Below are 57,671 nucleotides of genomic sequence, written 5' to 3'. Positions count from 1 at the left end.
GAAGAATTGGAACATATCAGTCATTATTTGGAGATCCAAAAGCTGCGGTTTCCCAACAAGCTGGATTTCGTACTGGATGTTGGACCGGATCTTGGGCAGTATGTGCTGCCGCCCTTAACGATTCAACCTTTTGTGGAGAATGCCATTATTCATGGCTTTCAGCGTCGCAAAGAACCTTTTGTTATTTGCATAACAGTACGGAAGTCGAAAACGTTATCTGATCCTGAAGCATCTTCGGTTCTTCAACTTTCGATTACAGACAACGGTGTTGGATTTGAGCAAGACATACTGGAGCGCCTGCAGCAAGGGCAATACGCCGAAGATCCGGGTGGACAGCACATTGGCATCTGGAACGTTATCCATCGGCTGCTTGTAAAGTACGGCGAACATGCCGGATTGCAGTTTAGCAATCAGACTGAAGGAGGGGCGGCAGTCCATATTCATATGCCTGCCCAGACGGAAGAAGAAGAAGGGAGAGCCTATGCGGAACCTGTTGATCGTGGATGATGAAGTATACGCCCTGCAAGCGATGGTGGAAGGGGTGGACTGGAGCCTGGCCGGAATTGACCAGGTATTCAGTGCTGGTGATGCGGAAGAAGCAAGAATGCTGATGAAAGCCCATCCCATTGATATTATGATCTGTGATATTGAGATGCCGGGTGAAACGGGACTGGATCTGCAGAGCTGGGTGTTAAAGCATGATCCCGGCATGCTGACGATTTTTCTTACAGGTCATGCCCTGTTCGATTATGCCCAAACGGCAATCAAGCTGAACAGCTTCGATTATGTACTGAAGCCTGCTCCCGCAGACCAGCTGCTCAAGGTTGTGAGCCAGGCAATGGACAAAATCAAGGATGACGAGCAGCGTTCCCGCACCAATGAAGTATATGAGACCGTGTATAAACGCTGGCAAACGCATAAACCCCTGTTGACCGAGCGTTTCTGGAAAGACGCCATCTCACAGCGTGTAACCTTAACCCAGCAAAAGCTTCAGGAGCTGGCCGAGGTATATGGAGCCGAGATTGATCCGCAAGTGCGCGTGTTGCCGATTGTTATATCCGTCGAAGAATGGGTGCGAGACTTCGATCTGCGTGACGAGGAGGTGCTGGAATATGCGCTCCGCAATGCTGCCAAGGAAATGCTGCTTGGTGACAAACCTGGGGAAGTGTTTCAGGATCACAGTGGACTAAATATTGTGCTTGCATACGAACAGAACGGTATCATACCTACGGCGAGTGAAATGGCACAAGGATGTCAGAGTTATATTCAGGAGTGCGGTACCTACTTTTATTGCCGATTGTCCTGTTACGTCGGAGTCCCGGTAGCAGTTACAGATTTACAGGGGATGCTGAATGAGCTGATGGACATGGAGCGTCGCAATATCAACGAGCTTGAAGGGGTCTTTATCTATGACGAGGTGGGCCGAGATACGGAGGATCGTTTTCTGCCAATACCGTGGTTCTCCGAGCTGTCCATCCTGTTCGAAACGGGAAAGTTTGACGACCTGCGCGAGCGTGTGGACGAAATCTTTGAATTACTGGCTTCACAGGAGCGTTTGTCACCCGAAATTCTGCGCTTGTATTATCATGCAATGCTGCATGTAATCTACCCGTTGCTGCATCAGAAAAATGTATCCGTACGCAGTCTGTATCCCGGAGAACGGGAGCCGGAAGAAAACGTTGTGACACGTTCGCTGCCTCAACTGAAGCAGTGGACATCAGACCTGATTAGTCGTGCCATCCCGGTATTGTACCCGGACGATCACAGTCCAATGACGATTGTGGACCAGTTATGCATTTACATTGAAAATCATATTGGTGAAGAGCTGATGCGAGAAGAACTTGCATCCTTTGCCGGATTTAATCCAGCCTATCTATCCCGCCTGTTTCGTAAAGAAAAGGGCATGTCACTTTCCGAATTTATTCTCCAGCGCAGAGTAGCCAAAGCGAAGACATTATTGTCCCAGTCTACCGTGAAGGTGACGGATATCGCAGGCAAGGTCGGGTATTACAATTACTCTCATTTTACGAAAATGTTCAAAAAGTGCACGGGCATTACCCCACAGGAGTTTCGCAAACAGTCCCGAACGGTACAGATTTGACGCAGCATGCTGCGTCTTTTGTTTTTTTGTGCCCTAAAGTCATAATTTGATAAGTGAACAGGTCACCACAGCAGATAGTGGACCTGAACGCCCCGCCGTATACTTGAACCACAGGAGACACAGCGGTGTTTCATCCTGAGGATGAAATTCAAGAGGAGTGAGGGAGAACAAGTTATGAAGACACAACCCCAGGTGGGTAAGGCAGCACGTCTATCGGATGGAAGGGACATACCGGTTCGAAAACGAAAGTCTGTCCTGTACAATCTAGGTAAATTCAAGGTTTTGTATCTCATGTTTTTGCCAGGCATTCTATTTCTGCTGGTAAACAACTATATGCCGATGTTTGGCGTTCTGATTGCATTCAAAAATGTAAACTATGCCGACGGTATTTGGGGCAGTCCGTGGAGCGGCTGGGATAATTTTAAGTATTTATTCTCCACCAGCGATGCTTGGGAGATCACACGTAATACGCTCGCTTATAACACGGTATTTATTGCGCTGAATTTATTTGTAGGTGTAGGGCTTGCGATTTTGTTAAATGAAGTGAAAAACAAGGCGATGTCCAAATTGTATCAGTCACTCATGCTGCTTCCGTATTTTCTGTCGATGATTGTAGTCAGCTATCTGGTGCTCGCGTTTCTCGGCAAGGATTCGGGCTTCATGAACTCAACGATTCTTCAGCTCTTTGGCGGACAACCAATTGACTGGTATTCAGAGCCTAAGTATTGGCCGTACATTTTGCCGTTGGTGAATACATGGAAAAATATTGGTTATTATGCCGTCATTTATCTTGCAGCAGTGGTAGGTATCGATGAGGAATATTATGAAGCGGCCGTGCTGGATGGCGCGAGTAAGTGGCATCAGATTCGCTTCATTACCGTTCCGTTTCTCGTACCGCTAATCGTGATTATGACATTGCTGCAGATCGGTCGTATTTTCTACGCGGATTTCAGTCTGTTCTACCAGGTTCCGCTGGAATCGGGCGCATTGTTCCCGGTGACGAACGTTCTGGATACGTATGTGTACCGAACCTTCCTTATTGGCGGTGATATCGGGATGTCCTCGGCAGCCGGGCTGTATCAGGCTGTTGTCGGATTTGTACTTGTTCTCGTATCCAATACCATCGTTAGGAGAATGGACAAAGATAATGCATTATTTTGAGAGGAGGCAAGCCAGCTGTGAAATCACGTGATCCATTAGCCGTGTCGCGGCGTTCCGCGTCTATCATACACGCTATGTTTATATTCTATGCCATTGCCTGCATCGTGCCGATCCTGCTTGTCTTTGCAATCTCATTCTCGGACGAGACGACGGTCATTGCGAACGGGTATAAGCTGATTCCGGAGAAGTTTAGCCTTACTGCCTATGAGTTTCTGTTCAAGGACATGGATCAGATCATCCATTCCTATGGCATTTCAATTATCGTGACCGTGATAGGTACAATAACGAGTGTAGCGCTGACGGCATTGTACGCGTACCCACTTTCCCGGAGGGATTTGCCGTATCGAGGATGGTTCGCCTTTTTCATCTTTTTCACCATGCTATTCAATGGCGGTCTGGTCCCGTGGTATCTCGTTTATGTGAACGTACTGGATTTGAAAAACTCGATTCTGGCACTGATCATGCCGCTACTGTTGTCACCATTCTTCGTGCTGGTCATGCGTACATTCTTCGCTAACTCCATTCCGGTATCGATTCTTGAATCGGCACGGATTGATGGAGCGGGTGAATTGAGAACGTTTACACGTATCGTGCTTCCGCTCTCCCTTCCGGTGATGGCGACCGTTGCACTGTTCAGCACATTGAATTACTGGAACGATTGGTATCTCAGCATGATTTTTATATCTGATAACCGGACGATCAGTCTTCAGTACCTTATGTACCGGACGCTGCTCGATATTCAATATTTAACATCCAACTCCAATGTCTCTTCACAGATTTCCTCGCAGGGCGGATTGCTGAATCTGCCAAATAAAACACTGCAAATGGCGATGGCTGTAGTCGGTATTGGTCCAATCGTACTGGCATATCCATTCTTCCAGCGGTATTTCATCAAAGGCCTAACCGTAGGCGCAGTGAAGGGGTAACTCCGGCCGGTTAGCGGAGAGGGCAACGGATAATTGAAGATGGACCTGAGAGGGCATATACAAAAAGCAGCGAGTACAGACACGCCGGAGGGCCGGCAAGCGAACGGACTTTTGCAGATTGGGGAACATTGCGAATTGGGGCAATCGGTTGCAGGGTCCAACATATGACGGGAGGGGTTCACTTGGTTAGAACGTTTAAGGTATGGCCGCGTTTCGCGGCAGCAGTTATGGCGCTGAGCCTGGTGCTGGCAGGTTGCTCATCAGACAAAGGCGGAACAACACCGGAAGCACAGGGTGGTGGCGCAGCGGAGAGTGGGGGCAAGCCCTATGAAGTGACGTTGTATTATCCAGGGACACCACAGAAAGATGTAGCTCTGGTCGAAGCCGAGATTAACAAAAAGATGGAGCCAAAGATCGGGGCAACTCTCAAGATCAATGCGATCGACTGGGGTCAGTGGGACAACAAGTTGAATCTTATGATCTCTTCCGGCGAAAAATCAGATATTATTTTCACAGCGGCTTGGCAGAATTATACGGTCAATGTAGCAAAAGGTGCGTTCTTGCCGCTCAATGATCTGCTTGACCAGTATGGGCAGGATATCAAGAAGAATCTCGATCCAGCCTTTCTGGAAGGTTCTCAGGTGGATGGCGTGAATTACGGCGTTCCTACCAACAAAGAGCTGGCAGCGACGCGTGGTGTACTGGTGCGCAAAGATCTGGCTGACAAATACAAGCTCGATCTGACCGCAGTGAAAACGTGGGCTGACCTGGAGCCACTGCTCAAAACGATCAAGGAAAACGAACCAGGCATCACTCCATTCTATATGTCCAATACCAATGGTAACGGTTTGCTGGAAAATCTGGACTGGGATTATCTCGGTGATGCATCCGTTCCAGGCGTCATCTCCAAAACAGCGGGTACAACGACGGTACTGAACGAAGTGGAGACCCCCGAATTTAAGGAAGCGGCTGAGCTTGCACGCAAGTGGTATCAGGCTGGATACATTAACAGTGATGCAGCTACTTCCAATGTGTTCCCAAAAGATCAGGCGAAGGCAGGTAAGGCTTTCCTGTGGACCGATGGCATGAAGCCGGGCAAGGATAAGGAAGAAGAAGGGTATGTCGGATATCCATTGACTCAGATTGAGATGACCCAGCCTACGATTACAACCGGTGATGCTTCCGGTGCGATGCTGGCGATCTCCCGTTCCTCTGAGCAGCCAGAGAAGGCGATGCAAGTCATTAACCTGCTGCATTCCGACAAAGAAATCAACAACCTGCTCAACTTCGGTATTGAAGGCACACATTATGTGAAAAAAGACGGACAGGACAACATTATTACCCTCCCGGAAGGGGTGGATGCGAACAGTCGCACCTACAATCCGGGCGCACAATGGCAGCTCGGTAACCAGTTCCTGAACTATCTCTGGGATAATGAAGATCCGCAGAAATGGGAAAAGTTCAAGGAGTTTAATGCCAAAGGCGTTAAGTCACCTGCACTGGGCTTTACGTTCAATAGCCAATCCGTCAAAAACGAAATTGCTGCGGTCAACAACGTGAACAAACAGTTCAAACCGGGCATGACCTCGGGTGCAGTAGATCCGAACGAGATGATCCCGAAATATCTGGAGAAACTGAAAGCCGCAGGTATTGATAAAATCATTGCAGCCAAACAAGAACAGCTCGACGCATTCCTGTCCAAAAAGTAGACTTGAGTTGCAAAACCCAAGACGTCTTCGGTTAAAAACCGGAGCGTCTTTTTTTATTTGGATCACAAACCATAATAAGGAAAAATATGATATAATCAGGTGGTTGATTAGGGGGTGTTCGTGTGTCGAGAACCAGACTTGTGTTCTCTGCGATGTTATTGCTGTTTGGCATCATTTTTACGTTTAAGCATCACCTTGGTTTCTCAGTGGGGGATACGATGCTGTCTGCTATAGGCATGTCGCCTTATACCACATCCTACGTAAGTGGTGTGCATATCACGTTATTTTTTGGAATGGGCATATTAGCATCCAGCTACTATCTTACACGCAAAGAAATCATGTCATTACATCCTGTTCTGGCTAAACGGCTCTGGCTAATCGTTCTCGCTATCGTTCTCAGTTATTCCTACATGACGGATAAATTAATGTACGTAGCCAAATGGGGGGCTTCCGGTATCGATGGAGTTTCCTATGTCCAAAATGATAGCTCCTGTACCTATGACGTACTGGACAATGGTATTACACGAGTAAACTGTGACCTGACACTCAAAAATTACACCCGAGAGCCTGTAGCAGCTGTTCTCTTGCCTGACTTGGGCCGCAGTTACAAACAACATGATGATCCGCTCTATGAATCCCTGCAGTCTGTCGAGCTCAAACCTGTACATATAGAGATTGAGCCGTATGGAACATTTAAGGGTCAACTGGCGTTTTCCGGATTAGCTGACTCCCCGTTGCAAGTGAATGGAAAGCTAACCGATATAGTTTTGGATGTCGCCGTGGATGGAGAGAATACGGTGTTTGATTACGATATTCCATAATAGATACTGCGTTAGCAAGATAGAATGAATACATAAGAAGAGTATTTGGATTAAAAGAGATTAAGCCATATATTGTCTTTAGAAAAGAGCTGACTTTTGTCAGCTCTTTTTTGCGTGGAAGTTGCAATTAGTGCAGAAAAGTTGGTTTTGTCACCTTTATGCATGTATATGGTAACGCTTACGATATATAGATAGCCTCTTTAAAGAGGTTAAGTCAGGAGTAACAGATGAGCTGTGAAGCGAATTCGCCCAGAAAAAACAGTTTATGTTTAACGCTTTCATCGTTAAAATTAGATTCACTGACTAATGAAGGCAAGGTGAGGTAAGAAGATGTCATACCGGACGAATCTATTTTCCAAAATGGTCATTTTAATTCTAATTATGCTGGTTCCAGTCGTACTGCTGTACTGGTATTCCAACCATAAAACAACAGCAGTTCTACGGGATGAACTCAATCGCTCCAACAGTAACCAACTTGAATTTTTTCAAAATCAGGTGAATACGCACATCGAGTTGTTATCCTCATGGCCGAATCTGCTCATTCATGATCCCGATATTGCGAGCTTTCGGCGGATCTACGCGGATTCCAAATATTTCGATCTGGATACGATCAATTTGGTAAAACGTATTCAGAACAAGCTGAGTATCCAGGAAAGTTCATCCAACTGGACAACGAAATTGTACCTTTATTCGCCGACGCTTGGCAGGGTCGTCTCTGAACGAGATGCCGGTTATTACGATCAGCAAACGCTGCGAGGCAACATATCATCCGGATGGAATGTTCGAAAGACTCAGGAGGGGGAAGATGATAAATTCATCTTCAGCTGGATCACCGTATCTCCATACGGCATTAGCGATCCCGCAGCCAATGCGCAGACCGTAATTAAGCTTGAATTCGATAGTGACAACATTCGAGATATGCTGGACAAATTCAAGGATGATGGTCGCCATGACCCCTTCTATTACCGGGAAGAGACGGGGGTTATCTATAACCGAACCTCGGATCGAGCTCTGACAGGTGAGCTGATGGATAATCTGGCCATTGATAAGCTTAAAGATGTTGATAACCGGACGGTAGTTATCGACGGTGAACCTTACATGGTTAATACGGTAAAGTCCAGCACGACAGGCTGGTATCTGGTTGATTACATGCCACTATCAGCTATTCTGAAGCCGATTCATCAGTCCAATATTCTATTTTATTCGGCCATGATCTGTCTGCTATTGATGAGCTTTGCCGTAGCCTATCTGTTGTATGTACAGGTTCAAGTCCCTGTCAAACAGTTGATTCGTGGATTCCAACGATTGAAGCAGGAGGATTATTCAGTCCGAATTACGCCCAAGGGACGCAATGAATTCAGCTTTTTGTCCGAACGATTCAACTCCATGGTGGCGCAGATTCAGCAGTTGTTTGAACACGTGTATCTGGAACAGATTCATGTGCGTGAAGCCCGGCTGAAACAGCTGCAATCTCAGATTAATCCACACTTTTTCTATAATTGTTTCTCATTCATTACGAGCATGGCCAAGCTGAAGCGTGTCGATGCTGTCGTTGCCATGTCGCATAATCTGTCCCGATACTATCGCTATACAACGAGGCAGGAACGTGATGTGGTGCCGCTCACAGAAGAAATCGAGTTCGTCACCTGTTATCTGGAGATTCAGCAGATGCGTATGGACCGAATACGTTTCAAAATTGACTTATCCGAAGACATCCTGAGGCAGGAGGTACCACCTCTCATCGTACAACCACTGGTAGAGAATGCGGTTATCCACGGGATTGAAATCGATGCCGAAGCTGGGGAAATTCGGGTGTCGGGAGAACAAAGAAATGGCATGATGATTCTTACCGTCGATGACGACGGACAAGGTATGGATGAACTGGCTCGGCAGATGCTGCTCCACAAACTCACAGGAGGTATGGATCAAGAAATGGGTTGTGGGTTATGGAACGTCAACCAGCGTCTTCAGCTCAGATATGGGGAGCAGGCGGGAATTAGCATTATGGAATCACCTCTTGGTGGGCTGCGTGTTACCTTGTCCTGGCCCGCTGACGAAGAACATCTTCTTGAATAGCAGGATAGAACTAGTGTGTTTATATGACTACAGCATAAGAACGATAGATCTCATTGTATAACGAAGCGGATAGGGAGTGACTGTCTTGATTGATATCTTATTGGTGGATGATGAAACGTATGTAACGGAAAGTCTGGAATTGACCATTCCCTGGGGAGAGCTCGGTGTTACGACGGTTTTGCGTGCGGCATCTGGCAAGGAAGCGCTGCGGATATTGGAAGAGAATGCAGTGGACCTCGTGGTGACCGATATTCGAATGCCGGGCATGTCCGGGCTGGAGCTGGTTGAGGAGGTAAGCAGTCGGTGGGCGCATATCCGCTGTATTCTGCTGACCGGACACAGTGATTTTCAATATGCCAAAAAAGCTATTCAACTGCAGGCTGCCGATTATATTCTCAAGCCGGTGAACGATGAGGAATTCATGGCTTCGGTCTCTGCTGCCATCACGTCCCTTCGGGATGATTGGGATGAATTTGATAAATACCATCGGTTGTTATACAGCCGGAAGTCAGATTATAAAATTTTGCGGGAGAATCTGATGCATGATTTGTTATTGGGCCGCGAGATTACAGCACGAGCACTGGGTGAACAGCTTGAAAAGTATGAGATTCTGCTTCAGCCGGATCAACCGGCAGTTATGATGCTAATTCGCCTTACAGGCCGGTTCTCTGCAATGGATCAGCAATCACTGGATTTGATGGAGTTTGCGGTTGGTAATATTGCAGAAGAGGTGTTTGGTCCCCATTTCAACGTGTGGTTTGGACGAGGTCCTCATGAGAGTCTAGTCATGATTATACAGAATCAGGGTTGGACGGAGCCTGCTCAGACCAATGTGGAAGAATTGAAGCAACCAGTTGGGACGTTCCGTGAGCATGTTATTCGATATCTGCAAGGCGATCTATCCATGGTGGTCACAGCACCGTTTCAATTTGCCGATCTGACGACCGCTTATCGTAAAGGTTTGGGATCACTCGTTCTATCGGGCCCAGAGGAAAATACGATTATTTACATGGATAAAGAGCTGTCGAAACGGCCGGAAAACGATGCGGCTCAAGCGCTTGAAGAGCTCTATAAGCCACCCGTACTGCCTCAGTTGCTTGAAACTAAACAGTGGGAGGCAGCGGCACGTAAACTGAATGCCGTATTTGATGCAGCAGAACGTGTATGTCTCTCAAGAGAGCATGTATATGAGATGTATTTATCTGTAACGAATGCCTTTATGTATATCGCGCATAAGCAGGGGCATCTCGTACATGAGATTGATCATGCGGGATTTGACCTGTTGCTCGCGCATCAGTTGATTCAATCACCTGACAAACTTCGCCGCTGGGCGACTGAGATGCTTGCCAAGTTGCAGGAGGAGCTGTCGGACCAGGAAGGCGTACAGAGCCGCAGACACGTCATCAAGCAGGTTCAGGAGATGGTAACGAGAGACGCAGGACAGGATCTGTCCGTGAAGATGATCGCAGACAAGGTGTATTTGCATCCGGTCTACTTGTCCAAGATCTACAAAGCAGAGACCGGTGAGGGGTTGGGCGATTATATGATTCGCATGCGGATGGAGCGTGCATTGTATTTGCTGAAAAACACCAACAAAAAGATATACGAGATTACGAGTGAACTGGGGTACCAAAATCCGCAATATTTCAGCAAAATGTTCAAAAAGCATTACGGGATGACACCGAATGAATATCGGGATCAGGCATAATTTCAACATCATTCCAATATATAGGTTGCCAAAGGTGCAGAAATCTTGTTTTCGTGACATAGGCTGAAAGACCCGGCAGGCCTATAATGAAAGGGTAACCAAAATGATTGAAGGGGGAACAACATTGAGAGCGAAATCCACGAAAAAGAGATTACTGTCGCTTCTCGCAACGGCGGTGTGTCTGACCGGCGTCCTTGCAGGCTGTACAGGAGGAAATAGCGGAGGAGATAGCGAGGCATCAAGTGCGCCAGCTGTTGAAAACGAATACAAAGAAAAATATGATCCTGCAGTTACTATTACAACGGCATGGGGAATTGACCCTGAGCTAAAATTCAAAAATGGCGAATCGATGGAAAATAACGTGGCAACCAAGTGGGCCAAAGATCAATTCGGAATCGACATCAAATCCTTGTGGTCTGTGACGGATACGAACAACGCATTCGCCACAAAACTTCGTCTTGCGATGTCATCCGGGCAGGAGATGCCTGAAGTGGTAGTGGTAGGGGACAACCTGCTTGCACAGGATCTGATTGATTCTGGCATGTATCAGGAAGCGGGTCCGCTGTTCGACAAATACGCTTCCGACACCTGGAAAAAAGCGATGGAGCAGGATCCCAATGTATGGAACCAGTATAGCCGTGACGGTAAAAGAATGGGTATTCCCGTGCTGGACTATGCGTACAACAATGATTACCTACTGTGGATTCGCCAAGACTGGTTGGACAAGCTGAATCTGGAGGCGCCAAAAACGATTGATGAACTGGAAAAAGTCATGGATGCGTTCAAAAATCAAAATCCGGATGGCTTAGCACCAGACAAGGTCATTCCACTCAGCATCGGTTTCAAAACATCTATGAACACATGGATGGGTGATCCATCCTGGATTTTCGGTGCATACGGAACACTGCCATTCCAGTGGAATGTAGCTGAAGATGGCAAGCTGGAGTATGGTTCCATCAATCCTGGCATGAAGCAAGGTCTGACCAAATTGAGCGAATGGCTCAAAAAAGGTTACATCCCGCAGGAAGCAGCATTATGGGATGAAAACAAAACAGCAGAGCCAGCAGTGGCAGGTACAGCGGGTATTATCCCAGGTCCATACTGGATGAGTGGATGGCCGCTTCTGGATACAGTGAAAAATGTGCCAAGTGCCGTTTGGAAACCGATTGAAATCCCGACCGGTCCAGAAGGCAAAGCTATGCGTCATGGTACACAGTTTGTTAACGGCGTCATTCTGATCAAGAAAGACATGGAGCACCCTGAAGCATTCTTCACGTATGAGAACTACCTATTCGACAATTATGCAGACCCGGCACCAGGTAGCCAATATGATAACGGTCTATTTGCAAAGTATGACTATCAATTGGATGCCAATGGAAAACAAATGCCGATTGACCAAATTGAAGGCGGTTATGTGAACGTTGTACGTTATTTGCTCGTTCGTGACGGCGCCCGTATTCCGGATGCTCAGATGAAAGCCCTGCTGAATCTGGCAGATGGCAAAGAGCCGGAAACTAAGTTGGAGAAAGACGTAGCCGTTAACTATGGGCCAGAAACCCCTGCTGCTGCAAAAGTTTTGCTCAGTCAGGAAGAAATCTCGTTCAAAAACATGTTCACAGGTCCTACAACAGCGACAATGAAATCCAAGCTCGACTACCTGAACAAAATTGAGAATCAAGCATTCAACGAAATTATTTATGGCAAAAATCCGGTAGATGCGTTCGATACATTTGTACAAACGTGGAAATCGGGTGGCGGTGACCAAATCACACAAGAGGTCAACGAATGGTATGACAGTGTGAAAAAATAAGGATCTAAGGGCGTGCAGACCAACCAGGTCTGCACGCTTTTTTTGTCGTTATGAGAGCCTGATTTGCTTCGGAAAGGTGTGGGTCAGCAGTGGATGAATGATTGAAAAGACAGCGAGTCCAAACTGGTTGCTTTTGTGCCATTTATATTGCTTTTATGTGCTGTTTGACCTATGCAAACGGTTGATATAATCGCAGTATAAGCCACTCAGGGAGCACTTGAGTAGGAAGAATTACAGGGGGAGCAATCATGAGAACTTTAAAACGAACTTGGCCATTTCACGTAATGCTGCTGCCAGCCATCATCTTTCTGATTATATTCAGTTATGTGCCTATGGGCGGAATCGTTATGGCATTTCAGAACTACAAACCATGGCTCGGCATCAGCGGCTCGGAGTGGGTCGGGCTAGATAATTTTAGATATTTGTTTGAACGCGAGGACAGTCTACAAGTCATTTGGAACACACTGATCATTGCTGTGCTCAAACTCATCTTTAACTTGTTTGTCCCGTTTGTGTTCGCAATTTTGTTGAATGAAGTTCGCAAGATGGCGATCCAGCGAACGATCCAAACCTTGGTGTATCTGCCTCACTTCTTGTCTTGGGTTATCCTGGGCGGAATTTTGATTGATCTGTTATCCACCGGTGGACTGGTGAACCGGGTACTCGGAACATTCGGACTTGGGCCATACTTCTTCCTTGGAGATAACAGCTGGTTCCGACCAACAATTATTCTAACGGATGTGTGGAAGGAATTCGGCTATAACATGATTGTCTTCTTGGCTGCCCTTGCCGGCATTAACCCGGCGCTGTATGAAGCAGCAGAGATTGACGGAGCGGGTCGTTGGAAGCAGACGCTGCATATCACCATCCCGTCTCTTGTACCGATGCTAATGGTGGTTGGAACACTGGCATTGGGTAACGTGCTTAACGCCGGGTTCGATCAGATTTTCAATCTGTACAACCCGCTTGTATATCAAACGGGTGACATTATTGATACATTCGTTTATCGCTCGGCGCTGGAAAATGGAGAGATGGGCTTCGCGACCGCAATTGGATTATTTAAATCGGTCATCAGCATGGTCTTGATCCTTGTATCATACAGCCTAGCCAAAAAATACGCCGGATATCGCATATTCTAATCGAATGAACAGAGAAAGAAGGGACCACGATGTATCATAAATCAACGCCTTACCGCGTGTTCAATGTCATCAATATTTGTTTTCTCATTTTGGTTGCCATTATGTGTATTGTACCGATGATTCACGTTCTGGCTGTATCCTTCAGTAACAAGGCTGCCGCAGATGCCAATCTCGTCAATCTCTGGCCGGTAGGGTTCTCACTTGAAGCATACAAAAAAACGATGAATAATCCGATTTTCCTAAACTCTCTCTGGATTTCCTTGTTGCGGACAGTCATTGGTACAGGAATTACGTTGCTGATTACCTTTTTGGCGGCGTACCCGTTGTCGAAAGAAAATAGTGAATTTAAAGGCAGAACCGTATATTCATGGATTTTTGTTTTTAGTATGATCTTTAATGGGGGACTCGTTCCTTTCTACATGGTCATCCAGAAGATCGGCCTGATGGATTCCTTCTGGGTGCTGGTGCTTCCAGGAGCTGTCAACACCTTCCTCGTCATTCTGATGCTAAACTTCTTCCGGGGCATTCCGAAAGAGCTTGAGGAAGCGGCGCTGATGGATGGTGCCAATCACTTCAGAACGTTGTTCAGTATCTTCCTGCCGATTTCCATGCCATCTATCGCAACGATTGCACTGTTCAGCATGGTGTTTCACTGGAACTCATGGTTTGACGGATTACTCTACATGAACAATGCCAAGGATTATCCGCTGGCTACTTTCATGCAGACCGTAATTATCAAACGTGATATGAGTACGATGGCCATGAACCCGAAAGAGATGGAAACCATTTCTCAAACCACAGTAAGAGCGGCACAGATTTTTATCGGAAGTGCGCCAATCCTCATTGTATATCCATTCCTGCAGCGCTTCTTTGTCAAAGGTATGACCTTGGGTTCGGTTAAAGGCTGAGCCTGCATCTAAATTAAACGGAGGTTGATGAAGTGAGCAATTTAAAGGAAGAGGCATTCATTCTCGGAATGGATGTGTCATTTATGGATGAAATTGAGCAGCATGGTGGGAGCTATCGTGATGAGCAAGGGCAGCAGGCGGACCTGTTAACCCTTCTCAAGCTGGGTGATGCCAATGCAATCCGATTGCGAATCTGGAATGATCCTGTAGGCGGTTTCTGTAATCTGGAGCGGACGGTAGCGGTAGCCAAACGGATTAAGGAACAAGGCTTGCAATTTTTACTGGATTTTCATTATTCCGATCGTTGGGCTGATCCAGCCAATCAATGGAAGCCAAAGGCGTGGGAGAAGCTCTCCTATGAAGAACTGCAGCGTGAGGTATGTACCTATACGGCAGATGTACTGAGAACACTCAAGGAGCATGATGCGTTACCGGACATGGTGCAGGTGGGCAACGAAATAACACCGGGCATGTTATGGGATGAGGGACGTGTGAGCGGAGAAGAGCATGATACGGATGAACAATGGGAACGTTTTGCCGGACTTGTGAAATATGGGATAGCTGCGGTTAAATCCATCGATCCTGATATCAAGATCATGATTCATATAGACCGCGGTGGTGACAATGCAGAGAGTCGCAAGTTCTATGATCGGTTTGAGGCGCTAGGTGTGGAGTTCGATATCATTGGGCTCTCCTATTACCCTTGGTGGCACGGAACACTGGATGCACTGCGGGATAATCTGCATGACCTGGCTCAACGCTACGGCAAACCAATCAATGTGGTTGAAACCGCTTATCCTTGGACATTGGAGCAGCCTGAAGGCCACGAGTGGATTCTGAATCAGGAAGACCTGTTGCTGCCAGGATATCCGGCGAGTGTGGAAGGACAGACACGTTATCTGAAGGATCTGCTGCAGATTATTCGTGAGGTTCCCGGCGGTCTCGGAGCGGGATTCTATTACTGGGAGCCTGCCTGGATTCCTAGCAAGGAAGAGTGGTCTGTTGGACATCCGAATAACTGGGGCAACCTGACGATGTTTGACTTCAAGGGTCAGAAATTGCAATCGTTTTCAGCGCTGAAGGCTGGAGAGGAAAATGACACTACATTGGATGAGCAGCCGAGTGCTGCATTGATCAAATAGATTAATTAAAATGAAATGAATAAGGAGTTGTCAGCATGACATACAAATATCCACCTGTAAGTTCCAAAGCACCTCATATGTTACATGGTGCAGACTATAACCCGGAGCAATGGCTCCGCTATCCTGAAATTCTCGACGAGGATATCCGCCTGATGAAGCTTGCCAAATGTAACGTGATGTCCGTTGGCATCTTCTCATGGGTATCCCTTGAACCAGAAGAAGGTGTATACACGTTTAACTGGCTGGATCATATTTTGGACACGTTTGCAGCGAATGGAATCTATGCATTTCTGGCTACCCCAAGCGGTGCAAGACCTGCCTGGATGTCGGCCAAGTATCCTGAAGTGTTGCGTGTTGGGGCCAATCGGGTTCGCAACCTGCATGGCTTCCGTCACAACCATTGTTATACGTCTCCGGTATACCGGGAGAAGGTTACGGCAATCAATACCAAGCTTGCAGAACGTTACTCGGATCATCCCGCAGTCATTGGCTGGCACATTTCCAATGAATTCGGCGGGGACTGCCACTGTGATTATTGCCAGGATGCTTTTCGCGGCTGGGTGAAAAACAAATACGGCACACTGGATGAGTTGAATCACTCCTGGTGGACGACATTCTGGAGCCATACCGTGACAGACTGGAAGCAAGTGGAGTCTCCTGCCCCGCACGGAGAGACACAGGTCCATGCGATGAATCTGGACTGGCGCAGGTTTGTCACCGATCAGACTGCTGATTTTATCGTGCACGAAACGAAACCGCTGAAGGCCAAAAATCCCGATCTGCCGGTAACGACCAACCTGATGGAATTTTATGAAGGATTGAACTACTGGAAGTTCGCTGACATTCTGGATTTCCTGTCATGGGACAGTTACCCGACATGGCATGATGCGGATGAAGAAGATACGCTGGCATCCAGAGTGGCGATGATGCATGATATCGTACGTTCCATCAAGGGCGGGCAGCCGTTTCTATTGATGGAAAGTACACCAAGCTCAACCAACTGGCAAGAGACCAGCAAATTGAAACGTCCGGGCATGCATTTGCTGGCATCTCTGCAAGCTGTAGCACACGGCTCGGACAGTGTACAGTACTTCCAGTGGAGAAAGAGTCGGGGGTCCAGTGAAAAGCTTCATGGAGCAGTTGTGGACCATGTTGGACATGAACAGACCCGTGTGTTCCAGGATGTTACTGACGTAGGAACGGCGCTGGAAGGAATGCAGGCGGTGGTTGGAACGTCCGTTCCGGCTGAAGTTGCCATCATCTTCGACTGGGAAAACCGCTGGGCAGTAAAGGATTCCCAAGGACCACGTAACATCGGAGTGAAGTACGAGCAGACGGTAGAATGGCATTATGATGCCTTTTGGAAAAAAGGTGTGCCTGTGGACGTCATCGACATGGATGCTGATCTCTCCAAGTACAAACTGCTCATCGCACCTATGCTCTATCTGGTACGTGAAGGAGTCGGCGAACGCATTGAGCGATTCGTAGAAAATGGCGGTACATTTGTAGCCACGTATTGGTCAGGTATCGTAAATGAGAATGATCTATGCTTCCTGGGAGGATTCCCTGGACCGCTTCGCAAGACGCTGGGAATTTGGTCAGAAGAGATTGACGGCTTGCATGACCGTGATCTGAATGGGGTTGTGCCTGTGAAGGACAACGAGCTTCAACTGAATGCCGAGTATGATGCTTTCGAATTATGCGACCTGATTCATCTGGAAGGTGCAGAAGCGCTAGCGACATATCGCTCCGACTTCTATGCTGGACGGCCTGCTTTGACCGTTAATCGTCTTGGTTCAGGTAAAGCTTATTATATGGCTACACGTTTCAAAGCTCCATTTTACGATGATTTCTATGGCAGTTTAATCGCTGATCTGGGTATTGAGCGTGCTCTTGAAACTCAGCTTCCTGCTGGAGTTACAGCACACATTCGTACTGATGGAACAGCAGATTATGTATTTGTGCAGAACTACACACCGGAGCCGAAGCAAGTACAACTGGATAACCAGTCCTATCGTGATCTGCTGAGTGATGATGCTGTGGAGGGCAGCCTGGATTTGCAGCCATATGACATCCGGGTACTGCGCAGAGCGGCTGAGCGTAAATAATATAATATTACTCAATTGACTGGAAAATCTGGGGATAAAACGAGTGGAAGGTTGTTCTGTCATCAGAGTGGCAAGTGTAAATATTCTTAGTTCAACTTATATATAGCACGCAGAAGGGTCACCCTTAACGTCTCGATCAGACGGAGAGGGTGGTCCTTTTTGTCGTATTTAGATCACGTTGAGTACTTTTTCTGGGCAAGATAAAGGATAAACGTGTCCGCGCAGCGAAGACAAACAGGTAACATTGCAACTCATGACTTTCAGTCTGGGAGGAATTGGAATGAATCAAAGGAATTTAGACGGTAACAGCTTTATTATTCGGCTGGAAATGACAACAAAAGACATCAAGTTTGGCGAAGTGGCTTCGGCCATCTCGGAAGCCGGCGGGGACATCATCGCCATCGACGTAATTTCGACCAATCAGGATGTTAGTGTGCGCGACTTAACTGTCGCTGTAACGGATGCACAAGATAACAACAAAATTATAGAAGGGGTGCGTCAGCTAAAAGGGGCATCCATCATAAACGTATCGGACCGGACGTTCCTGCTGCACTTGGGCGGCAAGATCGAGGTTACTCCGAAGGTCCCGATTCATAACCGGGAAGATCTGTCACGCGTATATACACCGGATGTGGCCCGGGTATGTTCGGCTATATCAGAAGAGCCTGGAAAGGCATTTTCGCTGACAATCAAGCGGAATACGGTTGCCGTAGTATCGGATGGCAGTGCAGTGCTCGGACTTGGCAATATTGGACCACGTGCCGCGATGCCGGTCATGGAAGGTAAAGCGATGTTGTTCAAACAGTTTGCAGGAGTGGATGCTTTTCCAATCTGCCTGGATACACAGGATACCGAGGAAATTATTCGAACTGTGAAAGCGATCTCACCGGCATTTGGCGGGATTAATCTGGAGGATATTTCTTCACCACGTTGCTTCGAAATTGAGCGTCGCCTGAATGAGGAACTGGACATTCCAGTATTTCATGACGATCAGCATGGTACAGCAGTTGTATTGTATGCAGGTCTGATTAATGCGCTCAAGCTGGTTGGCAAGTCCATCACGGATGTGAAAATAGTTGTCTGTGGTATCGGTGCAGCAGGTGTGGCATGCAGTAATATTCTGCTGTCCGCTGGTGCGAGTCGGGTTGTCGGGGTCGATCGTGAAGGTGCATTGGTACGGACGACTACCTATGAAAATGAAGTATGGAGCGACTATGCAGCGCGTACCAACCCGGAACTGGAGACAGGTTCACTTCGTGACGTGATTCGCGGAGCAGACGTCTTCATCGGCTTGTCACGCGGTAATCTGTTAACCCGGGAAGATGTGCAAACTATGGCCGCTGACCCGATTGTCTTCGCCATGGCGAATCCGGTACCGGAGATTATGCCATCTGTGGTAGAAGACATCGTGGCTGTCATGGCGACAGGCCGCTCGGATTATCCGAATCAGATCAATAATGTATTGTGTTTCCCGGGGATGTTCAGAGCCGTTCTGGATTGCCGTGCCAGTGAGATTAATGAGGAGATGAAGCTCGCAGCAGCTCAGGCGATTGCTTCAGCCATTTCGGATGAAGAGCGCACCCGTTATTATATTATTCCGAGTGTGTTTAACGATAAAATTGTCAAATCGATGCGCAATCGCGTGATTGAAGCAGCGGTCAAGACCGGTGTGGCAAGACGTATACCACGTGAACAAACTCGCGAAGGCGGGGACGTGTAAGATGCAAGAGAAATCCCCTCAACATCTGAACCTAGGCACGCAACAATCAGGGTATGGGGATCAGGTTGATGGAACGTTAACAGGAGAGGCTATTCTTCGGGCGGCTCGTGCTTTTGTACAGGGAGATGCGGCCGCACATACAGATGGTCATGACTGGCCTCATATCGAGCGGGTGACCGCACTTGCGGTCGAGCTCGCACACCGTATGGGTGCCGATCCCTTTATCTGTGAACTCGCTGCATTGCTTCATGATGTGCCGGATGAGAAGTTGAACGAAAGTCTCGAAGCCGGGATGGCGAAGCTGAATGCATGGCTGGATACCCAGCCGCTTGAAGCGGGTACACGGGAAGCTGTGATACACATTATTAGTTCTATTTCCTATGCAGGAGGACAGCGCCCTGCTGTTTCATCCCTGGAAGCTCAGGTCGTGCAGGATGCGGATCGCCTGGATGCGTTGGGCGCCATTGGAATTGCTCGTACTTTTGCTTTTGCCGGTGCGAGAGGTCGTGAGATGTATGATCCTGCCCTTCCGCCACGAGAGCAGATGACGCGGGAAGAATACCGGAATGGACGCAGTACAACGATCAATCACTTTTACGAAAAGCTGTTTAAGCTAAAAGATCTGATGAACACGTCCTACGGCAAGGAACTGGCGGAGCAGCGTCATGACTTTATGATGCAGTTTGTGGAGCAGTTCAAGCGTGAATGGGAAGGAAGGTTTTCATAACTTTCTCCGTTTGAGTTAAACATACAATACCCCCTACTTCCGAAAGTGGAGTGTGGGGTATTGTTTTGTGTACATAGAAGTAGTAGGAAATTGAATTTAACTCATCAACAGGATACAAGGCATGGTAACCCAAAGGCTTCCATGATACAATAAATCGTTCTCCTGAATTGATTCGGGCAAAAAAAGAAATATGGGGTAATAATGATAATGATCATCCAACGAATGAAATCAGTTTCGAAAAAGAGGAGGGGTCACCATGTCATTTGGTGCACGTGTACTTAAGACAGGGATTGCGGTCACGCTGGCCCTGTACCTTAGCAGCATGTTCCTGAACCCGCAATCTCCCGTTCCCGCCGCGATTGCGGCCATCTTTGCGATGCAGCCATCCATTTATCGTTCCTGGAAGTATTTCCTCGATCAGCTGCAAACCACCACACTTGGGGCAATTGTGGCCTTGCTGGGAGGCATGGTGCTGTCCAATGAGCCGATTGCCGTCGGGTTAATTATTGTGCTGGTTATTATGATTTGTCTTAAATTGAATATGGGCGAAACGGTTGGTCTGACGCTGGTAACCGTTGTATCGATTATGGAAGCGTCCGGTGACTGGCATTTTGCATTGAACCGTTTCCTGCTGACACTTGTCGGCATTGTATCTGCGTTTCTTATTAACATTACGGTATTTCCACCCAAGCCGAAGATTCAGTTCGTGAAGCAGATTCAGAGTGTGTTCAGTGGCATGTCACTGCTACTGCGTACATCGATCTCGGATGAGATTAAGGAAGTAGTGTTCCGGGATGAGAAAAACAATCTAGGCGGTTCGATTAAATCTTTGTCAGATAAATATAATTTGTTTGAAGAAGAACAGAAGAAGATGAAACGTTCCAAATTCAGTGAGACCCGGCAGATGGTCGTATACAAACAGATGCTACTGAGCCTGCAAAAAGGATTCGATGTGCTGGATTCGGTAGAACGCCATTATTTTCAGGCACAGCGCACGCCCGAAATGGATCAGTTCTTTGATACACATCTGGAGCTTGTAATCAAATTCCATGAACATGCGCTGCTCAAATTCGAGGATAAGCTGAAACCGAACGGAGAAGAAGCGGCACAGTTCATTTTGGATAATGATCGTTTTATGGAGCAGGCCATTTCCCAGTTTGATATCGATCAGGAAGGGATGCTGAGACTGTCCATCGTTGCAGCTGCAATCTACGATTATGGCTATCAGCTGGAACGATTAAACCGGCTTGCCGAACATGTGCATAGTGCCAGTGAAGACAAGGAGTCACAGGATAAAATTCTGAATTGGCTTAAATGGCCGTAAACATGGTAATACGGTTTGCGGTGATGTGGTTTGTCATATACAATGGAACCACAACCAGCCCGGACAGCGTGTCCGGGTTGTTTTGTATACATAGCGCAAACCTTGCGCAACCAACTCAATCGAACCGAGGTAGATACGTATGAATGTAACACAGCTTAGCACTGAATGGATGGAGTGGTTCAATGGACAGGATCTGGAGCAGAAGCAACACGAAGCGATGCAATTGCTCACTGTGTCCGAAGATGGCTGGCCGCATCAGGCGATGATTAGTATGGGGGAAGTCATTGCTATTGCGCCCAACTTGCTGAGACTGGCTTTATGGCCGGGAACACAGACAAGTATGAATATGAGTCGAACAGGTAAGGCTACCTTGATTGCTGTCCATCAGCAAAGCTTGTTATCTATTCGTCTGGATGTGACTTCACTGCCACAACTCATGGAAGCTGTGCATCCGAGAGATCGTTTTGAGGCTCAGGTGTTAAACATTCGAGTAGATCATGCACCCTATGCGGAGATTACTTCAGGGATCACATTTCAATTAAAAGATGAGTCTGGGGCAATTACACGTTGGAGAGAGACCATTGAAGAATTACGACAATAGAATGGTAAACGTTCTATATTCACCCTATTCGAGGGTAATAATAGAATGAAAACAACAAAAAACGCCTCCGCTTGCATCGGGACGTTGTCACTGGTACAATAAAAAATGGTTTTCAGAAAATTAGAACTAATTAACATAAAATAAAAATGTTTACTTTCTAATTAATTATACCATAGCCTTTTCGGGCTTGTCAAATGGGCTTTTGAGGACACAATCCGGGGAAAGAGAGGCGTATTAACATATGAGTACAGACCAGCAATGGAGCGAGGAGCAACAGCGGGTCAACGTTGTAACGGAACAGATTGATCGGAAAATCGACATCCTAGAAAAAGAGGTAGGTTCCTTCAGGGACGAAGTTGTGGGGATGAGAAAAGACTTCTGGGACGAAGTCACCATGAACTTCAGCGAAGCGGATGACGTGGGTGAGACCTCCACCAGTATGAGGCAGCAATCACAGGTTCTATCGGATCGGGAGCGCAGTCATCTGAATACGGCAGCAGCGCTGGACAAAATGAAACGGCTGCATCATTCACCGTATTTTGGACGCATTGATTTTAAGGAAAATGGCTATCCAAATGCAGAGCGAATCTATCTGGGGATCGCATCATTGTTGGATGAGAAGGAGGAATCCTTCCTTGTCTATGACTGGCGTGCACCCATATCGAACCTGTATTACGATGGTGCGCCAGGTCCGGTCACGTATCATACACCTAGCGGTGAGATAAGTGGCGATATTGAGATGAAGCGGCAGTTTGTCATTCGGGATGGACGTATCCGCTTTATGTTCGACACCGGAGTTACCATTGGGGACGAACTGTTACAGGCCGTTCTCAGTCGAACCTCAGATGCACAGATGAAAAGTATTGTGGCGACCATCCAGAAGGAGCAGAACCGAATTATCCGTAATGACCGGACTCGCATGCTGATCGTGCAGGGAGCTGCTGGCAGTGGTAAAACATCTGCTGCACTTCAGCGTGTGGCGTACCTTCTCTATAAATACCGCGAGCATCTGCAAGCGGATCAGATGGTCCTTTTTTCGCCAAACCCAATGTTCAACAGTTATGTTTCCACCGTACTGCCTGAGCTTGGGGAGGAAAATATGCTGCAAACGACCTTCCAGGAATATCTGGAACGCCGTCTGGGCCGAGAATATCAGCTGGAAGACCCATTCATTCAGCTTGAATACGTACTGACCGGAACAGAAGATCCTGAGTATGAAGCGCGTATGTCTGGCATTCGATTCAAGTCATCCGAATCCTTCCTGAAGGTGATAACGCGTTATAAGGACAGCATGATGTCTGAAGGTATGAAATTCAAGCCAGTTCGTTTCCAGGGACGGGCTGTGGTTACAGCTGAGGCCATGGCGGAGAAATTCTATAGCTTCGAGCCATCCGTCAAACTGGTGAATCGATTGGAAATCCTGCGGGACTGGATGCTGAAAGAGTTATCGGCCTTTGGCAAAGGTGAATTGGAAGCCCCTTGGGTAGATCAACAAATGGATCTGATGGAGCCGGAAGATTTGCAGCGGGCCTATCAGCGTCTCAAGCGAAAGCAAAAAGGGAAGGCAGACACGTTCGATGATTTCCAGCAGGAAAGGGAGATCCTTGCCCGGATGGTGGTCAGTGATCGGCTCAAGCCTTTGCGCAAATGGATCAAATCGTTACGTTTTGTCGATGTCCGTCAACTGTACGCCAACTTATTCAACGACCGGGCTCAGATGGTTCGCCTGTTGGGAGAGGAAGCACTGCCTTCACACTGGGAAGAGATTGGTGAGATGACACTTCGCAGATTAAAAGTACAGGAGCTGGCCTATGAGGATATCACACCATATTTGTATTTGCGTGAGTTACTGCTCGGTTTCCATATTAACTCCAATATCCGCCATGTGATCATTGACGAGGCACAGGATTACTCTGCCTTTCAACTGGCCTTTATGAAGAGATTGTTCCCGAGATCCAAAATCACCGCACTTGGAGATTTTAATCAAGCTATCTATGCCCACTCTTCGGTATTAAGTGGGACGGGGCCGCTGACCAACCTGTATGGACCGGAAAATACGGAAGTGATCGAGCTGACGAGAAGTTATCGTTCAACACAGGAGATCGTGGAGTTTACACGCGGCATGGTTCCGGGTGGAGAAGAGATTGTTCCATTTAATCGGGGTGGGGAGAAACCGAAAGTGATCGTTTCCTCCAATGAACAGAAGCATCTGGATGTTATTACAGCCGATCTCAAACATCTGATTCAGGAAGGGTATGAATCGGTTGCGGTCATATGTAAAACCGCGGAAGAGAGCAAGGACATCTATGAAGCGTTAAGCAAAGTACTGCCTACGGCACCGAAGCTGATTAAGAAAACAACGTTAGCCTTTGAACGGGGTGTGCATGTCATCCCAGCATATCTGGCCAAAGGTGTGGAGTTTGATGCCGTTTTGATCTATGACGGATCTGCATCGCAATATGCGCAGGAACATGAACGCAAGCTGTTCTATACGGCATGTACCCGTGCCATGCATTTGCTGCATGTCTATTGCATGGGTAAACCGAGCCCATTCATTACGTCCCAGTCCGAGGAATTGTATGATATGGGTAAGGTGTCTGCGGTTCAAACCGATTGATTTTGTCTTTCATGTTCATGAAGAAGGCTTCCGTTCGAAGGGACGGGAGTCTTTCTGTGTATTTTGGAATACGATGTGGGGAATAAGAAGCTCCATGAGGTTGGGCTTTGCTGTGAGTGGTACAAAGTAGATCACTGGACATAGATAATTGCATCTCTTCTGACATGAGATCAGAAGGATTAGGTTTTATGGATAAAAAATGATCCATCCTTTGTGTGCATGCACAATAGGTGTTAATTTTCTTTACACATGACGGCGAGACTCATATAATCGTAACAATCTATTTTTTTGGATCGTTTATTTAATGAAGGAGGCAGCAGCATGAATACACCATCTTTTGAACGCCCATTAATGGCGGATTGCGTACCGGATCTGGTGGCAACAGCACGGGGAGACTTACCTGCGACCTTGGTCATTCGGGGCGGAACACTGGTTAATGTGGTTTCGGGTGAAATTATACCGGGCATGTCTGTAGCGGTACAGGGAGCCCGGATTGCATATGTTGGCAAAGATGTAAGCCATACGATCGGAGAGCATACACGTATTATTGAGGCAGAAGGCAAATATATTGCTCCCGGATTGCTGGATGGGCACTGTCACATAGAAAGTACACAAATGAAAGTAACCGAGTTTGCAAGAGCCGTTCTGCCTTCCGGTACAACGGGAGGATTCTTTGACCCGCATGAAATCTCGAATGTGCTTGGACTCAAAGGTTTGCGATTGATGCTGGATGAAGCTCGGACGACACCAATGGCTGCTTATATGCAGGTGGCTTCCTGTGTTCCTTCCACACATCCTGGACTAGAGACAACAGGCGCTTATATTGGACCGGAAGAAGTGGCCGAAGCCCTCTCCTGGGGTCCGGATATGATTGGTCTAGGTGAAGTAATGAACTTCCCTGGGGTCGTGTACGGGGACGAGACGATGATCGGTGAGATCCAGGCGACGCTCCGAGCAGGGAAGGTGGCAGATGGTCACTTTACCTGGGCAGCGGATGACTGGCGGCTGCCAGCCTACGCTGCAAGCGGCGTTACGGGGGATCATGAATGTGTTACGAAGGAAGATGTGGTGGAACGTCTGCGGCTTGGCATGTATGCCAAAATGCGTCAGGGCTCTGCATGGCATGACGTGGCGGAAACGATCAAAGCCTGCACAGAACTTGGCCTGGATACACGTCGCATGATGCTGGTGACGGATGACCGGAGCTCTGAATCACTGCTCAAAGAAGGTCATATGGACTTTGTTGTGCGTTTGGCCATTTCTCAAGGGGTGAAGCCGGTTACCGCTTTCCAGATGGCGACGATTAATACGGCTGAACGTTTCGGCGTAGCACGCGACATTGGTGCGGTTATTCCAGGGAATATCGCCGACATTATTTTGCTGGATGGACGCTTGGCTGATGTCCATGTAGGCATGACGATTGCCGCAGGGCATGTCGTGGCAGAGAACGGCAAAATGACAGCAGTCTGGGACAGCTTCACATACCCGGAAGAGGCGTTGAACACCGTGAAACTGCAAGCCAACATCCAGCCGAAGGACATGGAACTGTCAGCGCCGATTACCGAAGGGACGATTGGAGCAAAAGTGATTCATGTGACGGAGAATCATGTGGATACCAAAGAGAAGCATGTTAATGTCACGGTGGAACATGGCAATGTCGTCGTTTCAACATCAGGTGAAATCTGCAAAATTGCAGTGCTGGAGCGTCACAAACAAACCGGCAATCGCGCCGTTGCTCTTGTTGGGGGAATTGGCTTCACAGGTCCTGCGGCCATTGCGATGACCGTTGCACATGACAGCCACAATCTGCTCATTATCGGTAATGATGACGCATTGATGGCCGAGGCGGGCAACCGGGTCGTTGGGATGCAGGGAGGCGTAGCCGTCGTGACTGCCTCTGGTGTGACCGAATTTCCGCTGCGCATTGCAGGCCTGATGTCCACGGAATCTTTTGAAGTGGTAGCAGCTCAATCTGCAGCTATAAGTGAAGCGTTACGGTCTGCTGGTTGTACGTTAAATAACGCATTTATGACGCTGTCTCTGCTGGCGCTTGTCGTTATTCCGGAATTGCGCTTGTCTGATAAAGGCTTGGTACGCATTTCGGCAGAAGGCATTGAGCTGGTATCTTTGTTTGATGACATGGTGGAGAATACACCGGCTGCTCCGGCAGGTAATTAACGAATTAAAGAATAATAGCGTGTCCATTCTTCCTTGAACCGGGAGAGAAGTATAGGTCGCCTTTGGGCGGCCTTTTTTTATTTTCACAGGAAAACGCTTACTAGGTCTTGAGTCGTCTGTTGTACATATGCAAAAAATGACCCATGTTAGAGTGAAATTAGGATAAAATTAAATTCTTTTTCATAAATGAGACTTTAGGACTATAAATACAGAAGTGTGAATACCCGAAATAATGTTATATGATTCTTTCGTCGTAAGTCTAAGAGATGATGTTGCATATAAAAGCAATGTAAATAGTCGTACATCGAAATTGTATCCAATGAATGAATATAAAACGACAGAATTTCATCGAGATTTGCACGATAGAGCTGCATAACATCAAAGGGAGTGTACAAATATGAAAAGCAAAAAGAGATACCAATTCATTTTGTTAATTAGTTGTTTCATGCTGTTTACGGGAAATACTTATGTTTGCAAAGCCACTGCACTTGGCTCAGTCGACAGTTATGAAACCATCCATGGAACGGTTCAGGGATCGGTAAGAGCAACCTGGGTATGGGATACCACACAGATTCAAAATAACCCTCAGCTAGTGCTGAAGTTTGCCACAACGAACAAAATCAATACGATCTACCTACAAATGAATCGGGATGTAAAGCTTCCGTACTATACATCTTTCATTCGTCAAGCCAGAGAGAAAAATATTGCCGTTGACGTTATGGATGGAAGACCTGCTTGGGGACTGACGGAGAGTCGGGGTCAAATTGCAGATTTTCTGGACTGGGTTGAAGCGTATCAAAATCAAGTAGAGCCTAATGAGAAATTTGCCGGCATCCATCTGGACATTGAACCTCATGTACATCCAGAGTGGAAAACCAATCAGGCCAGTGTGATCACGCAGTGGCAGGGGAACGTTGAATACATCGTCGATCGGGCCGCACGGATGAAGATGCCGGTAGCCGCTGACCTGCCTTTCTGGCTGGATGGTTACAAGATTCCGGGTTCCACGATGAATGTAAGCAGCTGGATGATCCGCAAGTTTGACTCGATTACCATTATGGCTTACCGGGATACGGCTACGGCCATCTATAATGTGGCCAAGGATGAACTTGAGGAAGCGTCACTTTTGGGTAAAACGGTATCGATCGCCGTGGAGACCAAGCAAAGCAAAGAAGGCGATTTTATTACCTTTTATGAAGAGGGTACAGCATATATGGAAGCACAGCTCAAGGTGGTAGAGAAAATGGCAAGTGTGCATTCGTCTTTTAACGGATTCTCGGTGCATGAGTACAGCTCATGGGAGACATTGAAAAAGTAAAATGAAATTCCAATACATCAGAAATTAAAGGAGGTGCTACGGCCGAACGGGCTGAAGCACCTTCTTTGCATCTGTTAACTCATATAAAAGTGGAGAACAGTGAAGTATCATCAGTTCAGAGTGCCGAATGCTGGTCCTGAAAGATGTTTAAGCTTAGACCAGTGCAGGTTCCATCGCCACTTTCTCATAAAACATTTTGCGATATTGGGACGGGGTAATATTCTTGTGTTTCTTGAATGTTGTAATGAAGTAGCTCAAATGCTCGAACCCAACGTCCATGGCAATATCCACAATTTTGTGATCGGTATTCTCAAGCTGAACACAGGCCTGCTGGATGCGATAATAGTTGATATAGTCGACCGGACTTTTCTGAACCATCTGTTTGAAAAAGCGGCAAAAATGTCCTTCGCTCATATTGGCCTCATCTGCCAGTTCTTTTAGCTTGAGTGGTTCGGGGTAACGCTTGTGAATATAGCTTAACACTGATTTCAGACGCTCCACTTTATCATGACTGCCTGACGGAATGGTCCCTTTGAGTGCAGCAGGTCTCATATGTTCAAACATTTGTGCAAATATTAAATAGAGGTAAGCTTTGGTTGTCATCTCGCAGGTTGGTGTCCCGGCGGCATGATCGGCGAAAATCCGTTTCAAATGTAAAATGATTTCTTGGCCCCACGCTTCATCCGTTTGGATATGGTAAGGGGGGAGAACCGTTTTGTGCACCAGTGGGCCAACGAATTTCTCCTGTACAGCATCGAATGTACGGCTGCCTAATAGCTCCGGGTTAAATACGATGGATGAAAAAACACAAGGGATATCACCTTTCAGATAGCCGGCGTGAATTTCGCCCCGATTGATAAAGATGGCTTCTCCCGCTTGGACTTCTACCGTATTCATATCAATTTGAAAAACAGCACTGCCCTGAGTCACCATGGTGAACTCCATCTCATCGTGCCAATGGCAATCGAGAATGCTGTCCCCATTCAATTGTTGAATATCCGGGTATACACTGACTGGATACATGGCATTGCCGTGAATCCGGTCTTCCCGTAATCGTTCACGTTCCATATGAGAATCTCCTTTGCATCATTATTAATGTAAACGTTCCCATAGATTGGTGGTGTTTATAAAGAATCGGATAAGAAATATCAGAATCGTGATATATTTGGTCAAAATATGAGAAGAAATTCGTTATTAATGTCAATATTATTATAGTATAACCGAAGGGGGAAAGAAAACATGAAATTTACTGATGGATTCTGGATGACTCGTGAAGGGTACCACATTCAAAACCCGACTGACATTCGTGATATTGTGCAAAAAGAGGATTCTTTGACCGTATATGCGGCAACTAAATATATTCGCACCAAAGGCGACACGTTGAATGGTACATTGCTTAAAGCAACGTACAGTTCACCTATGCCTAACGTTATTCGTGTAACTTTGAATCACCATAAAGGCGGAGTGAAAAAAGGGCCTGTATTTGAGCTTAATACTCAAGATGCAAACGTTGACATCTCGAAAAATGAACAAGGTGCTGTTTTGAAAAGCGGCAATCTGGAAGTTCAAATCGACAAAACGAACGGTTGGGACGTCAGCTTCCTGTATGGAGGAAAACGGATTACAGGTAGCGGTCAAAGAGCGGCTGGTTATATTACTGGTCCAAGTAAGGAAGCGTACTTCCGCGAGCAGCTTGATCTCGGCATTGGTGAATACGTATATGGACTCGGTGAGCGCTTCACGCCGTTTGTTAAGAATGGTCAAGTGGTTGACACTTGGAATGAGGACGGCGGTACAAGCAGTGAGCAGTCATATAAGAACATTCCTTTCTACTTGTCCAACAAAGGATATGGCGTATTTGTAAACCATCCTGAACGCGTATCGTATGAGATTGCATCTGAGAATGTATCTAAAGTGCAGTTCAGCGTAGAAGGGGAGACTTTGGAATACTTCATTATCGGCGGTGACAATCCAAAGGATGTACTTGATAATTATACAAAATTAACAGGTAAACCAGCGCTTCCACCAGCATGGACGTTTGGTCTGTGGCTGACCACATCATTCACAACGGATTATGATGAAGCAACGGTTAACCATTTCGTGGATGGCATGGCTGAGCGTGATCTTCCGCTGTCTGTATTCCATTTTGACTGCTTCTGGATGAAGGAATACCAATGGTCTGATTTCGTATGGGATGAAGCGATGTTCCCAGATCCGGAAGGCATGCTTGCACGTCTGAAAGAGAAAGGACTCAAAATCTGTGCGTGGATCAATCCATATATTGCAGAAAAATCCTACTTGTTCGATGAAGGAATGGAGAACGGTTATCTGGTAAAAACAGCGGATGGCAGCGTATGGCAATGGGATATGTGGCAAGCAGGTATGGCTCTGGTTGATTTCACGAATCCGGATGCTGTTAATTGGTATAAGAGTAAGCTGGAAGTTCTGCTTGATCAAGGTGTTGATTCATTCAAAACAGACTTCGGTGAAAGAATTCCGACAGATGTCGTGTACTTCGATGGCTCTGATCCGGTTAAAATGCACAACTATTATACACAGCTCTATAACAAAGCTGTATTTGAATTGCTCGAAGAAAAGATTGGCAAAAACGAAGCTGCCCTGTTTGCACGCTCTGCAACAGCAGGTGGTCAACAGTTCCCAGTTCACTGGGGTGGAGACTGCTCTTCTACTTATGAATCCATGGCTGAATCACTTCGGGGCGGTCTCTCGCTTGGACTTTCCGGTTTCGGATTCTGGAGCCATGATATCAGCGGATTTGAAAGTACAGCAACCCCTGACGTATACAAACGCTGGGTACAATTCGGACTTTTATCTTCTCACAGCCGCCTACACGGAAGCACTTCGTATCGTGTGCCTTGGCTGTTCGACGAGGAATCCGTGGACGTTGTTCGTGACTTTACCAAACTCAAAATCAGCTTGATGCCGTATCTCTACAATTCTGCGGTGGAGTCGACTGTAAAAGGTATTCCGATGATGCGCGCTATGCTGCTGGATTTCCCAGAGGATCCAACAACATTCAGCCTGGATACACAATACATGTTTGGTGATTCGATCCTGGTGGCTCCAATCTTCAACAAGGAGGGTGATGTTCGTTATTACCTGCCCGAAGGTACATGGACCAACTATCTGACAGGTGCTAAAGTTGAAGGTGGACGCTGGATTAGCGAAAATCATGACTTCAAAACACTGCCAATGATGGTTAAGCCAAACAGCCTGATTGCTGTTGGTGCTGTGGATAGCAAACCGGATTATGACTTTGCGGATAATGTGTCCCTTCACTTGTTCGAACTGGCTGACGGCAACTCCGCTCAAGCGGTGGTTGTAAACCAAAGTGCTGAGCAGGAGCTGGTTGTTAACGTATCCCGTAACGGCTCTGTTCTGGAAGTTCGTGCTGAAGGTGCAGGCAAACCATGGAATATCGTGCTGCGTGGCATCGAAAGTGTATCCGGCGTAGAGGGCGGTTCCCAAGCGTCTGGTACAAATGGTGTTGTCGTTACGGCAGCAGCAGGTGCTAGCTCGCTTACAATTCAACTGTAAAATTTATTGGATAAACAGAAGGACGGTGCCGCAAGGTTCCGTCTGTTTGTCTACTGTCGTGCCATTGGAAGATATGGTTATAGAAAAGAAATGGTAGTATCATTTATAGATTGAACTAAATTTTTACATGATCGGAAGGTTGTTCTGTCATCGAGGTGGAAATGTAAATATTCTTTAGTTCAATTTATAAAGCGACAGATAAAGATAGGGGATTATATCTAATGAGTACAACGAATTCAGGTTTACACCAAACCATTACTGCCGAGATGCTGTATAAGTTGGTAGAGAACACTTTTGGAACCGCTACCATTGTGAAGAGTTTTGCACTTTTGCAGGGTGGACTTTTTAATACAACGTATCGAATTCAGCTTGAACATGCGTCATACGCGGATGTGATATTACGTTTGGCTCCAGAGCGGGTAGAGATGCCGCTCGGCTCTGCTGGCGATCCGTTATTTTCATTTGAATGTACAATGATGTCTGCTGAACCTGTTGTTTATGAATATTACCGTAAAGCAGGCATTCCTGCTCCGAACATTATTGCCTGTGATGACAGTGGATCGATCATTCCGAGAACCTATATGTTTATGGAGTTCATACCCAGTAAGCAGCTGGATCATTCATCGATTTCGGAAGCGGATAAAGAACGATTATATCATCAGCTCGGCGCTTATACGGCTGTTATGCATCAGATTGAGGGTGAATCGTTTGGCTGGCCGCAGGGCGATGGGACGATTAAAGGCTCGGATCATTGGTCCGAGGTGCTGCACGCTTTTGCAGGAGAGACGGCACTCAAAGCGTCACAAGTTGGCTATATGCCAGGTGTGGGAGAAGCAATCGCAGATATGTTCATAACAAATAAGGATTTATTTGATCAGGTGACTGTTCCGGTTCTTGTTCATAACGATCTGTGGGAAGCTAACGTGCTTGTTCATGAGGAGAACGGGCAGCTAAACATAGCCGCCATCATTGATGGGGATCGTTCCATGTTTGCGGACAGGCAGTTTGAGGCTATTTTATCGACAGAATCATCAGCTGGTTTTCATGAAGGCTATGGCCAGTCACAGAATATGACAGATGAGGGTCAGGCACGCCTTTTGGCCTACCGCATACTTTCCTCTTTCTTTAACGCATATGTGCATGAACATCAGGTTGATCAGCCGGAGGCAGGCCAGAAGTATCGCGAGCGTACACTGGATCTATTGGAAGAATGGAAGGGACTCAAACTTAACGAATAAGTAGGAGGGGTTAGTATGAAAGAGTATACTCAATATCCGATGTGGGACGCAACATTGCCATTGGAAGAACGATTAAATGACTTGATTGCGCGTCTGACAACGGAGGAGAAAATCCGATTAATTCCTACACGCGAAGCAGCAGTACCCCGATTGGGAATACCCGGCTACAATGTGGGTGGCGAAGCGGCTCACGGGGTTGCCTGGATAGGTGAGGCTACCGTTTTTCCGCAGCCGCTCGGTCTGTCGAGCACCTGGAATACCAAGCTCATGCGCGAAATTGGTTCCGTCATCGGAGATGAAGCCAGAGCATACCACCATCGTGCACCCGAGCGTCACGGCTTGACCTTATGGGCGCCAACCGTCGATCTGGAACGAGATCCGCGTTGGGGCAGAACGGAAGAAGGTTATGGTGAAGATCCCGTACTGACAGGTGAAATGTCAGCTGCTCTTGTGAAGGGCATGCAGGGTAACCACTCTTTCTATCTTAAAATGGTTGCGACGCTTAAGCACTTTTTTGCCAATAATAATGAGAAGGACCGGTTGAATTGTTCATCCAGCATCGATCCGCGTAACTTGCGTGAATATTATTTAAAAGCCTTCGAGACGCCTTTCGTAGAAGGTGGGGCCTTGTCCATGATGACAGCCTACAATTCGATCAACGGTACACCCGCCATTGAAAGCCCATATGTGAATGATGTGGTCAAGGGTGAGTGGGCCATGCCTGGATTTATCGTGTGTGACGGGGGAGATTTGTCCCAGACGGTCAATTATCACGGTTATCATGCCACGCATGCGGAATCGGCGGCAGGGGCTTTAAAGGCAGGTGTGGACTGTCTGACGGACGAGGTTGACTTAGTCGTATCTGCCTTGGAAGAGGCGCTTGAGCGAAACTTGCTGGAGGTCGAGGATCTTGACCGGGCCATTCGAAATATTTTTGGCGTGCGGATGCGGCTTGGACAACTGGATCAGACGGGACTTAACCCGTATGCTTCGATATCGGAATCTGTATTGTGCGCGCCTGAACATGCCAAATTAAGTTATAGAGCAGCAGCAGAATCTATCGTTTTACTTAAAAATAATGGACTGCTTCCTCTCCAATCGGAAAGATTGCAGAAGGTTAGCGTAATCGGTCCCCTTGCGGATGTAGTCTATACCGATTGGTACAGTGGCACACTGCCTTATCGTGTTACCGTTTTGGAAGGGCTGCGTAAGAAGCTTGGCGGTGCGGAAGTATCTTTTGCAGATGGGAATGATCGTATCAGTCTGAAGACAGCCGATGGCAAGGTAATCACGCTTGGGGCAGAAGGAAAGCTTGTTGCCGTGCCGGAAGGCAGTGCAGAAGCTACTGAATTCATTCATCAGGACTGGGGCTGGGGAAGTCACTCGCTTCGCAGTGTGAAAAACAATCGCTTTGTCTCGTTAACCGAACAGGGTATCTATCAGGCGAATGCACCGGAGATTGGTGGTTGGTTCGTCAAGGAAGTGGTACAGATTGATTCACAGCCGGATGGAAAAAGTACGCTGCGAACGTGGAACGGACTGCCACTAAGGTTGGATGAACATCAGGGGCAACTGGTGCTATCCCCAGCGACGGAACAAACAGACGAAGACCTGATTTCATCTGGTAATCCGGACGCCGTAGAAGGGAAGAAGCAACCTGCTGTGTTTAAGCTGGACGTTGTTGCTAACGGAATAGAACAGGCGAAAAAAGCTGCACAGAATAGCGATGTTTCTGTCGTTGTTGTTGGTAATAGTCCCTATATTAACGGTAAAGAGGAAATTGATCGCCCAAGTCTACAGCTTCCGCCTGAGCAGGCCCGACTGGTAAGAGAAGTCTGCCAAGTGAATCCTAATACGGTCGTTGTCATTGTTGGCAGTTATCCATTCGCACTGCAAGAGTTAAAAGACGTGGCTCCGGCAATCGTATACCTTACGCATGCAGGCCAGGAACTGGGGAATGCGGTTGCGGATGTTCTGCTCGGAAACTATGCTCCTGCTGGTAGACTGAACATGACATGGTATGAGGATGAATCGCAGCTTCCAGACATCATGGATTATGACGTTATTCATAACAGTACAACCTATATGTATCATGAAGGTCCAGTCCTGTATCCCTTTGGTCATGGATTAACCTATTCCGACTTTGAGTATAAGGCGATTCGAGTGGAGCGGACAGAGGGATCTTCTGGAGATGATGTGCTGAAGATTGAAGTGCAGGTTGAGAACAAAGGGGAACGTGCCAGCGATGAAGTGGTGCAGCTGTATGGGCACGCCCAAACTTCACGGGTGAAACGCCCACAACGTCAGTTGATCGGCTTCCGGCGGATTCATCTTGCTTCCGGCGCCGTGGAAAATCTTTCTTTCGAAATTCCTGTTCAGAAACTGGCTTTCTGGGATGTCACTCGAGACAAATATTGTCTTGAAACCGCCGCCTGGTCGATCATGGCTGGACGTTCCTCAGCAGATATTCGTCAGACCGCAGAAATTCTCATCGAGGGTGAAACCATTCCTCAACGAGCACTGAACCTACCTACGTTTGCGGAAAATTACGATGCTTATGCAGGCGTTCTGTTGGATGAGTGTCTGGAAGGCCGTTCAGCCATCCGTGCCATTGTTTCAGGTGAACCGCTGTATAATGAAGGTCGTTCTTCCTGGATTTCATTCCACGACAATGGCTTCCGGCAAGCTAGTGGGTTTGAAGGTCGTGTGGCAGCCTTCGGAGTAAGTGGCGAATTGGAGATTCGGGCTGAAGGTCCAGAAGGCCCGCTGCTCGGCACTTGTGTCGTTCCCGGTTCTGCTGGAACAGTCAACGGAAAGGATCTTCAGTGGAGCACAGTTCGCTGTTCCCTGAAGGCAGAGCGTGAGATTGAACAGCTCTGCATCGTTTTCAAGGGCGGTGCAGCTCTTCAGCAATTTGTACTGAAATAAATGTTGATTTGTTGATCTTCATAATGATAGTGAAAAGGGCTGTCCCGACACTGAATTTAGTGCGACAGTCTTTTTGCGCTGTCATCCCAAGTGACCTTTTTTACATAAGCCGTATATTCAACTGCAGAACAACCCACAATAACGTTGTTGTTTTCTGATTCTGTAAAGGTGGTTGAGGCATGAACGATAAAAAGTGGGACCTCGTCGCACTTGCTTCCATTCCGGTAATAATGACGCTGGGCAACTCCATGCTGATTCCCATCCTACCGCAAATTGAGCGTGAATTGAAAGTGTCCTCATTTAAGGTCAGCATGTTAATTACGGTTTATGCGGTCGTCGCAATCCTGCTCATTCCACTTGCAGGATATCTGTCGGATCGTTTCGGCAGAAAAGCCGTCATTATTCCCAGTCTCATCATTGCAGCTGTAGGAGGCGCGGTAGCAGGTGGAGCAGCCTGGATGCTGAATGGAAATGCGGCATACTGGGCCATTCTTGGTGGCAGACTTTTGCAAGGGATAGGAGCAGCCGGAGCTTTCCCGATTGTCATACCATTGGTTGGTGACATGTTTGATGATGAGAACGAGGTGAGTAAAAGCCTTGGCATTATTGAAACCTCCAACACCTTTGGCAAGGTACTAAGTCCGATATTGGGTGCAGCTCTGGCTGTGTGGATTTGGTATTTACCTTTTATGGCTATTCCGGTACTCTGTGTGCTTTCCCTGGTTCTGGTTATTTTCTTAGTGAAAACACCGAAGCGGAAGGAAGAACCAAAGAGTTTTCCCGAGTTTGTGGCTTCCATCCGCAGTGTACTCAAAGAAAAGGGCCGCTGGCTGTATGCGATTTTTGCGATCGGCGGTATTTGTATGTTTGTTCTCTTTGGTGTGCTCTTTTATCTGTCGGAGACATTGGAATCAGAGTTCAAATTAAAAGGGGTACTTAAAGGACTTGTACTTGCCATACCACTGGCTGCCTTATGTCTGGCGTCTTTTTTTGCTGGAAAATGGATAGGAAAGAACAAGACACGGATGAAATGGCTTGGGTTTATCGGACTTGCTGTTTTAACGGTATCCCTCGGTATAATCGGACTTTTTGACAACATCTATGTAGTCGTCGGTTTGTTCACCCTTGGCGGGGCAGGAATAGGGGCTACACTGCCATGTCTGGATGCTATGGTTACTGAAGGGGTGGACAAGGAACAACGGGGCACCATCACGGCGTTATTCAGCAGCATGCGTTTTATCGGCGTGTCTCTCGGCCCTCCTGTCGTGTCATTGTTGATCTCTTCCCACCATTTCCTTTTATTTGGTATTCTCGCCGCGTCCGGAGCGGTGGGGGGATTGCTCACCTTATTGGCAGTCAAGCCAGACCAGGGGAACCAGCCCACATCAGGTAGTGGTCAAAATAATCATGAACTTGAGTATGATGAAGTAAAACAGCCCAGTGGTTATCTGCCAGGGAGACGGAAGAAAAGTCCATTCTGAATTATTTTAAGATAAAAAACGCGTTTACTCTGAGGAATGTATTTTCCCTCACAGAGTAAACGCGTTTTTAATGAATTGAAATACAGCAGTGTAGTTGCATCAACTATCTTTTTGCTGAGTAGTTGTGTTTTTTTCGGTTGCAGTCTCAGTAAGCTCATGCCGATCGGAATCCTGCGCAGTGATATGTGTATGAGTCAATAACGGATGCACAGGTACCGCAAAACCTCCATTACGTTTCCCTTGAATCAGGTATATCAGGAGAAATAGAATCATGAACACAACGGAATAACGGTACATATCGGTATAACTGGTTATGGATGCAATAGCGCCCAGCAGAAGTGCTCCCAGAGCAATCCCCAGATCGAGCGTATTCAGAAACATGCCGTTAGCCATACCGCGCTGTGAAGGGGAGACAATCTGAATCATCCAGGTCTGCATGGAAGACTGTATCGAACCATATCCGATTCCATATAAAAATGCAGCGACAAACAAAATGGACATCGACGAGGCGTATGAGAGCATGATCAGTCCAGCAGCGATGAATATCGCTCCGGGAATCAGTAATGCTTTGGGACCTTTACTGTCATAAATCCGTCCTGCAAACGGTCTGACCAGCAGTACAGCGAGAGCATTAAACAAGAAGAACAGTGCAGGATTAGCCAGGTTGGCTTCTTTTCCGTACAAAACGATGAATCCGACCAGTCCGCCATACGTGATGGATAATAAACAATTCAGTATACTTGGCAGAATCAATTTGCGGTTGAAAGGTGTCTTTACTTTGGTGCCTGATATCGCAGCTGTTCCAACTGGTGGAGTGGGGACCACCTCATCATTGAGCCTGCGAGCTTTCTTGCGTGTCAGTGAATAGCTGAGCGGATAGATGACCGCGATAACACCTGCCGTACATAACATTAGTGTCACGAAACCGGCACCTTGAAGCACGGTGACCCCAATAATGGGACCCATGGACATAGCGAGACTTGTGGAAAGGCCGAAATAGCCCATGCCCTCACCCATTCGTTTCACAGGCACAATATCCGATGCCATTGTGGGGAAAGCCGTGCTACTCATACCGAATCCGATACCGAACACCATGCGCAGCAATAAAAGGACAGCAATCCCGGCGGCAAAGTAATATCCGAGTGTAGCGAGTAAGGCAATTGTCAGGCCAATATAGATCATGGCATTACGAAGACCCTTCTCCAATGCTTTGGCTGAATAGAGCCGGGCAGCAATGGCGCTAAGGGCAAAAAGACAGGTAAAGAGGCTGACTTCAAAGGCATTGGCATGAAAACGGTCCTGCACATAAGAAGGCAGTGGGGACACAATCATGTGAAGTTGCAGAAAGAGTAGAAAGTTACATAACATGAGCAGAATAAAATCGGTGGTCCATAGTTTGACTTGTGCTGATTGTGATTTCATTAGTTGTTCATTCCCCCTGGTGTTAAAGTTCGTTACAAGTTGCTGTTCATGAGGGAAAGAGTATGCCTAAATGCTTCCATCTGGTCTTCGGGAATACCTTCAATCAGATTTTTATTCATTTCTCTTTCGAGCGGAACAAGCTGGTCGAGCAATTTTTTTCCTTCTTCGGTCAAGTAGAGCAAGTAGGCTCTGCGATCCTGTTCGCTGGTCCGACGATCGACCCAGCCTTTCTTTTCCAACAGATCAATAATACGGGCAGTTGTGGGCTGATCTTTATAGACGCGAGTAGCGACTTCCTTCTGATTTACGCCTTCGCCTCTACCGATGTTGAACAGAACGGAAAATTGCTCTGTTGTAATATCATAGGGCTTGAAACGTATGGCTAGTAAAGCCGACGCCTTGCGATGTGTCATGCCCAGCATGAACCCAATGGATTGATCGAGCGAATAGTCGTTCCCCATATAATCCTCTCTTTCTTTAAGCAAAATAGCCTCAACTCATTTACTTGTTATAACAACTATATGCTAAACAATTAATTTTGTCAAAACGGATTTATGAACATCAGCGCAGTGATAAGATCCGTTCATATGTGAATTCACATTGGAATAACCGTTATGCGAACATTGAAATATGCAAACCTTGGAAATTACTGATAAAATGGAAGTGCCGCTGTATCGCGGTAATTAGGCTACATGATGGTGAGGTTACGAAGACGAATCTGCTCCAGCTAATTCTGGAGCTGACTGAGGAGAGCTGAGTATGCTGAAGAACATTCCCGCAATAATACCTCCGGAACTGCTAAAGATCATGTCTGAAATGGGCCATGGAGACGAGCTGGTACTGGCTGATGGCAACTTCCCCGCAGCTAGTCATGCCCAGCGGCTGATTCGCTGTGATGCGCTCGGTACAGTGGAGTTACTGGATGCCATTTTAAGCTTGTATCCACTGGATACGTACGCTGAGCGGCCGGCAGCCGTTATGCAGGTCGTCAAGGGGGATCAGGTGGTGCCCATCATTTGGGAAGATTACCGCAGGCTGATCCTTGACCATGAGGGTATCACGGAAGCATTTGATCATGAAGAGCGTTTCGCGTTTTATGAAAGAGCTTCTCGCGCCTATGTCATTGTTGCAACCGGTGAACGTGCGCAGTATGCCAATTTGATTTTGAAAAAAGGGGTCATTTTCCCAGATACAGATCCTTTCCCACAAGCGAAAAAAGTTGAACTGAACTGAATCCAAAGTCAAGGCGACGGGGCGGGAGAAGCCTCGCTCGTCTTTTTGCCTTTCCCGAAACGCAGCCAGTAAACAACAACATACAATATAGGCATGCATTCGATAAGAACGCCATATGTAGCAATGGCGAAAGAACGAATGGCTAATTCATAAGAAGCCGCGTCTTTTGCATACTGAAGTACATATGAAGCCGCTGTTCCTGCCAGCAGATAGACGACCGTTCTATCCTTCCGGACTCCAGTAAGTTTAGCAAGACAAATGGATGCGACGTATAACAGAAACGAGCTGCGCGTGAACATGGTCGTAGACCAGATGGCGATCAGGAAGGGATCCAGGTTATCCAGAAAATCGCCGTAACGGGCAAAACGTATCATCTCCAGTAAAGGGTAGCGAAGACTGCTGGCTTCGTAAGGTCCAAAATTCATTAAAGTAAACATCCAGAACACGATAATGAATAATGCAAGTGTAGAGCCTGCAAATAACATACTTCGTAGAAGCGGCCGCCTGAAAGCAATGGCAGGGGCGAGGAACAGGAACATCATCCATTCTGAAAACCAAGGCATGGTTGAAATCGAGCCTGTCAATATTTCTTTCAGATCATGATGAGTTACCATGGCAAGAAGTACGTCAGGATTTCCTCCACCCATTACAGCAGGCATGAGAAAAGTAGATGTGAAGACTTGCACCAGAAATATCCCTTCTGATAAATAGACAATGGTAATTAAACCCGAGCGTGCTGAAAGGCTGATACATAAAATGGTTATAGTTGCTGTCAGCCATATTGGTGTCTCGGGTAGATACATGGATTGCAGAAAAACGATGAAATTCTCTACGTCAACTGATATCAAATACAGGCACAGCAACACGATGAGACCGAGGAACAGCTTGTGAACAATCTTGCCCACAATTTCTTCACCAAAATCAATCCAGGGTCGATCCGGGTGAACCGCTCCCAATCTGTATGTGAAAAAGAGAAGGATCAGACTGATTGCAAACCCACCAAGGATGGATATCCACCCTTGATACCCGCTCATTTTGAACAAGCGCTGCAGAAGAAAAGCAATGGGTTCGGAGTAAAGGTAGACAAACATAAAACGGTACGCTTGTCCGGCTGACAATTTGATCATGGCGTGTTCCTTTCTTAGCCAAACAAGCGGTCTGCCCAGCCAAAGACCAGCCTGATGACATCATTGGGATTAGGCCAGCCCGGTACAGAGACAGCCAACGTATTCCACAGCAGAAATATTCCCAGCAGAACGAAATAGGTCTTTTTCATTCCCTTTTTGCTGGACTTGATCATGGGCCACTCCAGTATGTACAATACGGCAAACAATACAACAGCAATCATTGGTTTACCTCCTAAAGTGGCCTGACGCTTCCTCTGTTCCTATTAGTAGCTGGATTCCGAACCTACAAACTGGATGTTAATCTGGGCATGCACCTTAAACTGCAATTCGTTTTTGACATAATCATTCCAAACGGGACGTAACTGTTCCCAGATGTGAGGATATGCCCATTCCAGGCGATAACCGAGCATCAGAATATCTGCTTTTTTACGTTGGCCGGTTCGTATGGCGTCTGTCAGATGGGCACTTACTTTTTCATTAGCCTTTTGCTCGATCTGTTTGACACCCACAATATCTTTTACCTTGAGAATCGGGATTACGGAATTCAGTTCTGCTTGCCCCCGTAAAGTGATATCAAAGAAAGGCTGTCCATTTACAAGTCTAACCTTGATTTTGGAACTCGTATTATAGACCGTCATACTTGCTTTTTCATCCTCGGTTTCCACGGAGACAGCCAAGGTATCCAATTTACGATTGGCCCAGGCTATACCCCTTGTTTCATCGGCAGAGATTGAATCGACCATTTTCATCTGTTTGAAAAGAGCACCCCCTACCTGGCTGGTCCATTGCTTTCGTTTATTATCCTCACTTGCCATCGCGGTTGATTTTGATTCCAGTAAGGGAGCGACAAAGCCCTGATTCATTTTGTCAGCCATAAGTACACTGAGCATTTGCGTCTTTAACATGTTTTCTTCAGTTGCAAATTCCCTTAACACATCACTGGGTGTTTCTTCGAAAACCGGTGTCAGATCAGCCACGTCTCTGGCTCTGCCTTTGGCAACCATGACGTAACTGCTAAGATGGAACAAAGGTTCACGTGAGATCCATTCCATCGCATCTTGAATTCCCTCTCTGGCGTATGCCTCACCGAATACCACTACTCGTGTGTGCCCCCAGGAAATCTTTCGTGTGAGATCTGTTTGAATTCTCTCCATGGCATCAGCGATGGTGGATGCGGTAGCCGAAACGAGAGCATATGGGTTTTTTCCAGGTCCTCCCGTTCCTTCCGGAGAGATGCGGTTCGGCAGTGGCATACTTAGTGAAATATCAATTTCACCCGGCTTTTCCCCTTTATCCACATACATGGTCGTAATAAATGTACGTTCATTTATCTCCACTTTGGACCAGCAGCCACTGCACAGTAAAACGCACATCAAAGCGACAGTCAGTTTGGGTGTAATCATTAACCTTTTCATGTCTTTTGCCTTTTCTTATTAGCATCTTCGTAAGCTGCAGGTCGCTTCTTCATTAAGAACCAGGGCACACGAACGATCGTATCTTTGATATCACGCAGCACGAGGGGGGCAAATGGCTGCATATATGGCACGCCAAATGAACGGAGACTAACCATATACCAATAAATCATAAAGATTGAAATCACGATGCCGAACAGACCCAATGTTCCACCCATAAAAAGCACCGGAAAACGAAGCAGCCGGAATGCCAGTCCGAGCTCGAAGTGCGGGATGATAAAGGCGGCAATCCCTGTGATGGACACCACAATGACCAGTGGAGCTGAGACTATTCCAGCCTGTACGGCCGCCTGACCAATAACAATCCCGCCAATAATGGACACCGTTTGCCCCAGCGGCTTCGGAATACGAATCCCCGCTTCGCGCAAACCTTCGAAGGTCACTTCCATAATGAGCGCTTCAATCAGGGCAGGGAAGGGAATGTTTTCTCTCGCAGAAGCGATCGTAATCAGCAGGTTGGTCGGAATGATTTCCGGGTGAAATGTAGTAACGGCGACATAAAAGGATGGAAGCAGAAAAGCTATAAAGGCAAACAAGAGACGAATAATCCTGATAAAAGAGGCAGAATAAAATCGTTGATAATAGTCTTCCGAGGACTGCATTAAAGAGAAAAAAGTAACCGGAATGAGCAGGGAGAAAGGTGTTCCGTCCTGCATGACCCCGATCCGCCCTTCAACCAGTGCAGCTGCAACCGTATCGGGACGTTCGGTATATTGATATTGTGGAAAAGGAGAGAGGGGATGGTCCTCCAGAAATTCAGATAGATAACTGACGCCCAAACTACTATCCATATCAATATTACCAAGGCTCTCCAATACATTTTCCAAAATGTCTGGCTTGCATAATCCTTGGATATAGACTACAAACACCTCGGTTTTGGTATATTTTCCAACGGTGAATTTGATCATCTTCAAATCAGGGTGTTTAATTTTGTGCCGAAGCAGAGACATATTCACATGAATATCTTCAATAAAGGCTTCCTGAGGGCCAACAATTACAACTTCGTTGGTTGATTCCGCTACGGAACGCCTTTGATAATTTTGAAGTGCAAAATGAATCATTCCCGAAATGCCTTCGATGTATAAGGCTGCATTGCCCGATACGATATCAGTAACGATAGCTTCTGGTGAATTCGAGTGATGGCTGTTCAGTGTGAAAAATGATCCGGTCACGACACGAGTAATGAATTGATGATCTATTTCATTTCGAGAGGCTTCCTCAAGCAATGGTTTAACGATGGCTTCCCGCATAGTAGGGGTATCCACAATGGACTGAATATAGATGAGTTCACAATGAAAAGGTCCAATTTGAAAAGGCTGATAGATCATGTCGGCAACACCCAACAGACTAGCTCTAACCTGTTCATAGATATTGTCTTTTTCCATTTCAGTTTCGCCTCCCTATGCTGTAATGCTGAGCCTGTAATCTGACTATAGTGTGCGACGCTTCCAATGAAATATACTTTTAAGTTTAGATTATCGAAATATATTACAAACTTTGATGCAGAAGATGAATGGGGAGATCGTGAAATCTGCTTTAAAATAAGAGGGTGGAATTAAGCAGGGAGACGTTTTATATAAGGAGTTGAGTTAAAGATGGCGTATCGGATTAGACGTGCCGAGCTTAGCGATGTTAACGGAGTAGCACAGTTGTTCAATGAGTATAGGATGTTTTACGATCAGCTTACTGATTTGAACGGAGCGAATGAATATATTAGAGAACGTATGGAACGCAATGAATCCGTTATTTTAATTGCAGAATCGGAAGTGGAGTGCAGTTTGACGGATAAACTTTTAACGGGTGATTTTGGTGGATTTGTACAGCTGTATCCCAGCTTTAGTTCAGTATCCATGAGGACAATCTGGGTACTTAATGATCTGTACGTACATGTGGATTATCGACAGCGGGGAATTGCGCGTAAGCTGCTGCAAGCTGCAAGACGATGGGGAAATGAGAGTGGAGCTGTGCGAATAGTGCTCTCTACGGCGATCAGCAACAAGAAAGCTCGGGCATTATATGAGTCGGAAGGCTATACGCTGGACACCAAGTTCATGTATTATGAACTTCAGATATAAGAAAGACTTGGAGAACCCTGAAGTTCAGGATAAGCAGGAGGGATTAGCACAAAATGATGCAATGGATAGCCATGATCACGATGTTGATCGATCATATAGGGGCCGTCTTTTATCCACAGGTGGGGGAGCTAAGAATCATAGGGCGGATTGCTTTCCCAATCTATGCTTTTGCCGTTTATATCGGTTATAAACATACTCGCAACGTACAAAAATACATATGGCGGTTGTTCTGGATAGCAGTGATCTCTCAATTACCTTTTATGGCGGCTTTTAATCATTTTTCGCTGAATGTGGTATGGACATTATGGTCTTCTCTACTTGTATTGCTTGTGCTCGATAAACTTCCGGTCCGTTTGCTGGGAATTCCGATTGTGATCGTGGCTGGTTTGGTCATGGAGATGACCCATATGGATTATGGTATGTATGGCTTACTGCTTGTATTGCTATTCCGTTACTTCCAGGGCCCAGTATTGGTAATGGCTCATTTGCTCTTAAATGTGCTCTATATTTACCTGCACAGCAGCTCTATTCAGATGTACAGCGTGATTGCTACAGCGGGAATTGCATTGGCCCAGTATTATAACGCAGGCTTCCGTCTGAAAGGTCCGCGTTGGATTTGGCGTTATTTCTATCCTGCACATTTGGCTGTCATTGCTTTGATCCGCTTGATTTGAGAATTCTTCACGAAGAAAAGAAGCCACCTTATCCGTCATCACTGACGTTGGGGTGGCTTCTTTATATTCATTAATGGATGCAATATAGGCATTCACTTTATTGAATTTATTCCATCGTTGGAGAAGTGCCAAACTGCTGTCGAACGGCCTTAGGGAAATAACCAATCTCGATGGCATGTTCCAGCATTTTTGAGATGAAACGGTCATCTGTTTTTGCACATATAATGCCGGCTGGTTCCACATAAGCAGTTGTTACAGGAGAGGCATACACGTATGCAGAATCCTTTGCACCGTCTCCTTCAAGCTGGGCGATAGCCAGTTGAAGCGCCTCAGGGTCCTTACTGACACTGCCATCGAACAACCAGTTGGTATACTCTGCAAAAGGCAGAGTCTCCACTTCATAACCGGCCCGATTCACAGAACGAATCAGATCATCGTAGCTGATAGGCTCCGGATTACAGATGTGGAATACACGTCCTGCTGTATCCTGGCGTAATGCCAGATGTACAATGGCCTGACTTGCATAATTAATAGGTGTAAAATCAACCATCCAGTCGGCTGCCGGTGCTTTACCCAGCAATAACATTGCTTTAATCATACGATAAAAGGCATTACTATCGATATTAGATTGGAAACGACCCGTCTCGGAATGACATGTCAGGTTACCTGCACGATAGATGCTCACAGGTACACCTTCTTCAGCAGCAATCATAAGCATTTTCTCAGCTTCAAGCTTGCTGTCGGAGTATAGGTTTTCCACATGCAAGTCGGCTGGGAAGCGATCGTATTGCAATGAGGATTCCCACTGTCCACTGAGTGCAAGATCTTCCGGTATGCCCATCGTGGATACATGGTGGAAGGAGGCACCTGGCTTGCTACGAACGAGCTTAAGCAATGCGGTGGTTCCATCCACATTGGTTTTGGCGAATTGTGCTGCATCCCCGAAATGTCGTACATCCGCAGCACAGTGTATTACACGGTCAATTCGTTCTTGAACGTAAGTTGTCTGCTCGACTGAAAGACCAAGATTCGGTTGCTCCAGATCGCCTTCGATAATCTCGACGCGGGATACGAGGAGGGGGAGCAGTTCTGGTCCAAAGTAACTTTTCATAACGCTGCTCAGTCGTTCCATCGCAGAGCTTCCATCTGCTGGGCGGCGAACAAGAGTATAGATGCGTGTATTCGAAGTTAGAATCAACTGTTGCAGCACATGGGATCCAAGATATCCGGTAGCCCCGGTCAGGAGTACATGCTCGGGATTCAGAATTTCAGGATATCCGATCTGGGATTTCAGCTCTACAGGATGTTCAGACAATTGGGTAATTACGCCGTTATTCCCTGAGGAATGGGCAGTTTCTTCTGTAGTTTGAGCCAGCTTCTCCACGCGTTGCGCCAAGGCACGAATCGTCTTCTCGGCAAAAAAGTCGGCAATTTTCAGCAACGGATAATGCGGTTTAAGAATGACCAGCACATGGATGACCCGTAGAGAGTCACCGCCAATGGCGAAGAAGCTATCCTCCACACCAAAGTCATCGTGCTGAAGAATTTCTTTCCATGCTTCCAGAATAATCGCTTCGGTTTCCGTCTCTGGCAGTACCCGATCAGGTCGATCTTCATGACGCTCTACGTGAGGCAGAGCTACCATCGCTTTGCGATTGATTTTGCCTGTCGGTGCAATCGGCATTTCATCAAGCTGGCAGATCCATTTGGGTACAAAATAGGAAGGAAGCTTCACCGTTAGCTCCGCTTTAATGTCCGCAACGGAAAGTGTACTGCCATCTTTAGAAGTAAAGTATCCTACGAGCATGTTTTGACCATCAGATTCCTTCTTGGGAATCACGGCAACATCCTGAACCTGATCCAGACGGGCAAAATGATCCTCGATCTCTCCAATCTCAATCCGGTGACCCCGGATTTTTAACTGAGAGTCGCTGCGTCCTACATATTCCAGCAGTCCGCTATCGAGCATTTTGGCAATATCGCCAGACTTATAGATTTTCTCATCGATTGCAAATGGATTATCAACGAATGCCTGTTCTGTACGCTCCGGCTGGTTCAGGTAACCTTTGGCCAGAGCGGGTGTTGCTATATATACCTCGCCAGGAACGCCTACCGGGCATAACTGCTGTTCTTCATTAACGATATACACTTTATAGTTATGAATCGGTCTGCCGATTGGAATGTTAACAACACTTTCCGGAACTTGCTCGCTAATTCGGTGAGTCGCTGTTGCTACTGTACATTCCGTAGGTCCGTATACATTGACGATATCAATTTGGTTGCCGAATTTGCGCTGGAAGGCGCGAACCTGCTCACCATACAGTGCTTCTCCAGCCACGGTAATGATTTTGACTTTGGCCAGCTTGTGGAAGCCTTCATCAGACAGGAAGGAAGCAAGCTGGTTGAAAAAGATAGTTGGCAGTATTGTAATAATCGTTGTACCTGTGCGCTCAATGGCACTTGCAAATTCTTCAACGGATACACGTTCTTCCGCCGACAACAGGTACAGTTCTGCTCCGTAGAACAAGGCGCCAATCGTATCCCACACTGATGCATCGAAGCTGTATGTAGCAAACTGGGTTAATACGTCACCTGGCTGAATATCGCAATCCCGTTGCACGACACTACCAAGATTGGCAACACCTCGATGGGCGATAAGTGCACCTTTCGGTTTGCCAGTAGATCCCGAGGTATAGATGATATACGCCAGGTCGTCTGGTTGAATATCCAGATTGGGATTGCTTGCTGCGAATCCGGCAAGGCGTCCATCCACGGCCAGGATTTGGCGAACGGTAGTAATTCCTGAGAATAACCGTGAAGCTTCAGGTAAAGAGGACTCTTTGGTTAGGACAAAGGATGAAGCTGTATCTTCGACAATATAACTGTTGCGTTCTTGTGGATGCTCAGGATCGACAGGGACGTATACTCCGCCAGCTTTGAGAATACCGAGCAAAGATATAATCGTTTCCAGACTCCGCTCCATAAAGATGCTGACGAATTCTCCTTTTTGCAATCCGTTGGATAACAGCACACGGGCTACCTGATTGGCACGTTCGTTCAATTCTCTATAGGTGTACCGGCCAGTTGGTGAAGTAATTGCTGGAGATTCAGGATATTCGGCTGCTGTTGCTTCGAACCAGCCATGAATTGTCTGATGCTCTGGTTCGAGAACGGCGGTATCATTCATTTCTCGGTATAGCAATCGGTCTGAAGCGGATAAAATGTCCACTGTACCGATGGCCTTGTCTTGGTCACGCAGCATAGCCAAAAGAAGAGTCTGATAATACTCTGCATATCTTGTGACCGTAGATTCATTTAGAAGTGAACTGTCATAGAACAGATCCAGTGTGAGCATATCCTGATCATCACGGATATTCCAATTTAACAATTGAGGAGCTTTAGGCAGCTGCACACTGTTATACATGAACAGCGTTTCCGGATTTCCTCCCGCTTGCAGCGTGTAATGAAGCTGGAGTTGATCGGAAATCTGATGAATCAGTTCATTAAAGGTTAATTTGCCTTGAATTTGCAATAACACAGGGGAGGCTGCCTGATCGGGAGCCAGCGTGCCGATGGCAAGTTCCTGCTCAGCTGATAAACGGAACAACAGGGCTGCGTAGGCAGACAATAATGCTGGATACACACCCTCTGACCCGAATTTTTGTTTCAGTTCCCGACCCAGGGACGATTCCAGTGAAAGATGAGCAGACTCATAAGTGAATGATTGTTGACGGCGCCCAAAATCCAGTGGAATCTGAAGAACCGGCAGGCTAGATTCCACTGTTTGGGGAGATGATGATTGATTTTCGACCACTTCAGTTGTTCCTCCTTGGTTCAAACCGTTCAAGTTGTGGGTTGAATTATTGTTTACTTACATTAAAATGCGAAATCAGTTCTTGCAGTTCCTCAGACATGCTGTTCAAACGGGTAGAGGAATCAACAAGTGTAATCAGTGATGCTTTTTGTTCATCAACAGATGAAGAAATCCGTTCACTATTATCAGCTGTCTTACTCACACTCGCAGACAAATCATCCGCAGTTGCGGTCATTTCTTCTGTACCTGCAGAGATTTCTTCTGTAGCACTGGATACTTCCTGGATCTGATTCGATACTTTCTTGGCTGCTTCCAGAATCTCTTCGAACAACTGACCCGTTTGATCAGCTACGCTGAGCCCTGTATCCACTTCAGACGTTCCTTGTTCCATCGCACGAACGGCTTGTCTAATTTCAGCCTGAATCTCCTGGATCAGTACGGCAACCTGGCTCGTGGATTCTTCAGACTGCTCAGCAAGCTTACGTACTTCACCTGCTACAACCGCGAATCCTCGACCTTCTTCACCAACACGTGCTGCTTCAATCGATGCGTTGAGTGCAAGCAAGTTCGTCTGGCTGGAAATGCCTGAGATGATACTTAGAATATCGCCAATTTCCTGCGAGCGGCTCTCCAGAACCTGAATGGCCGATGCGGTGTTTTTAACAGATTCCGTAATCAGATTCATCTGTTCGGATACCTGACGAACCACACTGTTTCCTTGTTGAGATCGACGTTCCATCTCATAGGCCTCGTCAGCTACACTCGCTGAACTGCTGGCAATAGTCTGAATGACGACAGCCATCTCGGACATCGCACGGGCACTATCGCGGGTCGCCTGTTCCTGCGCACGAATGTTGGATGTAATCTGAGTAACATTACTATTAATAGTATCAGCATTCTCGCTGTTTCTCTCGGAGACTTCATACAGTTCCTTGGCAGACTCGTTAACTTCTTGCGAAGTGATTTGTACTTTGACGATGGTATCGTTGATCTTGCGAACCATGGTATTGAACTTTTCGTTCACAATGCCCAGATCGTCTTTGCCTGTCGGAATTTTGACATTCAAATTACCCCGGCTTACGTCATCAATCCCTTTGATCAGGTGACGAATAGGGGAGAGCGTGTTTTTGACAACAAGATATTGGATAATCAGGAACAACAGGAGGAACGCTACCAGGATGATTATTCCGTTCTTAAGCAATTTGTTCAGTCCGGCAGGTACTGCTGATGCGTCTGCATCGACTGCAAAGTAAGAGTAAATCTTGCCATTACTATCCTTGATCGGATAAGCAATGGTTGTCCAGGTTCCGAAGTCGTCGGAATAAAATGTGGTGAACGTTGGGCGATCCGTATTCACCATTTCTTTCAGTGCATTTGCCACAACGACAGGCTGTTCATACATGTCGCCGATATTTACATTTTCACTCTGGAAGGCTTCCTTCAGATTGGTTGGCATGGCAACCAGGGAAGTTAACCGCTTGTTATCTCCACCCAGCTCTACACCAAAGATGTAGGCTTGTGCAATGTTGGGATAATATTGTTGCATTTCATCGAAATAGGCACGCAATTTGGTTTGTGCTTTTCCATCGTAATTGGCTTCTGTAATAGCAGCCTGTACTTCGGTGGAATCAATGCCCTCTGCCCATTTTTTGGTGATTTGTTCTACTTGACCATGTAGCTGGTCAACGAGAATCGTTTTTTGAAAGTAATAGCTGCTGGCAATAAGTGCCACGCCGATAATAATGATGTTAGTAAATGAAAGTAACAGATTTTTGGAGAAAAAAGACATGCTTTTCCAACTTAATGATTTCACTAAAGTCCACTCCTGATCTTCTTTGAATTGATAATATGCTGAAGTCTTCATGATGCAAATTAAGTCATTCCCGTATCCCCTCCAAAGGTATAATATGCGACCATCGTCTTGGGTTTCTAGTCGCTATGTAGAGATATTTTTACCTAGATACCCATGGGTGTCTAATTATTAAAACACATCTATACTTAATATGTCGTATAAAATGTCGTCAAATTGAATAGTTTTGTTAAAACTTTTTTAATATTTTACGTATTTATGGACATATGAAGGAGTGATTTAGGTATTTAGAACTGTTTATTTAAAATAATTCCCATTTTTTAGTTTCATTCTGTATTCTATAACATGGTGGGTTAAAAAACATCCTAAAACATTGAAAAAATAGTGAAAACGACAGAAAACGGACTTTCTTCTGCCACACAAATCAGATATCAGGGAGGAGAAGCTAACCAAGAATGTACATAAGCAACATCAATGATACATGTGAAGCGGAGAAACAGGCCAAGTTTTCCAGTTCAACAAGTCATGCACAGATATACATCGGAAGCGGTTTTATCTATAATAACTACAGTATGCATTTCTCAAATCATGAGCAGGCGGGGGTTTATAGATGAATCTTAAACAGATAGCAGCTGAGCGCGCGGCAGAATATGTTCAAGATGGAATGAAGGTTGGATTGGGTACAGGATCAACGGCGTATTACGCTATTTGTCGAATTGGTGAGCGAGTACGTGAAGGGTTGAACATTCAGGCTGTAGCTACTTCGGAAGCATCGGACAAGCTCGCCAAAGAGTGGGGAATTCCGATCGTTCCATTTGATCAAATTGGACGTCTGGATCTTACCATTGACGGTGCAGATGAAGTTGATCCTGAGTTTAACCTGATCAAAGGTGGCGGCGGGGCGCTTTTGCGTGAGAAAATTGTAGCTGCAAACAGTGACAAACTGATTATTGTGGCCGATGGCAGCAAAGCCGTACAAAAGCTGGGGAAATTCCCGTTGCCAGTTGAAGTGGTTCCGTTTGCTTCAGAATGGACCTTCCAGGCGCTGGAGAAACTCGGATGTCATCCGGAATGGCGTATGGATGGGGATCAACGTTATCTTACGGATAATGGAAACCTCATTGCAGATTGCCGCATGGAAGCCATAGAACATGCTGCGGAGCTTAACGTTCAGTTAAATATGCTCCCAGGTGTTGTCGATAATGGATTGTTTATCAAAATGGCGGACACCGTCATTCTTGCGAAGGATGATGGCAGCATCGATGAGCGTCATCGTTCATGAACGGAAAGTGAGGTCATTGCATAGATGAGGGAAAACCCGTTAGTGGATGGTGAGATTGTTCTTCGATGTGTGGAGAAAGAAGATCTGACTGAACTCTATGAATTGATCTACAGTGAAGACGTACCGGAATGGAAGCAATGGGATGCGCCATATTATGCCCTTGAACATGAGAGCTACGAAGACTTCGAACGGAGCATGTTAAGAAGACTTGAAGCAACTCAGAGCAATGCTGATCCGGACTCCATTCGAATTATTGAGCTGAATGGACGAATCGTCGGTACAATCAGCTACTATTGGGAACATCGTCCATCCATGTGGCTGGAAATGGGAATAGTGCTGTATCGTTCAGCCCAATGGGGGCACGGGATCGGCACGCGAGTACTTCAGATATGGTCCAGCTACTTATTCGAGCAATTGCCACTGGCCCGGGTTGGGTTGACGACCTGGTCAGGCAATGAACGGATGATGCGTTCAGCTTCGAAGTCGGGACTGCAGGTAGAAGGACGCATGCGCAAATGCCGCATTGTGGATGGCAAGTATTATGATTCGATTCGTATGGGAATGCTGCGCGAAGAGTGGGAGCAGATACGATCTTCAGGCGCAGATCGAAATGTAAACAAGTGATGGAGGATTAAGAAATGCCGAACAACGAGGACAATCGGGAACTGTCTTTACAATTATTTGTGGTTCTCGCTCGCGCATATAATTCCGTTACATCCAGATCCAATCGGGATATCCAGAGTCATGGACTGAATACAACAGAATTTGGCGTGCTTGATTTGTTATACCATAAAGGGCCGCAGGCGTTGCAAAAGATCGGTGAAAAAGTGTTAATGTCCAGCGGCAATATCACGTATGTTGTGGACAAGCTTCAGAACAAAAATCTGCTGATTCGTCGAGCATCCAAGGAAGATCGGCGTGTCATATACGCTGAATTGACGGAGGAAGGAAGACATCTGTTCACACAAATCTTTCCTCAGCACCACCAGGTGATCATTGATGCGGTGGATGGGCTGGAACCTTCGGAAAAGGCGGATGCGATTCGTTTGTTAAAAAAGCTTGGTCTCGCCGCAGAGGGGAAAACTGACTTGCGTTAATAACGCAGGTCAGTTTTTTTATATGAATGTATGCCATTCGTCGTTCATGTATAATGAATAAATAGGTTGTATTTGAACGGGGACGATCGAGGCTGCTGAAGCTGCTGCAAGAGATTGAGAAAGCCTTTGTATAAGCAGTAGGGCTTAATTCGCGATTAGGAGAGTGATCATGTGATGTCTAATGAACATGGAGAGAAGAACTCATCGCACAAAACGATTGAACCGTTATCCAATCAGATGGTTCACGGCAAGGGGAGCCAAGAGCAGAGTTGTATATCTCTTCCGATATCAATCTTGCTTGCAGATGATAACGTCATCAATCGGCAAGTTGTGAAGATGCAACTCAAAAGGCTGGGCATGACGCAAGTGGATGCCGTCTCTAATGGGGAAGAGGCTAGCGAGGCCTTTCTTAGCAATAAGTATAGTATGATCCTGATGGATAACATGATGCCTGTAATGGATGGACTGGAGGCTACACGTCATATCAGAGCCATAGAACAGGATAAGATGTGGCACCCTATTCCGATTATTGCGATGACAGGAAATGTGATGGATGGAGAGAAAGAGAAATGTTTTGAAGCCGGGATGAATGATTTTATTGGTAAACCCTTCACGCTTGAATCTCTAAACAACGTGATTCAGAAGTGGCAACAAGCATCTCAGCCCAGAGAAATTACGTAATGATAGATAGTATACATACTTGTTTCACGTGGAAGATCGACTGAAAGAGAGGGGGATGTTCATGTTATTATACAGCCTTGCGGTTCTGGTGCTGATCGTTCTTGCCTTACTATGGTTAGGTGGACTTTACTTCTTCAAAACCGCCATTCGGCGTGCTCCAAAATCATTTCTGGTTGACAATCCAAATCTGATGCCCGAACCGGATAACGAAATAATAAGCAGTGCGTCTGACTTGACGTGGCTTGATACGCAGCCAATCGAAGATATATATGTTGAATCCCATGATGGATTAAAGCTGCATGGAACATGGCTTCCTTCTCCCAACGGATCGCAGCATCCAACGGTTATCCTGGCGCATGGTTATTCGGGAAAAGGCAGAGAGATGGCGGGCTTTGCCCGCTTTTATGCTGAAAAGCGGGGCTACAATGTGCTGATGCCGGATGATCGGGGTCATGGCCAAAGTGAAGGCAATATCATCGGATTCGGCTGGCTGGACCGTAGAGATTATGTTCAGTGGGTCCATTGGGTTCTGGGCAAGGTTGGCACAGAGACGGAGATCATCTTGCATGGAATTTCGATGGGAGGCGCTACAGTATTGATGACAGGTGGTGAAGCTCTCCCTGATCAGGTAAAGGCCATCGTATCGGATTGTGCGTATACCTCAGTGAAGGATGAACTGACCTTCCAGCTCAAGCAGCTATACAAGCTGCCCGCATTTCCGTTTATACCCGTTACCAGTCTTATCTCTAAATGGAAGGCAGGTTACTTCTTTGGGGAGGCATCGGCACTCAATCAACTCACCAAAGTTCAAGTTCCTGTTCTTTTTATTCATGGTGAGGCAGATAGGTTTGTTCCGACAGAAATGGTTTACAGACTATATGAAGCTTGTCCGACAGAAAAAGAACTGTTGACTATCCCCCGTGCGGGTCATGGAACAGCGTTTCAAGTGGATCGTCCCCGATACGAGGAGGTGCTGGAATCCTTTTTGACAAAGAACCTATCGAATTCTTCTGCAGTATCATCATTCATCTGATTCCAATAAAGCAACCTGGGTATTAAGTAGAAGATGTCCTTAAGGGGAGGTGCGAGATGCCATATACACCTAGAGTTTGTTCATATTGTCATGAAAAAATGGCAGAGAATGAGTTCAAATGCAAATCTTGTGGCAATCTGGTTACTACCAAAACGGTTCAGCCTGAACAACCGCACATGATTGAAAATGATGAATTGATATTGGATCCATATTCAATTGTGTTGCTTGTTCTGATGACACTGTTTCTTCCTCCGGTAGCCATGACCATCGGCGGCGTGATGTTATTTAGTGACAATACGTATAAGCAGGATACAGGTAAATTACTCGTAACTGGGGCATTTGTAGTGATGGTCATTCTCACCATTATTCTGTTTGCAGTTTCGGGGACATTGACGATTAATATCTAATCTATGGAGGTGCTTTTATGGCAAATGAACAATTTGAGGCTGCACGGAAAGCAGAGGCAGGTTACCATTCTAACTTCTATCAGAATAATGAATTATTCGCGTCCGGTACCTGGATGGCGAGGCCCATGCCTATGGTTATGGATATGTTGGAGCGTCTACTTGCCCATAAGACGGAACTGCGAGTTCTCGATTTGGGATGTGGTGTAGGCAGACATACGATACCCATTGCACAGCGTCTCGGGCAAACAAACAGTGAAGTGATCGGGGTGGATTTGCTGGATGAGGCTGTAGATGGACTTCGCAAATATGCGAAAGAATATCAGGTTGATCATATCGTGCAAGCAGAGAAAGCAGATGTTGAGCATTACGCTATCAAGCCGGATCATTTTGATTATATTGTTGCTTGCTCTTGTCTGGAACATGTTTCAAATAAACAAGCTTTAGTGGAAGCTATTGAACGTTTGCAAGCGGGAACCCGTACAGGCGGCATTCATTGTATCACGATGAGTACAAGTGTAGAGGAAAAGGAAATCAACACAGGACGGGAGCTTGAGCCGTTGATTGAATTGAATCTGCCCACAGCGGAGGCTATCGCATTACTGGAGAAGGCTTATACGGATTGGAATATTCTTCTTCAGGAACATGTAACACAGACGATCGAAGAGGAAAAATATGATGAACCGACACAGTTCCGTTGTGAACTGCTTCGTTTCGCTGCACAGAAGCAGTAGCAGCCTGCCGGGATCGCGTAGTAAGGTCCCGGCAGTTCGTATTACTCGGTAGCTTAATAGGAACATCACGAGAAGCATCATGGGACAGGGGACATCATCACACCAGAACATGGGGGATCAGAATGAGTACATATGTGATTGGGATGGATGGCGGGGGAAGCCATACACGTGTGGCATTAGCCGATGAGAACGGGAAGGTTTTGACTTATGTGCAAAAAGGCGGTTGCAACCGCTATCATGATGCCAATGCAGAGCAGAATGTATTGGAGGGCATTGCTGAAGCCATTCGCGGAGCTGGGTTAGAAGTGAATCAGATTGCTTCCATTCAGGCGGGGATGGCAGGCCTGGATCGGCCTGAAGATACAGTCTGGGCTGAAGCGTTACTCGCCCAAACCGGTATATTAGGCAGAATCAGTGCAGTAAATGACACACATATTGCACATACGGCAGCTTTTGGCGGTGAGCCGGGCATTGTAGCTATTGGAGGCACAGGCTCTCTGATTCTGGGTAAAACGGAACAAGGGACCTGGCTCCGCAATGACCAGTTTGGCCACTATGCGCCAACAGCAGCTCGTTTTTTGGCTTATGACGCGGTGCATTCCATCCTTGCGGGACGTTATGGTCGGCAGGACCAACCCTGGATCGAACAGCTATTAGCCTATTGGAATGTAACTTCGATTCCGGAGCTTGCTGCACTGGGCGTATCAGGTTTTGCTGAAAATAGACAGGCCATCAATCGGATATTTGGTCAAATGGCTCCTTTAGTTACCGAAGCAGCAGCCGAAAATATTCCCCTTGCGGTCAGAGTATGTGATTCAGCAGCGGATACGGCCGTTGTGGGTATTCTCATGCTTGCATCATGTTTTGAAGATCAACAAGTGCGCATGACGCTTACAGGAAGTTGTCTGAGTACACCTTATATGGTGGAGGCCGTTCGAAAGGGGCTGGATGCAGCCTATACACCGGGTGGACAACAGATTCATTACATTACCAGCCATGTGCCGGCAGTCGGAGGTGCGCTGCTGGATGCATATCATTTGGCAGGAATTCAGGTGCCTGAAGGCATCACGTCTGATCTCCAATCGGAACTGAAACGGCATACGACTTGAACTTTTAAAGGCTAACGACTACAATACGATAACGGAATCAAGCAAGTTATAGGAGGAATCAGGGTGTTAATTCAATTGAAATCACGCATACAGGAGCCGGAAGTACAGGAGCTGTTGTCCTACTCGGTCTTTCCCGACCCGGATCACCTGAATCGTGCGTTACAACAGTATGTTGATAAGGAAGAGCTGCATTTGGACGGTTATGAAGACGAAGGCCAGCTGATCGGTCTGATTGGATATGAATCTACAGGAACGAGTGAGATCACCATTCATCATATTGCAGTTCTGCCTGAGAATCGTTTTAAAAATTATGGTCGTGGCATGATATCACAGGTGCTGGCCAAATATAACCCCGACAGATTGATCGCAGAGACCGATGTGGAAGCGGTAGAGTTTTATCGAAAT

Annotated in this window: 45 protein-coding genes (2 of these 45 only partly in view); 36 read left to right on the top strand and 9 right to left on the bottom strand. The window is 46.6% G+C overall.

Features of this window, described 5'->3' with window-relative positions:
* The 20 genes from ACR1R9_RS16640 to ACR1R9_RS16545 form a co-directional block, all read left to right on the top strand.
* Positions 1 to 507: the final stretch of a histidine kinase gene (locus ACR1R9_RS16640; protein ID WP_433923162.1), read on the top strand. It extends 1,293 nt beyond the left edge of the window; only the last 507 of its 1,800 coding nucleotides appear in the window; the start codon falls outside the window, past its left edge; its stop codon occupies positions 505 to 507.
* A complete protein-coding gene (locus ACR1R9_RS16635; protein ID WP_175381581.1) occupies positions 482 to 2,101 on the top strand; it encodes a response regulator transcription factor in 1,620 nt (539 codons plus the stop codon). The genes ACR1R9_RS16640 and ACR1R9_RS16635 overlap by 26 nt, the downstream gene beginning before the upstream one ends.
* A 174-nt stretch (positions 2,102 to 2,275) precedes the next feature.
* The gene (locus tag ACR1R9_RS16630) at positions 2,276 to 3,262 is read left to right on the top strand and encodes an ABC transporter permease (protein WP_099853465.1); all 987 of its coding nucleotides are present in this window, start codon (positions 2,276 to 2,278) and stop codon (positions 3,260 to 3,262) included.
* A 17-nt stretch (positions 3,263 to 3,279) separates the two neighbouring features.
* Complete coding sequence (locus tag ACR1R9_RS16625; protein WP_053783705.1) at positions 3,280 to 4,188, top strand: carbohydrate ABC transporter permease; 909 nt, start codon at positions 3,280 to 3,282, stop codon at positions 4,186 to 4,188.
* Between the two features lie 182 nt (positions 4,189 to 4,370).
* Positions 4,371 to 5,897, top strand: coding sequence for an ABC transporter substrate-binding protein (locus ACR1R9_RS16620; protein WP_076289419.1), 1,527 nt, complete (start codon positions 4,371 to 4,373; stop codon positions 5,895 to 5,897).
* A gap of 122 nt (positions 5,898 to 6,019) precedes the next feature.
* Complete coding sequence (locus ACR1R9_RS16615) at positions 6,020 to 6,718, top strand: hypothetical protein (RefSeq protein ID WP_099853463.1); 699 nt, start codon at positions 6,020 to 6,022, stop codon at positions 6,716 to 6,718.
* Between the two features lie 330 nt (positions 6,719 to 7,048).
* The gene (locus ACR1R9_RS16610; RefSeq protein ID WP_433923165.1) at positions 7,049 to 8,794 is read left to right on the top strand and encodes a sensor histidine kinase; all 1,746 of its coding nucleotides are present in this window, start codon (positions 7,049 to 7,051) and stop codon (positions 8,792 to 8,794) included.
* 85 nt (positions 8,795 to 8,879) lie between these two features.
* The gene (locus ACR1R9_RS16605; protein WP_310852563.1) at positions 8,880 to 10,502 is read left to right on the top strand and encodes a response regulator; all 1,623 of its coding nucleotides are present in this window, start codon (positions 8,880 to 8,882) and stop codon (positions 10,500 to 10,502) included.
* Between the two features lie 124 nt (positions 10,503 to 10,626).
* Positions 10,627 to 12,312 (top strand): extracellular solute-binding protein, encoded by a 1,686-nt coding sequence (locus ACR1R9_RS16600; protein WP_076289423.1) that lies wholly within the window; start codon positions 10,627 to 10,629, stop codon positions 12,310 to 12,312.
* Between the two features lie 248 nt (positions 12,313 to 12,560).
* A complete protein-coding gene (locus ACR1R9_RS16595) occupies positions 12,561 to 13,451 on the top strand; it encodes an ABC transporter permease (protein WP_062321959.1) in 891 nt (296 codons plus the stop codon).
* A 29-nt stretch (positions 13,452 to 13,480) separates the two neighbouring features.
* A complete protein-coding gene (locus ACR1R9_RS16590; RefSeq protein WP_163760160.1) occupies positions 13,481 to 14,359 on the top strand; it encodes a carbohydrate ABC transporter permease in 879 nt (292 codons plus the stop codon).
* Positions 14,360 to 14,391: 32 nt separating this feature from the next.
* Positions 14,392 to 15,501: a glycoside hydrolase family 53 protein gene (locus ACR1R9_RS16585; protein WP_083678912.1), complete on the top strand. Its 1,110-nt coding sequence runs from the start codon at positions 14,392 to 14,394 to the stop codon at positions 15,499 to 15,501.
* Between the two features lie 35 nt (positions 15,502 to 15,536).
* Positions 15,537 to 17,609: a beta-galactosidase gene (locus tag ACR1R9_RS16580; RefSeq protein WP_433923166.1), complete on the top strand. Its 2,073-nt coding sequence runs from the start codon at positions 15,537 to 15,539 to the stop codon at positions 17,607 to 17,609.
* Between the two features lie 280 nt (positions 17,610 to 17,889).
* Positions 17,890 to 19,329 (top strand): NAD-dependent malic enzyme, encoded by a 1,440-nt coding sequence (locus tag ACR1R9_RS16575; protein WP_076289426.1) that lies wholly within the window; start codon positions 17,890 to 17,892, stop codon positions 19,327 to 19,329.
* Between the two features lies 1 nt (position 19,330).
* Complete coding sequence (locus ACR1R9_RS16570; RefSeq protein WP_076289427.1) at positions 19,331 to 20,056, top strand: HD domain-containing protein; 726 nt, start codon at positions 19,331 to 19,333, stop codon at positions 20,054 to 20,056.
* A gap of 256 nt (positions 20,057 to 20,312) precedes the next feature.
* Positions 20,313 to 21,380 (top strand): FUSC family protein, encoded by a 1,068-nt coding sequence (locus ACR1R9_RS16565; RefSeq protein ID WP_076289428.1) that lies wholly within the window; start codon positions 20,313 to 20,315, stop codon positions 21,378 to 21,380.
* Positions 21,381 to 21,519: 139 nt separating this feature from the next.
* The gene (locus tag ACR1R9_RS16560; RefSeq protein WP_064639142.1) at positions 21,520 to 21,981 is read left to right on the top strand and encodes a hypothetical protein; all 462 of its coding nucleotides are present in this window, start codon (positions 21,520 to 21,522) and stop codon (positions 21,979 to 21,981) included.
* Between the two features lie 241 nt (positions 21,982 to 22,222).
* Positions 22,223 to 24,598: an RNA polymerase recycling motor HelD gene (gene helD / locus ACR1R9_RS16555; RefSeq protein WP_433923167.1), complete on the top strand. Its 2,376-nt coding sequence runs from the start codon at positions 22,223 to 22,225 to the stop codon at positions 24,596 to 24,598.
* Between the two features lie 321 nt (positions 24,599 to 24,919).
* Positions 24,920 to 26,776, top strand: coding sequence for an adenine deaminase (locus tag ACR1R9_RS16550; protein ID WP_310852568.1), 1,857 nt, complete (start codon positions 24,920 to 24,922; stop codon positions 26,774 to 26,776).
* Between the two features lie 397 nt (positions 26,777 to 27,173).
* Positions 27,174 to 28,094 (top strand): hypothetical protein, encoded by a 921-nt coding sequence (locus ACR1R9_RS16545; RefSeq protein WP_433923168.1) that lies wholly within the window; start codon positions 27,174 to 27,176, stop codon positions 28,092 to 28,094.
* Between the two features lie 153 nt (positions 28,095 to 28,247).
* Here ACR1R9_RS16545 and ACR1R9_RS16540 read toward each other — a convergent pair whose 3' ends face one another.
* Positions 28,248 to 29,162 carry an AraC family transcriptional regulator gene (locus ACR1R9_RS16540; RefSeq protein WP_433923169.1) on the bottom strand — a complete coding sequence of 305 codons (915 nt, stop codon included), beginning with the start codon at positions 29,160 to 29,162 and terminating at the stop codon, positions 28,248 to 28,250.
* Between the two features lie 171 nt (positions 29,163 to 29,333).
* On the opposite strand from ACR1R9_RS16540, the gene yicI reads away from it, so the two are divergent.
* The 4 genes from yicI (at position 29,334) to ACR1R9_RS16520 (ending at position 37,299) form a co-directional block, all read left to right on the top strand.
* Positions 29,334 to 31,652: an alpha-xylosidase gene (yicI, locus tag ACR1R9_RS16535; RefSeq protein WP_076289434.1), complete on the top strand. Its 2,319-nt coding sequence runs from the start codon at positions 29,334 to 29,336 to the stop codon at positions 31,650 to 31,652.
* Between the two features lie 221 nt (positions 31,653 to 31,873).
* The gene (locus tag ACR1R9_RS16530; protein WP_433923170.1) at positions 31,874 to 32,890 is read left to right on the top strand and encodes a phosphotransferase; all 1,017 of its coding nucleotides are present in this window, start codon (positions 31,874 to 31,876) and stop codon (positions 32,888 to 32,890) included.
* Positions 32,891 to 32,905: 15 nt separating this feature from the next.
* Entirely contained in the window at positions 32,906 to 35,818 is a 2,913-nt protein-coding gene (locus tag ACR1R9_RS16525) for a glycoside hydrolase family 3 protein (protein WP_099853430.1), read from the top strand.
* Between the two features lie 179 nt (positions 35,819 to 35,997).
* Positions 35,998 to 37,299, top strand: coding sequence for an MFS transporter (locus ACR1R9_RS16520; protein WP_099853428.1), 1,302 nt, complete (start codon positions 35,998 to 36,000; stop codon positions 37,297 to 37,299).
* Positions 37,300 to 37,398: 99 nt separating this feature from the next.
* Here ACR1R9_RS16520 and ACR1R9_RS16515 read toward each other — a convergent pair whose 3' ends face one another.
* Positions 37,399 to 38,721 carry an MFS transporter gene (locus ACR1R9_RS16515; protein WP_099853425.1) on the bottom strand — a complete coding sequence of 441 codons (1,323 nt, stop codon included), beginning with the start codon at positions 38,719 to 38,721 and terminating at the stop codon, positions 37,399 to 37,401.
* Positions 38,722 to 38,753: 32 nt separating this feature from the next.
* Positions 38,754 to 39,182: a MarR family winged helix-turn-helix transcriptional regulator gene (locus tag ACR1R9_RS16510; protein WP_024630121.1), complete on the bottom strand. Its 429-nt coding sequence runs from the start codon at positions 39,180 to 39,182 to the stop codon at positions 38,754 to 38,756.
* A 298-nt stretch (positions 39,183 to 39,480) separates the two neighbouring features.
* Between ACR1R9_RS16510 and ACR1R9_RS16505 the strand changes: the two genes are divergently transcribed.
* Positions 39,481 to 39,954: an RbsD/FucU family protein gene (locus ACR1R9_RS16505; RefSeq protein WP_175381568.1), complete on the top strand. Its 474-nt coding sequence runs from the start codon at positions 39,481 to 39,483 to the stop codon at positions 39,952 to 39,954.
* 8 nt (positions 39,955 to 39,962) lie between these two features.
* On the opposite strand, the gene ACR1R9_RS16500 is transcribed toward ACR1R9_RS16505, so the two are convergent.
* Genes ACR1R9_RS16500 through ACR1R9_RS16485 form a run of 4 tightly spaced genes read right to left on the bottom strand, consistent with a single transcriptional unit; the run spans position 39,963 to position 43,938 of the window.
* A complete protein-coding gene (locus tag ACR1R9_RS16500) occupies positions 39,963 to 41,081 on the bottom strand; it encodes a GerAB/ArcD/ProY family transporter (protein ID WP_099853422.1) in 1,119 nt (372 codons plus the stop codon).
* A 14-nt stretch (positions 41,082 to 41,095) separates the two neighbouring features.
* The gene (locus tag ACR1R9_RS16495; protein ID WP_076289441.1) at positions 41,096 to 41,302 is read right to left on the bottom strand and encodes a hypothetical protein; all 207 of its coding nucleotides are present in this window, start codon (positions 41,300 to 41,302) and stop codon (positions 41,096 to 41,098) included.
* Between the two features lie 42 nt (positions 41,303 to 41,344).
* Positions 41,345 to 42,496, bottom strand: a complete 1,152-nt coding sequence (locus ACR1R9_RS16490; RefSeq protein ID WP_099853420.1) for a Ger(x)C family spore germination protein — start codon at positions 42,494 to 42,496, stop codon at positions 41,345 to 41,347.
* Positions 42,493 to 43,938: a spore germination protein gene (locus ACR1R9_RS16485; RefSeq protein WP_076289443.1), complete on the bottom strand. Its 1,446-nt coding sequence runs from the start codon at positions 43,936 to 43,938 to the stop codon at positions 42,493 to 42,495. Before ACR1R9_RS16485 ends, ACR1R9_RS16490 begins: the two co-directional genes overlap by 4 nt.
* Before the next feature lie 210 nt (positions 43,939 to 44,148).
* Between ACR1R9_RS16485 and ACR1R9_RS16480 the strand changes: the two genes are divergently transcribed.
* Together ACR1R9_RS16480 and ACR1R9_RS16475 are read left to right on the top strand one after the other, a co-directional pair.
* Complete coding sequence (locus ACR1R9_RS16480) at positions 44,149 to 44,628, top strand: N-acetyltransferase family protein (protein WP_433923171.1); 480 nt, start codon at positions 44,149 to 44,151, stop codon at positions 44,626 to 44,628.
* A 53-nt stretch (positions 44,629 to 44,681) separates the two neighbouring features.
* Positions 44,682 to 45,302, top strand: a complete 621-nt coding sequence (locus ACR1R9_RS16475) for a TraX family protein (protein ID WP_433923172.1) — start codon at positions 44,682 to 44,684, stop codon at positions 45,300 to 45,302.
* Between the two features lie 106 nt (positions 45,303 to 45,408).
* On the opposite strand, the gene ACR1R9_RS16470 is transcribed toward ACR1R9_RS16475, so the two are convergent.
* Positions 45,409 to 49,116 carry an amino acid adenylation domain-containing protein gene (locus tag ACR1R9_RS16470; RefSeq protein ID WP_433923173.1) on the bottom strand — a complete coding sequence of 1,236 codons (3,708 nt, stop codon included), beginning with the start codon at positions 49,114 to 49,116 and terminating at the stop codon, positions 45,409 to 45,411.
* A 46-nt stretch (positions 49,117 to 49,162) separates the two neighbouring features.
* Positions 49,163 to 50,905: a methyl-accepting chemotaxis protein gene (locus ACR1R9_RS16465; RefSeq protein WP_076289738.1), complete on the bottom strand. Its 1,743-nt coding sequence runs from the start codon at positions 50,903 to 50,905 to the stop codon at positions 49,163 to 49,165.
* 631 nt (positions 50,906 to 51,536) lie between these two features.
* On the opposite strand from ACR1R9_RS16465, the gene rpiA reads away from it, so the two are divergent.
* The 9 genes from rpiA to ACR1R9_RS16420 all read left to right on the top strand — a co-directional run.
* Entirely contained in the window at positions 51,537 to 52,208 is a 672-nt protein-coding gene (gene rpiA / locus ACR1R9_RS16460; protein ID WP_076289446.1) for a ribose-5-phosphate isomerase RpiA, read from the top strand.
* 42 nt (positions 52,209 to 52,250) lie between these two features.
* Entirely contained in the window at positions 52,251 to 52,832 is a 582-nt protein-coding gene (locus ACR1R9_RS16455) for a GNAT family N-acetyltransferase (RefSeq protein WP_433956376.1), read from the top strand.
* 14 nt (positions 52,833 to 52,846) lie between these two features.
* Positions 52,847 to 53,305 carry a MarR family winged helix-turn-helix transcriptional regulator gene (locus ACR1R9_RS16450; protein ID WP_024630132.1) on the top strand — a complete coding sequence of 153 codons (459 nt, stop codon included), beginning with the start codon at positions 52,847 to 52,849 and terminating at the stop codon, positions 53,303 to 53,305.
* Between the two features lie 174 nt (positions 53,306 to 53,479).
* Complete coding sequence (locus ACR1R9_RS16445) at positions 53,480 to 53,986, top strand: response regulator (RefSeq protein ID WP_433923174.1); 507 nt, start codon at positions 53,480 to 53,482, stop codon at positions 53,984 to 53,986.
* Between the two features lie 61 nt (positions 53,987 to 54,047).
* A complete protein-coding gene (locus ACR1R9_RS16440; protein ID WP_326067199.1) occupies positions 54,048 to 55,019 on the top strand; it encodes an alpha/beta hydrolase in 972 nt (323 codons plus the stop codon).
* A gap of 56 nt (positions 55,020 to 55,075) precedes the next feature.
* Positions 55,076 to 55,426 carry a hypothetical protein gene (locus ACR1R9_RS16435; RefSeq protein WP_433923175.1) on the top strand — a complete coding sequence of 117 codons (351 nt, stop codon included), beginning with the start codon at positions 55,076 to 55,078 and terminating at the stop codon, positions 55,424 to 55,426.
* Between the two features lie 17 nt (positions 55,427 to 55,443).
* Positions 55,444 to 56,157: a class I SAM-dependent methyltransferase gene (locus tag ACR1R9_RS16430; RefSeq protein ID WP_433923176.1), complete on the top strand. Its 714-nt coding sequence runs from the start codon at positions 55,444 to 55,446 to the stop codon at positions 56,155 to 56,157.
* A gap of 122 nt (positions 56,158 to 56,279) precedes the next feature.
* Entirely contained in the window at positions 56,280 to 57,266 is a 987-nt protein-coding gene (locus ACR1R9_RS16425; RefSeq protein WP_433923177.1) for an N-acetylglucosamine kinase, read from the top strand.
* Between the two features lie 63 nt (positions 57,267 to 57,329).
* Positions 57,330 to 57,671, top strand: partial view of a GNAT family N-acetyltransferase gene (locus ACR1R9_RS16420; protein WP_099853402.1) — the 5' portion only. Its footprint extends 96 nt past the window's final position; only the first 342 of its 438 coding nucleotides appear in the window; the start codon lies at positions 57,330 to 57,332; the stop codon falls past the right edge of the window.

Origin of the sequence: Paenibacillus taichungensis, from assembly GCF_050994985.1 — a bacterium.
GTDB lineage: Bacteria > Bacillota > Bacilli > Paenibacillales > Paenibacillaceae > Paenibacillus > Paenibacillus taichungensis.
This window is presented reverse-complemented; position numbering and strand designations above follow the sequence as displayed.

Bases quoted from the DNA above. Each gene is read 5' to 3' on its own strand.
- ACR1R9_RS16635 (WP_175381581.1), top strand. From the start codon at position 482: ATGCGGAACCTGTTGATCGTGGATGATGAAGTATACGCCCTGCAAGCG.
- ACR1R9_RS16630 (WP_099853465.1), top strand. From the start codon at position 2,276: ATGAAGACACAACCCCAGGTGGGTAAGGCAGCACGTCTATCGGATGGA.
- ACR1R9_RS16610 (WP_433923165.1), top strand. From the start codon at position 7,049: ATGTCATACCGGACGAATCTATTTTCCAAAATGGTCATTTTAATTCTA.
- ACR1R9_RS16595 (WP_062321959.1), top strand. From the start codon at position 12,561: ATGAGAACTTTAAAACGAACTTGGCCATTTCACGTAATGCTGCTGCCA.
- ACR1R9_RS16590 (WP_163760160.1), top strand. From the start codon at position 13,481: ATGTATCATAAATCAACGCCTTACCGCGTGTTCAATGTCATCAATATT.
- ACR1R9_RS16580 (WP_433923166.1), top strand. From the start codon at position 15,537: ATGACATACAAATATCCACCTGTAAGTTCCAAAGCACCTCATATGTTA.
- ACR1R9_RS16575 (WP_076289426.1), top strand. From the start codon at position 17,890: ATGAATCAAAGGAATTTAGACGGTAACAGCTTTATTATTCGGCTGGAA.
- ACR1R9_RS16570 (WP_076289427.1), top strand. From the start codon at position 19,331: ATGCAAGAGAAATCCCCTCAACATCTGAACCTAGGCACGCAACAATCA.
- ACR1R9_RS16565 (WP_076289428.1), top strand. From the start codon at position 20,313: ATGTCATTTGGTGCACGTGTACTTAAGACAGGGATTGCGGTCACGCTG.
- ACR1R9_RS16560 (WP_064639142.1), top strand. From the start codon at position 21,520: ATGAATGTAACACAGCTTAGCACTGAATGGATGGAGTGGTTCAATGGA.
- helD (WP_433923167.1), top strand. From the start codon at position 22,223: ATGAGTACAGACCAGCAATGGAGCGAGGAGCAACAGCGGGTCAACGTT.
- ACR1R9_RS16550 (WP_310852568.1), top strand. From the start codon at position 24,920: ATGAATACACCATCTTTTGAACGCCCATTAATGGCGGATTGCGTACCG.
- ACR1R9_RS16545 (WP_433923168.1), top strand. From the start codon at position 27,174: ATGAAAAGCAAAAAGAGATACCAATTCATTTTGTTAATTAGTTGTTTC.
- ACR1R9_RS16540 (WP_433923169.1), bottom strand. From the start codon at position 29,162: ATGGAACGTGAACGATTACGGGAAGACCGGATTCACGGCAATGCCATG.
- yicI (WP_076289434.1), top strand. From the start codon at position 29,334: ATGAAATTTACTGATGGATTCTGGATGACTCGTGAAGGGTACCACATT.
- ACR1R9_RS16530 (WP_433923170.1), top strand. From the start codon at position 31,874: ATGAGTACAACGAATTCAGGTTTACACCAAACCATTACTGCCGAGATG.
- ACR1R9_RS16525 (WP_099853430.1), top strand. From the start codon at position 32,906: ATGAAAGAGTATACTCAATATCCGATGTGGGACGCAACATTGCCATTG.
- ACR1R9_RS16520 (WP_099853428.1), top strand. From the start codon at position 35,998: ATGAACGATAAAAAGTGGGACCTCGTCGCACTTGCTTCCATTCCGGTA.
- ACR1R9_RS16515 (WP_099853425.1), bottom strand. From the start codon at position 38,721: ATGAAATCACAATCAGCACAAGTCAAACTATGGACCACCGATTTTATT.
- ACR1R9_RS16510 (WP_024630121.1), bottom strand. From the start codon at position 39,182: ATGGGGAACGACTATTCGCTCGATCAATCCATTGGGTTCATGCTGGGC.
- ACR1R9_RS16505 (WP_175381568.1), top strand. From the start codon at position 39,481: ATGCTGAAGAACATTCCCGCAATAATACCTCCGGAACTGCTAAAGATC.
- ACR1R9_RS16500 (WP_099853422.1), bottom strand. From the start codon at position 41,081: ATGATCAAATTGTCAGCCGGACAAGCGTACCGTTTTATGTTTGTCTAC.
- ACR1R9_RS16495 (WP_076289441.1), bottom strand. From the start codon at position 41,302: ATGATTGCTGTTGTATTGTTTGCCGTATTGTACATACTGGAGTGGCCC.
- ACR1R9_RS16490 (WP_099853420.1), bottom strand. From the start codon at position 42,496: ATGAAAAGGTTAATGATTACACCCAAACTGACTGTCGCTTTGATGTGC.
- ACR1R9_RS16485 (WP_076289443.1), bottom strand. From the start codon at position 43,938: ATGGAAAAAGACAATATCTATGAACAGGTTAGAGCTAGTCTGTTGGGT.
- ACR1R9_RS16480 (WP_433923171.1), top strand. From the start codon at position 44,149: ATGGCGTATCGGATTAGACGTGCCGAGCTTAGCGATGTTAACGGAGTA.
- ACR1R9_RS16475 (WP_433923172.1), top strand. From the start codon at position 44,682: ATGATGCAATGGATAGCCATGATCACGATGTTGATCGATCATATAGGG.
- ACR1R9_RS16465 (WP_076289738.1), bottom strand. From the start codon at position 50,905: ATGTCTTTTTTCTCCAAAAATCTGTTACTTTCATTTACTAACATCATT.
- rpiA (WP_076289446.1), top strand. From the start codon at position 51,537: ATGAATCTTAAACAGATAGCAGCTGAGCGCGCGGCAGAATATGTTCAA.
- ACR1R9_RS16450 (WP_024630132.1), top strand. From the start codon at position 52,847: ATGCCGAACAACGAGGACAATCGGGAACTGTCTTTACAATTATTTGTG.
- ACR1R9_RS16445 (WP_433923174.1), top strand. From the start codon at position 53,480: ATGTCTAATGAACATGGAGAGAAGAACTCATCGCACAAAACGATTGAA.
- ACR1R9_RS16440 (WP_326067199.1), top strand. From the start codon at position 54,048: ATGTTATTATACAGCCTTGCGGTTCTGGTGCTGATCGTTCTTGCCTTA.
- ACR1R9_RS16435 (WP_433923175.1), top strand. From the start codon at position 55,076: ATGCCATATACACCTAGAGTTTGTTCATATTGTCATGAAAAAATGGCA.
- ACR1R9_RS16430 (WP_433923176.1), top strand. From the start codon at position 55,444: ATGGCAAATGAACAATTTGAGGCTGCACGGAAAGCAGAGGCAGGTTAC.
- ACR1R9_RS16425 (WP_433923177.1), top strand. From the start codon at position 56,280: ATGAGTACATATGTGATTGGGATGGATGGCGGGGGAAGCCATACACGT.